At 73.9% G+C, this 52,552-nt stretch carries 41 protein-coding genes, 1 rRNA gene, 1 pseudogene and 1 riboswitch; of the genes and pseudogenes, 18 read left to right on the forward strand and 25 right to left on the reverse strand.

What is annotated here, in order from left to right:
* Positions 1–313 precede the first annotated feature (313 nt).
* From ligA to mnmA, 4 genes are all read right to left on the reverse strand, one after another.
* Positions 314–2,500, reverse strand: a complete 2,187-nt coding sequence (ligA, locus tag ACFO4E_RS13605; RefSeq protein ID WP_378574472.1) for an NAD-dependent DNA ligase LigA — start codon at positions 2,498–2,500, stop codon at positions 314–316.
* A gap of 22 nt (positions 2,501–2,522) precedes the next feature.
* Positions 2,523–3,551 carry a methionine synthase gene (locus tag ACFO4E_RS13610; RefSeq protein WP_378574474.1) on the reverse strand — a complete coding sequence of 343 codons (1,029 nt, stop codon included), beginning with the start codon at positions 3,549–3,551 and terminating at the stop codon, positions 2,523–2,525.
* Positions 3,552–3,643: 92 nt separating this feature from the next.
* Entirely contained in the window at positions 3,644–4,177 is a 534-nt protein-coding gene (locus ACFO4E_RS13615) for a DedA family protein (RefSeq protein ID WP_378574476.1), read from the reverse strand.
* A 140-nt stretch (positions 4,178–4,317) separates the two neighbouring features.
* Positions 4,318–5,403 carry a tRNA 2-thiouridine(34) synthase MnmA gene (mnmA, locus tag ACFO4E_RS13620; RefSeq protein WP_378574478.1) on the reverse strand — a complete coding sequence of 362 codons (1,086 nt, stop codon included), beginning with the start codon at positions 5,401–5,403 and terminating at the stop codon, positions 4,318–4,320.
* A 95-nt stretch (positions 5,404–5,498) separates the two neighbouring features.
* On the opposite strand from mnmA, the gene ACFO4E_RS13625 reads away from it, so the two are divergent.
* A complete protein-coding gene (locus ACFO4E_RS13625; RefSeq protein ID WP_378574480.1) occupies positions 5,499–6,674 on the forward strand; it encodes a DUF695 domain-containing protein in 1,176 nt (391 codons plus the stop codon).
* Between the two features lie 33 nt (positions 6,675–6,707).
* Here ACFO4E_RS13625 and ACFO4E_RS13630 read toward each other — a convergent pair whose 3' ends face one another.
* The 9 genes from ACFO4E_RS13630 to ACFO4E_RS13670 form a co-directional block, all read right to left on the reverse strand.
* Positions 6,708–7,877: a cysteine desulfurase family protein gene (locus ACFO4E_RS13630; RefSeq protein ID WP_378574482.1), complete on the reverse strand. Its 1,170-nt coding sequence runs from the start codon at positions 7,875–7,877 to the stop codon at positions 6,708–6,710.
* Between the two features lie 213 nt (positions 7,878–8,090).
* Positions 8,091–9,035 carry an electron transfer flavoprotein subunit alpha/FixB family protein gene (locus ACFO4E_RS13635; protein ID WP_378574484.1) on the reverse strand — a complete coding sequence of 315 codons (945 nt, stop codon included), beginning with the start codon at positions 9,033–9,035 and terminating at the stop codon, positions 8,091–8,093.
* Between the two features lie 37 nt (positions 9,036–9,072).
* On the reverse strand, positions 9,073–9,852 hold the full coding sequence (locus ACFO4E_RS13640; protein ID WP_378574486.1) for an electron transfer flavoprotein subunit beta/FixA family protein: 780 nt from the start codon (positions 9,850–9,852) through the stop codon (positions 9,073–9,075).
* Positions 9,853–10,081: 229 nt separating this feature from the next.
* Entirely contained in the window at positions 10,082–12,211 is a 2,130-nt protein-coding gene (locus ACFO4E_RS13645; RefSeq protein ID WP_378574488.1) for a serine/threonine-protein kinase, read from the reverse strand.
* A 461-nt stretch (positions 12,212–12,672) separates the two neighbouring features.
* Positions 12,673–13,218: a YbaK/EbsC family protein gene (locus ACFO4E_RS13650; protein WP_378574490.1), complete on the reverse strand. Its 546-nt coding sequence runs from the start codon at positions 13,216–13,218 to the stop codon at positions 12,673–12,675.
* A 93-nt stretch (positions 13,219–13,311) separates the two neighbouring features.
* Complete coding sequence (locus ACFO4E_RS13655) at positions 13,312–14,100, reverse strand: enoyl-CoA hydratase/isomerase family protein (RefSeq protein ID WP_378574492.1); 789 nt, start codon at positions 14,098–14,100, stop codon at positions 13,312–13,314.
* A 75-nt stretch (positions 14,101–14,175) separates the two neighbouring features.
* Complete coding sequence (locus tag ACFO4E_RS13660; protein ID WP_378574494.1) at positions 14,176–14,979, reverse strand: energy-coupling factor transporter transmembrane component T; 804 nt, start codon at positions 14,977–14,979, stop codon at positions 14,176–14,178.
* Positions 14,976–16,550, reverse strand: a complete 1,575-nt coding sequence (locus ACFO4E_RS13665) for an ABC transporter ATP-binding protein (protein WP_378574496.1) — start codon at positions 16,548–16,550, stop codon at positions 14,976–14,978. The genes ACFO4E_RS13660 and ACFO4E_RS13665 overlap by 4 nt, the downstream gene beginning before the upstream one ends.
* Positions 16,547–17,155 carry an ECF transporter S component gene (locus ACFO4E_RS13670; RefSeq protein WP_378574498.1) on the reverse strand — a complete coding sequence of 203 codons (609 nt, stop codon included), beginning with the start codon at positions 17,153–17,155 and terminating at the stop codon, positions 16,547–16,549. Before ACFO4E_RS13670 ends, ACFO4E_RS13665 begins: the two co-directional genes overlap by 4 nt.
* Before the next feature lie 89 nt (positions 17,156–17,244).
* Positions 17,245–17,352: riboswitch (TPP riboswitch) on the reverse strand.
* A gap of 216 nt (positions 17,353–17,568) precedes the next feature.
* On the opposite strand from ACFO4E_RS13670, the gene treS reads away from it, so the two are divergent.
* The 3 genes from treS (at position 17,569) to ACFO4E_RS13685 (ending at position 20,983) form a co-directional block, all read left to right on the forward strand.
* Positions 17,569–19,290, forward strand: coding sequence for a maltose alpha-D-glucosyltransferase (gene treS / locus ACFO4E_RS13675; RefSeq protein ID WP_378574500.1), 1,722 nt, complete (start codon positions 17,569–17,571; stop codon positions 19,288–19,290).
* A 176-nt stretch (positions 19,291–19,466) separates the two neighbouring features.
* Positions 19,467–20,570, forward strand: a complete 1,104-nt coding sequence (locus ACFO4E_RS13680; protein WP_378574502.1) for a DUF418 domain-containing protein — start codon at positions 19,467–19,469, stop codon at positions 20,568–20,570.
* A gap of 68 nt (positions 20,571–20,638) precedes the next feature.
* A complete protein-coding gene (locus ACFO4E_RS13685; protein ID WP_378574504.1) occupies positions 20,639–20,983 on the forward strand; it encodes a hypothetical protein in 345 nt (114 codons plus the stop codon).
* Positions 20,984–21,005: 22 nt separating this feature from the next.
* On the opposite strand, the gene ACFO4E_RS13690 is transcribed toward ACFO4E_RS13685, so the two are convergent.
* Entirely contained in the window at positions 21,006–21,692 is a 687-nt protein-coding gene (locus ACFO4E_RS13690; RefSeq protein ID WP_378574506.1) for a hypothetical protein, read from the reverse strand.
* A 102-nt stretch (positions 21,693–21,794) separates the two neighbouring features.
* On the opposite strand from ACFO4E_RS13690, the gene sppA reads away from it, so the two are divergent.
* Complete coding sequence (gene sppA, locus ACFO4E_RS13695) at positions 21,795–23,513, forward strand: signal peptide peptidase SppA (RefSeq protein WP_378574508.1); 1,719 nt, start codon at positions 21,795–21,797, stop codon at positions 23,511–23,513.
* Positions 23,510–24,004 carry a flavin reductase family protein gene (locus ACFO4E_RS13700; RefSeq protein WP_378574510.1) on the forward strand — a complete coding sequence of 165 codons (495 nt, stop codon included), beginning with the start codon at positions 23,510–23,512 and terminating at the stop codon, positions 24,002–24,004. Before sppA ends, ACFO4E_RS13700 begins: the two co-directional genes overlap by 4 nt.
* 326 nt (positions 24,005–24,330) lie before the next feature.
* Here ACFO4E_RS13700 and ACFO4E_RS13705 read toward each other — a convergent pair whose 3' ends face one another.
* The 6 genes from ACFO4E_RS13705 to ACFO4E_RS13730 all read right to left on the reverse strand — a co-directional run bounded on the left by ACFO4E_RS13705 (position 24,331) and on the right by ACFO4E_RS13730 (position 29,605).
* Positions 24,331–25,239, reverse strand: coding sequence for an ABC transporter substrate-binding protein (locus tag ACFO4E_RS13705; protein WP_378574512.1), 909 nt, complete (start codon positions 25,237–25,239; stop codon positions 24,331–24,333).
* Positions 25,240–25,309: 70 nt separating this feature from the next.
* Positions 25,310–25,984, reverse strand: a complete 675-nt coding sequence (locus ACFO4E_RS13710) for an ABC transporter permease (RefSeq protein ID WP_378574514.1) — start codon at positions 25,982–25,984, stop codon at positions 25,310–25,312.
* The gene (locus tag ACFO4E_RS13715) at positions 25,981–26,736 is read right to left on the reverse strand and encodes an ABC transporter permease (RefSeq protein ID WP_378574516.1); all 756 of its coding nucleotides are present in this window, start codon (positions 26,734–26,736) and stop codon (positions 25,981–25,983) included. The genes ACFO4E_RS13710 and ACFO4E_RS13715 overlap by 4 nt, the downstream gene beginning before the upstream one ends.
* The gene (locus ACFO4E_RS13720; RefSeq protein WP_378574518.1) at positions 26,729–27,880 is read right to left on the reverse strand and encodes an ABC transporter ATP-binding protein; all 1,152 of its coding nucleotides are present in this window, start codon (positions 27,878–27,880) and stop codon (positions 26,729–26,731) included. Before ACFO4E_RS13720 ends, ACFO4E_RS13715 begins: the two co-directional genes overlap by 8 nt.
* A gap of 282 nt (positions 27,881–28,162) precedes the next feature.
* Positions 28,163–28,813, reverse strand: coding sequence for an HAD family hydrolase (locus tag ACFO4E_RS13725; RefSeq protein ID WP_378574555.1), 651 nt, complete (start codon positions 28,811–28,813; stop codon positions 28,163–28,165).
* 75 nt (positions 28,814–28,888) lie between these two features.
* Entirely contained in the window at positions 28,889–29,605 is a 717-nt protein-coding gene (locus tag ACFO4E_RS13730; RefSeq protein ID WP_378574557.1) for an NUDIX hydrolase, read from the reverse strand.
* A 188-nt stretch (positions 29,606–29,793) separates the two neighbouring features.
* Between ACFO4E_RS13730 and nadA the strand changes: the two genes are divergently transcribed.
* Positions 29,794–30,792 (forward strand): quinolinate synthase NadA, encoded by a 999-nt coding sequence (gene nadA / locus ACFO4E_RS13735; RefSeq protein WP_378574520.1) that lies wholly within the window; start codon positions 29,794–29,796, stop codon positions 30,790–30,792.
* A 163-nt stretch (positions 30,793–30,955) separates the two neighbouring features.
* On the forward strand, positions 30,956–32,791 hold the full coding sequence (locus ACFO4E_RS13740) for a hypothetical protein (RefSeq protein WP_378574522.1): 1,836 nt from the start codon (positions 30,956–30,958) through the stop codon (positions 32,789–32,791).
* A gap of 745 nt (positions 32,792–33,536) precedes the next feature.
* On the opposite strand, the gene ACFO4E_RS13745 is transcribed toward ACFO4E_RS13740, so the two are convergent.
* Together ACFO4E_RS13745 and ACFO4E_RS13750 are read right to left on the reverse strand one after the other, a co-directional pair.
* The gene (locus ACFO4E_RS13745) at positions 33,537–34,178 is read right to left on the reverse strand and encodes a hypothetical protein (RefSeq protein WP_378574523.1); all 642 of its coding nucleotides are present in this window, start codon (positions 34,176–34,178) and stop codon (positions 33,537–33,539) included.
* Positions 34,179–34,450: 272 nt separating this feature from the next.
* Positions 34,451–35,608: a steroid 3-ketoacyl-CoA thiolase gene (locus ACFO4E_RS13750; protein WP_378574525.1), complete on the reverse strand. Its 1,158-nt coding sequence runs from the start codon at positions 35,606–35,608 to the stop codon at positions 34,451–34,453.
* A 192-nt stretch (positions 35,609–35,800) separates the two neighbouring features.
* On the opposite strand from ACFO4E_RS13750, the pseudogene ACFO4E_RS13755 reads away from it, so the two are divergent.
* A pseudogene (locus tag ACFO4E_RS13755) lies at positions 35,801–35,962 on the forward strand (DUF5959 family protein); the annotation flags it as partial.
* Between the two features lie 137 nt (positions 35,963–36,099).
* On the opposite strand, the gene ACFO4E_RS13760 reads toward ACFO4E_RS13755, so the two are convergent.
* Positions 36,100–36,741 carry a TetR family transcriptional regulator gene (locus ACFO4E_RS13760; RefSeq protein ID WP_378574527.1) on the reverse strand — a complete coding sequence of 214 codons (642 nt, stop codon included), beginning with the start codon at positions 36,739–36,741 and terminating at the stop codon, positions 36,100–36,102.
* A gap of 282 nt (positions 36,742–37,023) precedes the next feature.
* On the opposite strand from ACFO4E_RS13760, the gene ACFO4E_RS13765 reads away from it, so the two are divergent.
* From ACFO4E_RS13765 to ACFO4E_RS13805, 9 genes are all read left to right on the forward strand, one after another.
* Positions 37,024–38,187, forward strand: a complete 1,164-nt coding sequence (locus ACFO4E_RS13765; RefSeq protein ID WP_378574529.1) for an acyl-CoA dehydrogenase family protein — start codon at positions 37,024–37,026, stop codon at positions 38,185–38,187.
* Between the two features lie 13 nt (positions 38,188–38,200).
* Positions 38,201–39,367 carry an acyl-CoA dehydrogenase family protein gene (locus tag ACFO4E_RS13770; RefSeq protein ID WP_378574531.1) on the forward strand — a complete coding sequence of 389 codons (1,167 nt, stop codon included), beginning with the start codon at positions 38,201–38,203 and terminating at the stop codon, positions 39,365–39,367.
* Between the two features lie 9 nt (positions 39,368–39,376).
* A complete protein-coding gene (locus tag ACFO4E_RS13775; protein WP_378574533.1) occupies positions 39,377–40,804 on the forward strand; it encodes an OB-fold domain-containing protein in 1,428 nt (475 codons plus the stop codon).
* Positions 40,801–41,973: a lipid-transfer protein gene (locus ACFO4E_RS13780; RefSeq protein WP_378574535.1), complete on the forward strand. Its 1,173-nt coding sequence runs from the start codon at positions 40,801–40,803 to the stop codon at positions 41,971–41,973. Before ACFO4E_RS13775 ends, ACFO4E_RS13780 begins: the two co-directional genes overlap by 4 nt.
* 432 nt (positions 41,974–42,405) lie before the next feature.
* Complete coding sequence (locus ACFO4E_RS13785; RefSeq protein WP_378574537.1) at positions 42,406–43,419, forward strand: MBL fold metallo-hydrolase; 1,014 nt, start codon at positions 42,406–42,408, stop codon at positions 43,417–43,419.
* Positions 43,420–43,522: 103 nt separating this feature from the next.
* Positions 43,523–44,443 (forward strand): SDR family NAD(P)-dependent oxidoreductase, encoded by a 921-nt coding sequence (locus ACFO4E_RS13790; RefSeq protein WP_378574539.1) that lies wholly within the window; start codon positions 43,523–43,525, stop codon positions 44,441–44,443.
* A gap of 348 nt (positions 44,444–44,791) precedes the next feature.
* Positions 44,792–46,096 carry a glycosyltransferase family 4 protein gene (locus ACFO4E_RS13795; RefSeq protein ID WP_378574541.1) on the forward strand — a complete coding sequence of 435 codons (1,305 nt, stop codon included), beginning with the start codon at positions 44,792–44,794 and terminating at the stop codon, positions 46,094–46,096.
* The gene (locus tag ACFO4E_RS13800) at positions 46,093–46,839 is read left to right on the forward strand and encodes a class I SAM-dependent methyltransferase (protein WP_378574559.1); all 747 of its coding nucleotides are present in this window, start codon (positions 46,093–46,095) and stop codon (positions 46,837–46,839) included. The genes ACFO4E_RS13795 and ACFO4E_RS13800 overlap by 4 nt, the downstream gene beginning before the upstream one ends.
* Entirely contained in the window at positions 46,836–47,915 is a 1,080-nt protein-coding gene (locus ACFO4E_RS13805; protein ID WP_378574543.1) for a prenyltransferase/squalene oxidase repeat-containing protein, read from the forward strand. The genes ACFO4E_RS13800 and ACFO4E_RS13805 overlap by 4 nt, the downstream gene beginning before the upstream one ends.
* A 98-nt stretch (positions 47,916–48,013) precedes the next feature.
* Here the strand turns inward: ACFO4E_RS13805 and ACFO4E_RS13810 are convergent, their stop codons facing one another.
* A complete protein-coding gene (locus ACFO4E_RS13810) occupies positions 48,014–51,607 on the reverse strand; it encodes a transglycosylase domain-containing protein (protein WP_378574545.1) in 3,594 nt (1,197 codons plus the stop codon).
* Between the two features lie 825 nt (positions 51,608–52,432).
* Positions 52,433–52,548 (reverse strand): 5S ribosomal RNA (rrf, locus tag ACFO4E_RS13815).
* Positions 52,549–52,552 lie beyond the last annotated feature (4 nt).

A 52,552-nucleotide genomic window follows, 5' to 3' on the forward strand; every position in this document is an offset into this window, starting at 1 on the left:
TGTGCGCCACTCACGACGCCGGCGCTCCTACGAGATCTGTCTTCACGTTCACCGTTCCGGTCACCCCCATGACCGTTACAGCGCGTTTGCGAAATGCGGGTGCACCGGGTCGACCGCGGACTCAGCTTACGATGCTTCATCACCAGGTGTCGTCGATCGGGGACTTTAAGTAAGGCACCCTTCGCCTGGGAGAATCGCCCGATTCGATCCAGAATACTGCGACAGGTAGCCTAGTGATCGCGCATCGTAGAGACCAGTGGCCAGCGGCCCCGCGCGGTGCGGCCGGGCCGCGCGGGCCCGGCCGCACCGCTGGTCACGCCTCTTGTTCCGGCTGGAGCCGGAGTTCCATGGCCGCTTCCGGCCCCTTCTCCAGCAGCGCGGTGAACCCCTCCTCGTCGAGGATCGGCACGCCGAGCTGGACCGCCTTGTCGTACTTGGAGCCCGGGCTCTCCCCCACGACCACGAAGCCCGTCTTCTTCGAGACCGACCCGGTGACCCGCCCGCCCTGCACGGCGACCTCCGTGGTGGCGTCGTCGCGGCTGTAGCGGACCAGCGAGCCCGTGACCACGACCGTCACCCCCTCAAGGGGGCGCGGCCCGCCGGCGCCCGCCTCCTCCATGCGCACCCCGGCGGCCCGCCACTTGGCGACGATCTCGCGGTGCCAGTCGACCGCGAACCACTCCCGGATGGAGGCGGCGATCGTGGGGCCGACCCCCTCGACCGAGGCGAGCTCCTCCTCACTGGCCTGGGCGATGGCGTCGAGCGAGCGGAAGTGCCGGGCGAGGTCCTCGGCGGCGCGGGGTCCCACGTGCCGGATCGACAGCGCCACCAGCACCCGCCACAGGGGCTTCTGCTTGGCCTGTTCGAGCTGGTCGAAGAGTTTCTCGACGGTCTTCTTCGGCTCGCCCTTCTGGTTGGCGAAGAACGTGACGACCTTGGGCTCGCCCGTCTTGGGGTCGGGCCGCGGCTCGCTGGTGTCGGGGTCGAGGACCAGGGTCCGGATGGGCAGCAGCCGGTCGACGGTGAGGTCGAACAGGTCGCCTTCGTCGCGCAGCGGCGGGGTCTTGGGCTCCAGCGGCTGGGTGAGCGCGGTCGCCGCGACGTAGCCGAGGGCCTCGATGTCGAGCGCCTTGCGCCCGGCGATGTAGAAGAGCCGTTCGCGCAGCTGGCCCGGGCAGGATCTGCTGTTGGGGCAGCGCAGGTCGACGTCGCCCTCCTTCTGCGCGCCCAGGGGGGTGCCGCATTCGGGGCAGGTCTCGGGCATGGCGAACGCGCGCTCGGATCCGTCGCGGACCTCGCGCACCGGCCCGAGGATCTCGGGGATGACGTCGCCGGCCTTGCGCAGCACCACGGTGTCGCCGATGAGCACGCCCTTGCGCGCCACCTCTTGGGCGTTGTGCAGCGTGGCGAACTCGACCACGGACCCGGCCACGCGGACCGGCGCCATGACGCCGTAGGGGGTCACCCGGCCGGTGCGGCCGACGTTGACCCGGATGTCCAGCAGCTTGGTGGTGACCTCTTCGGGCGCGTACTTGTAGGCGATGGCCCAGCGCGGCGCCCGGCTGGTGGATCCCAGGCGGCGCTGCACCGAGATGTCGTTGACCTTGACGACGACGCCGTCGATCTCGTAGGCGGGCTCGTGGCGGTGCTCGGCGTAGTGGGAGATGTAGGCGCGGACGTCGTCCAGGGAGGCGACCACGCGGTAGCGGTCGCTGACCGGCAGCCCCCATTCGCGCAGCGCCTCGTAGGCCTGCGACTGGTGGGAGAACTCGACGTCCTCGTAGGCGCCGACCCCGTGGACGAGCATGCTCAGCGGCCGCGAGGCGGTGACGCGCGGGTCCTTCTGCCGCAGCGAGCCCGCCGCGCCGTTGCGGGGGTTGGCGAACTGCGCCTTGCCTTCGTCGGCCAGGCGGGCGTTGAGCGCCTGGAACGCCTCGCCGGGCAGGAAGACCTCGCCGCGGACCTCCAGCAGCGGGGGGACCGGGCGGACGGAGCCGTCGAGGCGCTCGGGGATGTCGGCGATGGTGCGGACGTTGTAGGTGATGTCCTCGCCCACGCGGCCGTCGCCGCGGGTGGCCGCCTGGTGCAGGCGGCCGTCGCGGTAGACGAGGTCGACGGCGAGGCCGTCGATCTTCAGCTCGCACAGGTAGGACTCGATCGCGATCTCGTTCTCGACCCGGTGCGCCCACGCCGCCAGCTCGTCGGCGTCGAAGGCGTTGTCGAGGCTCTGCATGCGCACCAGGTGCTCGACCGCCGCGAAGTCGACGCTGACGGGCGCGCCGACCTTCTGGGTGGGGGAGTCCTGCGTGACCAGCGAGGGGTGCCGGTCCTCGATGCCCCGCAGCTCCTGCATGAGGGCGTCGTACTCGGAATCGGAGATGATCGGGGTCTGCATGTAGTACCGGTAGCTGTGGTCGTCGATGACCTCGCACAGCTCGGAGTGGCGCTCGCGCACCTCGGCGGGTACCGGATCGACGGCGGTCGATTCTTCCGCGCTCACCCGTGTACGTCCTTTCGTCGTTCTAGCGCCGTGGTTCGTCGCGGAGGACCCGGGCCGCGGCCCGGCAGGACTCCAGCGCGGCGCGGGCGTGGTCCGGGGAGGCTCCGGCGAGCCCGCAGGTGGGCGTGGTGACCACCGCGCGGGCGGCCAGTTCAGGGGCCAGTCCGATACGATTCCACAGCTCACGTACGGGGTCGACGGTATCGGCCGGGTCGGACAGAACCGTGTCGACACCCGGGACGACGCCGGCGAGGAGACCGGCCCCGGCTTCGAGGGCGACCCCGAGCGGTTCGTCGGAGGCGCGGGTGAGCAGGGTGGCGTCGAGGCTCAGCGCCCGCGCGCCCGAACGGCGCAGCAGGTCGATCGGGACGGCGGACGCGCAGCAGTGCGCCACCGGGTACGCCCCGGCATCGCTGATGGCGCCGAAGACGGCGCGCAGCCGCTCCTCGGCCACGACCCGGTCGACCGCGCGCAGCCGCCCGTAGCCGCTGGCCGTGGGGATGTCGCCGAGCAGCACGGCGGGCAGGGCCGGCTCGTCGACCTGGACCAGCGGCTCGGCACCGGGCACCCGGGCCCGGACGTCGGCGATGTGCGCGCGCAGGCCCTCGATGAGCGACGCCCCGAGGTCGGCCGCCGCTCCCGGGTCGGCGAGCAGGCGCTCGCCCGAGCGCAGCTCGATCCCCGCGGCGAGCGTCCAGGGGCCGGCGACCTGGATCTTCAGCGGGCCGCGGTAACCGCCGGCGTGCCGTTCGAGCGCCTCCAGGTCGTAGGAGAGGAAGCTCGACGCCCGCGCGGCGTCGCGGCCCGGCCGCTGCACCACCCGCCAGCCCGAGGGCTGCACCTCGATGGGGAACTCGACGAGGAGGGCGCCGGAGCGCCCGATGATGTCGGCGCCGGCGCCCCGCCCGGGCAGTTCGGGCAGGTGCGGCAGGTCGGGGAGTTCGCCCAGGACGGTCCGCACGGCTTCGCCGGGGTCGTCGCCGGGGTAGGACCCGACTCCGGTGGAGGCGGCTTCGGGCCAGGGGTATGGCTGCTCGATCACGAGGCCCAAGATTAGAGCACCGGCGCGCGACCAGGGGCGCGGCGGTGCGCGGACCGGGACGCGGCGGGCTCCCGGTGCCCGGGGCGGACCGCCCCGGGCGCTCAGGCGGACGCGGCCGACGTCTCCGCGGCGGTGGAATCGTCGCCGGGGCCGTCGCCGCGGGCGGTGGCCGAGCGGCGCCTGCGGCGCACGGCCACGACCGCCGCGAGGGCGGCGACCGCCGCTGCGGCCGCCCCGGCCGCCAGCCACGGGGAGTGGAGGAACAGGTTCCACCACGCCGCGACCACGGCCAGGCCGCCGAGGCTGTAGATGGCCGCCCACAGCGCGCAGCCCGGGAGCATGGCGGCCAGGTAGCGCGGGAACGCCATGCGCATGGCGCCGGCCGCCAGCTGCACGGCGGTCTGGAAGCCGACGGTCACATAGGAGACCGTGACGACCGGGGGGCCGAACCGGTTGATCAGGTTCTGGGCACGGGCGAGCCGGTGGCCGGCGCGGGCGCCGAGGCGCGACCGGTGCAGGCCCGCTCCGACACCGCGGCCGATCCAGTAGGTGGCCTGGGTGCGCACGAAGACGATCGCGAACAAGGCGGCGTAGACGATCCAGAAGGGCTGTCCCCGCAGGAACTCGTACTCCATCGCGCCCTCCGTTCACCGACCGGCGACTATGATATGCCTAACCTAACTCGCCGCACAGCGGGGTACCGGGTGACGGGCGCCCCCAACGGGGACCGGCCGGGGGGCAGCGCGAACCGGGCGGCGCCCGCCCGCGCGACGGCTCAGCCCGCCGCCGCCTCCTGCGCGGTGCGCGAGGTCCGCGCGATGGTCGCCGACCCCAGCACGATGTCGCCGTCGTAGAGCACCGCCGCCTGGCCCGCGGCCACCCCGGCGGCCGGACGGTCGAGCCGGACCACCAGTTCGCCGTCGCGCTCCCAGGCCCGGCAGGGCAGGACCTCGCCGTGCGCGCGCAGCTGGACCGCGCACGCGGTGGGCTCGGTGAGCGGGGGGCACCCGCTCCACACCGGCCGCCCGCACACGATCTCGTCGACCTCCAGCGAGGCGCGCGGGCCGACCGTGACCGTGTTCTGCACCGGCTCGATCGAGAGGACGTAGCGGCGGTCGACGGAACCGCCCAGGTTCAGCCCCTTGCGCTGCCCGACGGTGAAGGCGTGCGCGCCGTTGTGCGTGCCCAGCACCTCACCGGACTCGTCCTTGATGGGACCGGGCTCGGCGCCCAGGCGTCCGTGGAGGAACCCCGCGGTGTCGCCGTCGGCGATGAAGCAGATGTCGTGGCTGTCGGGCTTGTCGGCGACCGCCAGCCCGCGGCGCTCGGCCTCGGCCCGGACCTCGTCCTTGGTGCAGTCGCCCAGCGGGAACATCGCGTGCGCGATCTGCTCGCGGGTGAGGACCGCCAGCACGTAGGACTGGTCCTTGGCGGAGTCGACGCTGCGCCGCAGGCGGCCGTCGAGCAGCCGCACGTGGTGGCCGGTGCACACCGCGTCGAAGCCCAGCGCCACCGCGCGGTCGAGCACCGCCGCGAACTTGATCTTCTCGTTGCACCGGAGGCACGGGTTGGGGGTGCGCCCGGCGGCGTATTCGGCCACGAAGTCCTGCACGACGTCGCGGTCGAACTCCTCGGCCATGTCCCACACGTAGAAGGGGATGCCGATCACATCGGCGGCGCGCCGGGCGTCGCGGGAGTCCTCGACCGTACAGCAGCCGCGCGCCCCCGTACGGTAGGACTGCGGGTTCTTGGACAGGGCCAGGTGGACCCCGGTCACGTCATGGCCGGCCTCGGCCGCACGGGCGGCGGCCACCGCGGAGTCGACGCCGCCCGACATGGCGGCCAGTACACGCAGAGTCATAGCCGCTCCAGCCTATGCGCTCGCCCGGCCTGCTCCCTACCGCACGTCCCCTCCTGGTGGCTCGGCCGCCCCCGCGCTCTGCGAAAATCGTCTTCATGGCTCTGTTCCGTCGCCGCCGATCCCCGCAGTCCGACTCCGCCGTCGCCGTGGACGAATTCTGGGCGCAATGGCCCGGGCTCCGCGCCGACCTGGCCGCGAGCGTCGACTCCGGCAAGCCGGTCACCGATGAGGCCGCCGATCGGCTCACCGAATGCGTCACCCGCATCCACCCCGCGCTGAAGTGGGAGGTGTCCGCGGCCCCGCGCGCAACGGGCGACCTGCTGGGCGACTTCGGGCTGAGCGCCGACGACGACCCCGACGCGCTCATGGCGCGTATGGCGGAGCTGGACGACCCCCTGGCCGCGCTCGGCGGCGGCGCGTCCTACGCGCTGACCCTCAGCGCCGGGCCCGACGACCAGGCGCGCATCCTGGCCGAGCGGTGGGCGCGCGCCGCCCCGGACGAGCCGGACTGGCGGTTCCTCCCGGCCTTCCCCGCCGACCACGACAAGCTCGGCAAGCCGCTGAGCTGGGACGGCCACGAACTCGACCTCGCGCACTGCACCGTGTCCCTGCGGGTCGACCACCAGCAGGGGCGTATCGAGGCCGGCGTCTACCACCCCGACTTCATGTTCGTGCCCGAGGAGACCCGCAACGGCGTCGCCGACCACGTGGTGATGCTGGCGCTGGGCGAGGACGACTACGTGCGCTGGATCGGCCGCGTGGAGGCACTGGCGGAGAAACCGCTCGACCCCCTGCCGCCCACCTCGATCCCCGCGGTCGTGCAGCAGCTGTCGGGCGCCCTGGGCAGCGGCGGCTGGGTCACCCTCCAGGGCCGGGTGCCGCTGCGCGGCCTCATCGAGATCGCCGTCCGCCAGCCGCTGCACCGGCGCGACTTCCCCGCGCTCACCCTGTATGTGCTGGCGGTCGTCCCCTACGCCGAGGCCAACGACGACAAGCTGCCGGCCGGCTCCTCGGCCAGTGCCCTGGACGCGCTCACCACCCGGCTGCGCGACCTGCTCGGCGACAACGGCGCGCTGCTCGCCCAGCAGACCGCCGCGGGCCAGCGCCAGCTGCACTTCTACCTCGACCCCGACTCCGGTGCGCTGCCCGAGCTGGAGCAGGCCGTGCGCACTTGGCCCGAGGGCCGCGCGGCGGTGCAGAGCCGCCTGGACCCGGAATGGGACGTGATCGACCAGCTCCTGCGGCCGATCAAGCGCCAACTGGGGCGGTGACCAGCGCGGCGCGCCCGCGCGCCGCGCACCGCGTCAGCGGCGCCTGCCCCGGGCCGCGCGGGCGCGCGCCACGGCCGGCGCGATCGCCTCGCCGAGCGCCTTGACGTCGTCGGCCGTGGAGCCGCGGCCCAGGGAGAACCGCAGTGAGCCGCGCGCGGTCTCGGGATCGGCGCCCATGGCGAGCAGCACGTGGCTGGCCCGCGCCACCCCCGCCGAGCACGCGGATCCGGTCGAGCACTCGATGCCCTTGGCGTCGAGCAGCATCAGCAGCGCGTCCCCCTCGCAGCCGGGGAAGGAGATGTGGGCGTTGCCCGGCAGGCGGTGCACGGGGTCGCCGTTGAGGGCGATATCGGGGACCGCGGCGCGCACCTCGGCCACGAGGTCGTCGCGCAGCGCCGCGAGGGCGGCCGAGTGGGCGGTGCGCTCCGCCACGGCCATCCGCACCGCGGTGGCGAACCCCCGCAGCAGCGGGGTCATCAGGGTGCCCGAGCGGACCTCGCGCTCCTGCCCGCCGCCGTGCAGTACCGGAACCGGGTCGACGCCGCGGGCCAGCAGCAGCGCGCCCGCGCCGACGGGCCCGCCGAGCTTGTGCCCGCTCACGGTGAGCGCCGACACCCCGCTCGCGGCGAAGTCCACCGGTTCGGCCCCGACCGCCTGGACGGCGTCGGTGTGGAAGGGGATGCCGTACTCCGCCGCGACCGCGGCGAGCTCGGCGACCGGCTGCACCGTGCCGACCTCGTTGTTGGCCCACATCACCGACACCACGGCCACGGAACCGGGGTCGCGCTCGATGGCGGCGCGCAGCGCCGCGGGCCGCACGCGGCCGAGGCGGTCGACCGGCAGCTCCTCGTACAGGGCGCCCTGGTGGTCGGCCATCCACCGGGCGGGGTCGAGCACCGCATGGTGCTCGACGGCGCCGACGAGCAGCCGCCGGCGTGCGGGATCGGCCCCGTTGCGCGCCCAGTAGAGGCCCTTCACAGCGAGGTTGTCGGCCTCGGTGCCACCGCTGGTGAACACCACCTCGTTGGGGGTGGCGCCGAGCGCGACGGCGACGGCCTCGCGCGCCTCCTCCACGGCCCGGCGGGCGCGGCGGCCCGCCCCGTGCAGCGACGATGCGTTACCGAGATGCCCGAACTCCTCGGTCATGTCCCGCACGACCTCGGGACGGACGGGGGTCGTGGCTGCGTGATCCAGATACACCATGGCCGTCCCAGGATACGGCGGCGAACCGGGGTGAAACGCCCCGCCCCAAGGCGGACATGTGCTCATCGGGACCCCGCGGCCCCGGATCTTCGGCGCGGCGCGCCGGGTGCCGGCCGACCGCCGGCGCGGGGACGGCGGCTTGGAGAACGGCCGCGGCCCCGGGCGCATGCCCGGGGCCGCGGCCGGCCGAAGGCCCCTCCGCGGGGCCGCCGGCTACTTCCGCTTGGTGATCTCCTCGGTGAGCTGCGGGGCGACCGTGTGCAGGTCGCCCACCACGCCGAAGTCGGCGAGCTCGAAGATCGGCGCCTCGGGGTCCTTGTTCACCGCGACGATGTTCTTCGAGGTCTGCATGCCGGCCCGGTGCTGGATCGCGCCGGAGATCCCCAGCGCCACGTACAGGTTGGGGCTGACCGTCTTGCCGGTCTGGCCCACCTGGAACTGGTTGGGGTACCAGCCGGAGTCGACCGCGGCGCGCGAGGCGCCCACGGCGGCACCGAGGGAGTCGGCGAGGGCTTCGACGACGGAGAAGTCGTCGGAGCCGACACCGCGGCCGCCCGAGACCACGATCGCGGCCTCGGTCAGCTCCGGGCGCGCGCCCTTCTCCTGGGCGACGCGCTCGACCACCTTGGCCGACTTCGCGGCGTCGGAGATCTCGACCGACACCTGCTCCAGGACCGCGGCGCCCTCGGCCGGCGCCGGCGGCACCGAGTTGGGGCGCACCGCGACGACCGGCACGCCGGAGCGCACCTTGGCGTGGGTGACGGTGGCGCCGCCGAAGACGCTGTGCTCGGCCAGCAGGCCGGCGTCGATGTCGACGACGTCGGTGAGGACGCCGGAGCCCAGCTTCACGGCGGTACGGCCGGCGATCTCCTTGTTCGCGGCGGTGGCCGAGACGAGGATCGCGGCGGCGGACGCCTCGCCGGCCAGCTTCGCCAGCAGCTCAGCGGTCGGCGCCACGACGTAGTCGTTCAGCTCGGCCGGCGCGACGTAGACCTTCTCGGCGCCGTACTCGGCGAGCCGGGCCCGCCCGGAGTCGGCGCCGTCGCCGACCCACACCGCGGCGGGCTCGCCGATGCGGCGGGCGGCGGTCAGCAGCTCGGTGGTGACCTTCTTGACCTCTCCGTCAACGTGGTCGACGAGGACGAGGACCTCAGCCATGTCTGTCAATCCCTACTTTCGTTCCCCGCTCGCGGACCTAGACGAACTTCTTCTCGGCGAGGAAGTCGGCGGCCTTGACGCCGCCGTCGCCCTCGTCCTTGACGATGGTCCCGGCGGCGCGCGGCGGGGCCGCCGCGGAGTCGACGGTCTCGGTCGTGGCGGCGGCCAGCCCGATCTTGGCGGGGTCGATGCCGGCATCGGCGGCGGCGAGCGTCTGCACCGGCTTCTTCTTGGCCGCCATGATGAGCTTGAACGACGGGTAGCGCGGCTCGTTGATCTTCTCGACCACCGAGACGACCGCCGGCAGCCGCGCCTCGACGACGTCGTAGCCGTAGTCGGTCTGGCGCTGGACGCGGATGTCGCCGCCCTCGATGTCGACCTTGCCGGCGAGTGTGAGCTGCGGCAGGCCGAGGTACTCCGCCAGGGCCGCCCCGACGACGCCGGTGCGGGCGTCGGTGGACTCCGAGCCCAGGACGACCAGGTCGAACTCCAGGGTGCCCAGTGCCTGGGAGAGCGCGTAGGCGGTCTGGAGGGCGTCGGAGCCGTGCAGGGCGTCGTCCACCAGGTGGACCGCCTTGTCGGCGCCCATCGACAGGGCCTTGCGGATGGAGTCCGTGGCCTGGCCGGGGCCCATGGTCAGGATGGTGACCTCGCCGCCGTGCTTCTCCTTGAGGAGCAGCGCCTCTTCGATGGCGTACTCGTCGAGCTCGTTGATGACCCCGTCGGACGCGGCGCGGTCGAGCGTGTGGTCGTCCGACGCGAGTTTCCGTTCGGTCGCCGTGTCCGGGACCTGCTTGACCAAAACGACGATATTCATGGCCGGTGGCCGACCTCCCTGCGCTCCCATGCGTCGCCCGCTCGGACGGCGCGGACGCCTCGCGCGTCCGTGTGTGACCCCTAAGGGTGTCAGTCGTACTGCTGCGATCGGGTGGCGGGGCGGCGTTCACGTCACGCCGTCCCACCTGTTCGTGGTGGCTTCTCCCCCTGATGTTACTGACTAGTAGCCCAGGGGCAACCGCCGACCCCCGTTCCGGGGATGAGACGTGTCACCTGGAGGATCCGCCGAAGAACCCGCCCGGCCCCTCCGAGAACGGTCCCGCCGGGGCCGCGGAGAAGCCGAAGGAGAGCACCAGCATCGCCAGCAGCACCACCGCGACCATCGATCCCCAGTAGACGTAGACGTTGCGGATGCCGATCTTGCCGACCAGCCCCAGCGCCTCGCGCCGCGCCCCCTTGGCGTTGGGCCCGAGGAAGCTCAGCAGCACCGTGACGCAGAAGGCGTAGGCCGAGATGTTGTTGGGGGTCCACTGGTCGGCGATGAGCGCGATCACCATGCCGACGAGGATGCCGACGAGCAGGTAGCCGAGCCCGTAGAGGAGGGTACGGCCCAGGGTGCGCAGCAGCGCCCACGGCAGGCTGAGCGCGATCACCATGTTGTCGGACTGGCGCGGGCCGCGGGTCTGCAGCCGCCGCGCGTGGTCGGTCTTGACGGTGTCGAGCGCGCCCAGGACGGCGGCGGCCAGCACCCCCACGACCAGGCCGAACAGCGGAACCGTCAGGCACAGCCCCGCGATCAGGCACAGCACGGGGATCAGGATGAGCGACGGCAGCCGGCGCGGCTCGTCCTCGTAGTAGTCGTCGTCTTCGTCGTCGGCGGAGACGTAGTCGCTGAGGCGGTCGCTCCCGGAGCGCCCGAAGCGGCCGAGGAATCCCCCGCGGCGATCGTCGCCCTCCTCGTCATCGTCGTCGCCGTCGGCGTAGGAGGCGACCTGGCGGCCGCGGCCGTCGTCGACCGGCGTGAGGATGTCGCGGAACTCCTCGGGGCGCAGCGTGGAGTTGAAGAACTGGGTCCGCGGCGCCATGGAGTCGTCGGCGCCGTAAGGAGCGGCCTGGTCGGGGTCGAGCCGGCCGGTGGCCTGGGGGTCGGCGGGCGCGACCGCCATGGTCCGGTCGGGGGAACCCGCGCTGTCGGGGTCGACCGCCATGGTCCGGTCGGGGAGGCCCGCGCTGTCGGCCCGGTCGGGGTCGACGGCCATCGTGCGGTCGGGCACCCCGCCCGCGCCGGCGGCCATGGTGCGGTCCGGGGAGCCGCTGCCGCCGGCCCCGCTGAAATCGTCCGCGGCCTGCGGGTCGACGGGGTTGGTGCGCAGGGGGTCCTGCGCACCCGCGCCCGCGCCGTGGCCCATGGCGGAGGCGGCGAGGCCGCCCGCGGCGGCACCGGCCGCGGCGCCCGCGGCCAGGGCCCCGAGCCCGCCGCCGTCGCCCTGGTCATCGGGGCGCGCGGCCTGCACGGTGTGGTGGCCGGTCAGCCCGCTGCCGGAATAGGCGGAGGCGTCCTCGGTCCAGGGCAGGTCGAGGTTGAGGCGCCCGGTCTCGGCGAGCAGCCCGCGCGCGGTGGGCCGTGCCGACATGTCGCGGGAGACGGCGGACAGCACCAGCGGCTTCAGCGCTTCGGGCATGCCGTCGAGGTTGATCTCGCCGTTGAGGATGCGGAAGAAGATGACCTCGAAGGAGCCCGCCCCATAGGGCGCGTGGCCCGTGGCGGCGAAGGCGACGGTCGCGCCCCAGGCGTGGATGTCGGTGGCCGAGCCGAGGTCGGTGCCCTCGATGACCTCGGGCGACAGGTAGCTGGGCGTGCCCACGAACGTGCCGGTCTGGGTCAGCTTCGCGCCGTCGACGGCGTGGGCGATGCCGAAGTCGATGACGATCGGCTCGCCGTTGGAGATGATGACGTTGCCGGGCTTGAGGTCGCGGTGGATGACGTCGGCCTCGTGGATGGCGCCGATCGCCCGCGCCAGCCCGGAGACGAACCGGGTCAGGGCCCGCCCGCGCAGGGGGCCGTGGTCGGTGACCGTGGAGTCGAGCGTGGGGCCCGGGATGTACTCGGTGACGACCCAGGGGAGCTCGGCGGAGATGTCGGCGTCGATGACCCCGGCGACGTTGCTGCTCTGCACGCGGCGCATGGTCTCGACCTCGCGGGCGAGCCGGGCACGCGCGATGTGGTCGCCGGCCACTTCGGAGCGCAACACCTTGATCGCGACCAGCCGGTCCTGCCGCGGGTCTACGGCTTGGTACACAACGCCCATTCCGCCCCGGCCGATTCTGCGGCGGATCATGTACGGGCCGATGCGCTCCGGCAGCCCCTCGTCCTCGGGGAAACCTGCCGTCATTGCCATAGCGAATTCATCCCCTCAAAACCCCGCACACCCACCGCAACAGCCTATCGGCCGGGGATGGCCGGGACCTCCGCCGGAGCCCGGCGCCCGGCCGGTTCCTTTGTGTCGTGATCTCCACAGCGACCTGTCGAGTGCCCGCCGCGGCGGTGTGAGACCACCGGGGCGCGCCCCTTGATGCAACGCTCATCGGACGCCCGCCCGCGCCTGAGCCGAAGCCCACCGGGCCGGTGTCCGTGATTGCCGTCCGGCACGTTCCGAGCGACCACATGAGTATGACGGAAAAAGCGGGGGCGCGGTTCCGCCGGATCCCCCGCGCGCCGCCCCCTGGGACCGGCGCGCGCCCACCGGCGCGGGCCGAAACCGCCTGCCGCCTGGCCGGGTGCGCGGGGCCGCGGCGCCCCGAACCGGGGCCGGAACCGGCCGCAGGACCCGGGAAGAACCCGGGTCCCACTGAGGAACCCTCAGGGCGCGGGCACCCCGAGGCCCTCGACGACCACCGCACCCGGCAGCTCGGCGAGCGCGGCGCCGGAGACCACGAGCTTGGACGCGCGCAGTCCGCTGCCGATCACCGCGTGGGGGGTCCGCGCCACCGCCCCGTCCACCAGGATCGGCCAGTCGGCCGGCAGCCCCACGGGGGTGATCCCGCCGTACTCCATGCCGGCCTGCGCGACCGCGTCCTCCTGCCGGGCGAACGACGCCTTGCGAGCCTCCAGGTGGCGCCGCGCGACCCCGTTGACGTCCGCACGGGTGCTCGCCAGGACCACGCAGGCCGCCATCCGCGCCGTCCCGCCCCGCTTGGCGGAGATCACCACGCAGTTCGCCGACGCGTCCAGCGGGATGCCGTAGGCGGCGCAGCAGTTCGCGGTGTCGGCGAGTCCGGGGTCGATCTCGGCGACCAGCGGGTCGGCGGCGGGCGCCGCCGTCTTCCACCGCTCCAGCGCCTCAGCGACGGGTGCGGCGAGCAGGTCGCGGCGTTCGGTGGCGGGGTGGGTGTCCAGTCCCCACATATCGGTGTCTCCTCGTGAATGTCGATGGGTGTGCCGGCGGGGCCGGGACGGGGACCGGCCGGCCCGTGCTCGCGCCCCGCTGCCCGGTCCCGGCTACCTGCCGGAGAAGCGGGCCTTGCCCGGCCCCTGCTCGGCGAAGCTGCGCATCCCCGTCTTCTGGTCCTCGGTGGCGAACAGGGCGGCGAAGTGCTGCCGCTCGATCTCCAGGCCCGTGGCCAGGTCGGTCTCCAGCCCGCTGTCGATGGCCTGCTTGGCCGCGCGCAGCGCGATCGCCGGCCCGCCGGCGTAGCGCGCCGCCGTCCGGACCGCCGCGGCGTAGACCTCGGCCGCCGGGACGACGGAGTCGACCAGGCCGATCGCCAGCGCCTCCTCGGCGCCCACGTGGCGGCCGGAGTAGATCAGGTCCTTGGCGCGGGCCGGCCCGATGAGGCGGGGCAGGCGCTGGGTGCCGCCGGCCCCGGGGATCACCCCCAGCAGGATCTCGGGCTGGCCCAGCTTGGCGTCATCGGCGGCCACCCGGAAATCGGCGCACAGGGCGAGTTCGCAGCCGCCGCCCAGGGCGTAGCCGGTGATGGCCGCCACCACCGGCTTGGGGATGCGCGCGACGGCGGTGAGGGCGTCCTGGAGCGCGCGGGAGTAGCCGGCCATGGCGGCGTAGTCCAGCTCCGCCATCTCCTTGACGTCGGCCCCGGCGGCGAACACCTTCTCCCCGCCGTAGAGCACGACCGCGCTCACCGAGTCGTCGGCGCCGACCTCAGCGGCCGCCGCGCCGATCTCGGCCTGCACCCGCGCGCTGATCGCGTTCATCTTCGGCCGGTCCAGGCGGATGACCGCGACGGCCGGTGTGTCCGGATCGGTCTCCACACGCACGAATCCACCCATGTCCCGCCGCCTTCCTCGATGGCCGTCGCCTCCCCCGCTGTTTACCACGCGCGGGACGCCGGCGGCCCGGCGGTGTCAGGAGAACAGCGGCGTCCACGTCCCCAGCGCCAGGGACAGGCCGTGGGCCGCGCACAGGACGGCGGCGGTGCCGGCCAGCAGGCCCGTGTCGGCCGCCCGCCACCGGCTCACCCGGGCATGGGTGCGCCGGCCGCCCCCGAAGGAGCGCGCGTCCATCGCCGTCGCGAGCTGGGTTCCCGTGCGGATCGACCGCACCAGGAGGGCGAACACCTTGCCGGCGAAGACGGTCAGGGCGGTGGCGGGGTTGCGTCCGGCCTCCAGCCCGCGGGCCCGGCGCGCCAGGCCGAGGATCCGCCACTGCGCCGCGAGCAGCGGCACCAGCCGCACCGCCGCGAGCACGCCCAGGGCGGGGCGTTCCGGGACCTTGAGCCTCTGCACCAGGGCGTCGGCCAGCTCGGTGGGGTCGCTGGTCAGCCCGACGAGCATGCCCGGCAGGGCGATCGCCAGGAGCCGCACGGCCGTTCCGAGCGCGGCGGCGGGGCCGCCGTCGCCGAACAGCAGGGTCACCACCCCGATCGACGCGCCCATGAGCAGCAGGGGCAGGCCCAAGGGGAGCAGCAGGCCCCGCTGCAGCCCGGCGAACGGGAGCACCAGCACCGCGGCCGCCAGGACGGCGCCGCTGGTGACGGGGTCGACGACCGGGACCAGGCCCGCGACCACCGCCAGCGCGGCGACCACCTTGGCCGCGGGGTTGGCCCGGACCAGCCAGGCCCGCGCATCGGGCTCCTCGGGGGGCGCGGCGCCGCCGGGATCCCGGGCGGGCGGCCGCCGCGGCACCTCTTCGCCCGCTGAGCGGATCACGCCTCTCCCCCTTCCGCGCCTTCGGTGACGGGCGCGGCGGGGGCCGCCACACGGCCGCCGTCGACGCGCAGCTCGGTATCGGCGAGGGCGCGCAGCAGCGGTTCGTCGTGAGTGCACATGACCACCGCCCGGCCCTGCGCGCGCAGGCCGGCCAGCAGCTCGACCAGCTCGGTCCAGGCCCGCGTGTCCTGGCCGAACGTCGGCTCGTCGAGCAGCAGCACATCGGGGGCGTGGGCGGACCCGGAGCTCAGGGCCGTGGCGACCGACAGCCGCCGCTTCTCCCCGCCGGAGAGCGTGAACGGGTGCACGTCGGCCAGCGCGCCCAGGCGCAGGCGCTCCAGCAGCTCCTCGACCCATGCCGCGGTCGCCCGCTCCCCCACGCCGGCGCGCAAAGGGGCGAAGCGCAGCTCGTCGCGGACCGTCCCGGTGACGAACTGGTCCTCCGCGTGCTGGAAGACCGTCCCCACGTGCCGGGACAGGGTCCGCGCGGGCCAGCGGGCGAGCGGGCGGCGGTCCCCCTCGGCGAGGCGGCCGCGCGGCAGCACCGCTCCCGCGGCGGGCCGGGCCAGCCCCGCCAGCAGCATCAGCAGCGTCGACTTGCCCGCACCGTTGGGCCCGGTCAGAGCGGTGGCGGTCCCGGCGCGGACCTCGGCGTCGGCGGCGTGCAGCAGGGTACGCCGCTCCGATCCGCGCCCGGACCCGACGCCGATTCCCGCGGGGGCGCGCACCGTGCACCCGGACGCCTCGATGAGGGCTCCGCCGCCGGGCGCGGGGGCCACCCGGGGCGCCGGCTCGTGCCCGGGGATCCACACCCCCCGCCGGGCCAGGCGCTCGCCGTGTTCGGCGAAGACCGCGCACGGGGCGCCGTCGGCGATCACCCCGCCGCCCTGTTCCACCACGACGACCCGGTCCACCAGGGCGGTCGCCGCCGAGGCGCCGCCCACGACGTCGGCGACCCGGTGCTCGACCAGGACCATGGTGGCCTCGGTCGTGGCGGCCAGGTCCGCGAGCAGCGCGCGGACCAGCGCCGCGCCCTCGGGGTCGAGGTTGGCGGTGGGTTCGTCCAGCAGCAGCAGGCGGGGGCGCATGGCGAGGGCCCCGGCCACCACCAGGCGCTGCTTCTCCCCGCCCGAAAGGGCCGCGGTGGGGCGGCCGACGCCGTAGGGGAAGCCGACCCCGGAGAGGGCGGTGTGCACGCGCGGCCAGATGTCCTCGCGTGCCACGCCGAGGTTCTCCAGGCCGAAGGCGACGTCGTCACCCGCGCGCGCCATGACGAGCTGGGTCTCGGGGTCCTGCCCGACGAGCCCGATCCCGCCGCGCCCGCCGCCGGGCGGCGCCCCGTCGACGAGCAGGCTCCCCTCGGTGTCGCCGGTGATGGCGCCGCTCTCGCCGGTGAGCCCGGCCATGGCGTGCAGCAGCGTGCTCTTGCCCGCGCCGGACGCGCCCAGCAGCAGGACCCGTTCGCCGGGTTCGATGGTGAGGTCGACGCCGCGCAGCGCCCATCCGCCGCGGCCCGCGTGCCGCCACCCCCAGTCCGACAGATCGACGCGCGCGCCTTCGGGGGACGTCACCCCTGGGCCGACGGGAAGGGGGTCAGCGCGCCGGCCTTGGCCAGCGCCGTGGTCAGCAGCCGCCCGCCGACGCCGGCGACGAGCGCGGCGCTGAGGACGACGATGACCCCGTAGGGCACCTGGAAGGACAGCGGCAGCTCGGGGTAGTAGCGGATGTTGTCCCAGATGGCCGGGGAGATCCCGGCCGCGGCGCCGGCGAGGACCGCCGTGACCATGCCCCAGCGGCGGTAGCGGCCGGCGGCGAAGACGAGTTCGGGCAGCAGCCCCTGGGTGAAGCCGGCGAGGACGACCGCGACGCCCCACTGGGTGCCCAGCAGCATCGAGACGACGGCGGCGGCGGTCGAGGTGAGCACGGCCGCCCCGGGCCGGCGGATGATCAGCCCGCCCAGCACGCCCGGAAGCAGCCACACCCCGTAGAGGACGGCCTGTGCGGGCGGGAAGAACAGGAAGAGGGGTTCGGTGGCGGCCCAGAGCATGCCCCAGAACCAGAAGATCACGCCGCAGGCGACGCCCAGGACCGCGGCGACGACGATGTCCACCGTGCGGTAGCGCGGCCGGTCCGGTGCGGGGGTCCCGGTGCCGGGGCCGGATGCGGTGTCACTCAATGGGTGTCCCTTCGCGTCGCGAAACGGAGGGCCCAGGCCAAGAGCGCCGGCCGGTGTCCGGCGGCGTGCGTGCACGCCGGGGACGGTCCGGTGGCGGGTCCACGACTTCCTTCGCTGGCATGACCCAGATCAGGTGTGTGAGGGTCTGCGGTCGGCGACCGCACTCTCAGCGCCGTAGCGCTCCCCTGTCGGTTTCACCCATTATGACCGTTGCGCCGGGCGCCGGGTCAAGCGCACCCCCGCTCCCGGCCGCCCGCCGGCCGTTCACGTGACGATGATCACACCGATCGCCGGCGCCGACACCGCCGGCGCACGGCACATCCGCCAGGAGCGTGGGTAGCGAACGTGTCGTATCCGTCCAGCCCGCGCGGACACCCGTGGTCGGGCGCGGCACCGAGAGGCGGGGATGCCCCGTGGCCACACACGAGCCGGTACGGGCCGCCGGCCGCGCGGACCCGGCGGCCGTGCCCGACACCTTCACCTCGGCCGCCCCGCGCGACCCCCACTGGTACAAGAGCGCGGTCTTCTACGAGGTGCTCACCCGCGGGTTCCACGACTCCAACGGCGACGGCACCGGCGATCTGCGCGGGCTGATCGACAAGCTCGACTACCTCGAATGGCTCGGGATCGACTGCGTCTGGCTGCTGCCGCTGTACGAATCCCCCCTGCGCGACGGCGGCTACGACATCGCCGACTACCTGAGCATCCTCCCGGAGTTCGGGCACATCGCCGACTTCGTCGACCTCGTCGAGCAGGCCCACCGGCGCGGGATCCGGGTCATCACCGACCTGGTCATGAACCACACCAGCGACCGGCACCCGTGGTTCGCGGCGTCACGGGAGGACCCCTCCGGCCCCTACGGCGACTTCTACGTGTGGTCGGACTCCGCCGACCGCTACAACGACGCCCGCGTCATCTTCGTCGACACCGAGCCCTCCAACTGGACCTACGACGAGCGCCGCGGCCAGTACTACTGGCACCGGTTCTTCGCCCACCAGCCCGACCTGAACTTCGAGAACCCCGACGTGCAGGACGCCATCCTGGAGGTGCTGCGCTTCTGGCTGGACCTCGGCATCGACGGATTCCGCCTCGACGCGGTGCCCTACCTCTTCGAACGCGAGGGCACCAACTGCGAGAACCTCCGGGAGACGCACGACTTCCTCAAGCGCGTGCGCGCCGAGGTCGACCGCCTCTACCCCGACCGGGTGCTGCTGAGCGAGGCCAACCAGTGGCCGGCCGACGTCGTCGACTACTTCGGGGACTTCGCGTCCGGCGGCGACGAATGCCATATGAACTTCCACTTCCCGCTCATGCCCCGGATGTTCATGGCCGTCAGCCGCGAGCAGCGGCGCCCCATCTCCGAGATCCTGGAGCAGACCCCCGAGATCCCGCGGGGCTGCCAGTGGGCCATCTTCCTGCGCAACCACGACGAGCTGACCCTGGAGATGGTCACGGACGACGAGCGCGACTACATGTACGCCGAGTACGCGAAGGACCCGCGCATGCGCGCCAACGTGGGCATCCGCCGCCGGCTCGCGCCCCTGCTCGACAACAACAGGAACCAGATCGAGCTGTTCACCGCGCTGCTGCTGTCGCTGCCGGGCTCCCCCGTCCTCTACTACGGCGACGAGATCGGCATGGGCGACAACATCTGGCTGGGCGACCGCGACTCCGTACGAACGCCGATGCAGTGGACCGCCGGCCGCAACGCCGGCTTCTCCCACGGCGACCCCGCCCGGCTGTACCTGCCGCTGATCATGGACCCGATCCACGGCTACCAGGCGCTCAACGTCGAGGCCCAGCGCGACCACCCCGGATCGCTGCTGAACTGGACCCGCGACATGATCCGGATCCGCAAGCGGCACCCGGTGTTCGGGACCGGCGCGTTCAGCGAACTCGACACCGGCAACCCCGGCGTGTTCGCGTTCCTGCGCGAGCACGGCGACGACCGCATGCTGTGCGTCAACAACCTCTCGCGGTTCCCCCAGCCGGCGGCGCTGGACCTGGGCCGGTTCGACGGCGTCGCCCCCGTCGAGTGCATGGGCGGGGTGCGCTTCCCCGCCATCGGCACGCCGCCCTACCGGATGACGCTGCCCGGCCACGGCTTCTACTGGTTCCGGCTGCCTGCCGGCTGAGGGCCGGTACGGCCGCACCACCGGCGCGCCCGATTCGACGTTGGTATCACCGCCCCCGACGAACGTCGGAGAAAACGGCCGGCCGGATTCCGCCGAGCGGACGATCCCCGACCCCGCCCCGCCCCGGTAGCGTCGCGCTGCACATCAGTCGCCCCCGACGACGTACGGAGCCCCCCGTGAAGCACATCTGGAAACGGCCGCCCGCGTGGACGGCCTCGCCCTCGGATCCCGAGGCGGGCCGGTCGCCGCGGCCGGGTGGCGGCGGGTCCCGCATCGACGTGCTCGACGTGGTCCGCGGGTTCGCGCTGTGCGGGATCCTGCTGGCCAATTTCGGGCCGGTCACCCACATGGGCTACAACGTGCCGTTCGATCCGGACCGGGAGCGCCATCTCGCCGAGACGGCGCTGCTCCTGCTGGTGAACGAGCGGTTCTTCCCGATCTTCGCGTTCCTGTTCGGTATCGGGTTCGCCCTGCTCCTGGGCTCCGCCGCGGCCCGCGGCGCCCGGCCCCGGCTGGTGCTGGCGCGCCGGCTCGCGGCGCTGCTCCTGCTGGGCGTCGTGCACGCCACCCTGCACCCGGGCGAGGCGCTGGCGCCCTACGGCGTGCTGGGACTGCTGGTCCTGCTGCCCGCCAGCTACCTGCCGCGGCCGCTGATCCTGGCCGGCGCCGGCGCGGCGACCGTGCTGGGGGTCACGGTGTTCACCGGCGGGTTGGCGCTCATCCCCGGCATGCTGCTGCTGGGCCTGGCCGCCGTCCGCTACCGCGTCCCGCAGGCCCTCGCCGACCGCACCGGGCAGGTGGCGATCGTGTTCGGGGTCCTGGCGGTGGGGGCCGCGGCGGCCCTCGGCTGGCAGAGCACCGACCTCATGAGCAGCGGGTTCTCCCACGCGAGCGCGATCGCCGGGCTGCTGCTGGCGGGCGTCTACACGACCGGCCTGTGCCTGCTCATGCGGACACCGCTGCGCACCGGGCTGGAGGCGGTCTTCGCGCCGCTGGGCCGCATGGCGCTGACCAACTACCTCACGGCCACGCTGCTGCTCCTGGCCGCGGGGTGGGCGTTCGGCTTCGCCGACCGCTACCAGTGGGGCGCCCTGTTCGCGATATCCGCCGCCATCCTCGCCTCCCAGTGGCTGGCGAGCACGCTCTGGCTGCGCCGCTTCCGGCACGGACCGGTGGAGTGGATGCTGCGCTGCGTCACCTGGTGGGCCGTCGTCCCGACGGCGGTCGCGGCCGCGCCGGAGCCGGAGACCGGCCGGGAGGGCGCCGCGGCCCGGCCGTAACCCGCATTCCGGGTGCCTTGGGGAAAGCCTCGTACGCCGTGACCTGCACGCCTCTACGCTCGGTCACCATGAACAACGTAGAGCGAGGCAGGTTCATGTACGGGGTGCGTGTGGCCGTGCCCGCCGGGAGCGACGGCCACGCGCTGCTGTGGTTCGCGTTCTGCCCCGAATGCCAGGTGACGGTCAACGCCGACCGGAACTTCCTGGAGGACTGCTGGAGCTGCGGCGCACCGCTGCCGCGGCGCTTCAACTCCCGGTTCGAGGCCAGGGTCGACTGGGTGCTGCTCGACGACGTACTGCTGGGCCGGCGCCGCACCGACAGCTGGTACTGCGGCTGCTGCGGCACCGAGAACCCCATCCCGGACACGTCCTGTCCGACGTGCCGCAGAACGCGGCACTCCACCGGAGCCTGACACCGGCCCCGGGCCCCGCCCGCTACTTCTTGTAGTCGGAGATGTCCATGGAGGCGGCGACCTCGTCGTAGACCGCCGCGTACCGGGAGTCGACCGACCACACATAGACGGCGACGTCACTGTCGGGCAGGAACCACAGCCGCACCTCGAAGGTGTCGTCGTTCTCGCACGTGACCTCCCACACCCGGTGGTGGGACTTGAGGCCGTCGGCGTGCTCGGTGAGGTCGTTGGGCGGCGACACGATCTCGGCGCCGGTGACCGGCGTCCCGCCCTCGGCCGTGGCCGCGCTGCGGCACTCGCCGGGCGCCGAGGCCCAGCCGGCTTCGGCGTCGTTGAAGGCGTCGCCGCGCTTGGGCCACTTGTTCTCGTCGTTCTTCGCCACGTGCGGCAGCACCTGAACGGACCCGTACCCGCAGCTGTCCTGCTCCGGCGGGCGCATGCACAGCCGGCCGCCGGTGCTGTCGATGTTCCAGTCCTCGGGTGCGTTGATCTTCACGCCCTCGACCTCGGCCGGGGAGAACCCGTCGGGAGCGGGCGGCTGCGCCGCGGGCACGACCTCGCTGTAGCGCGCGTCGAGGGCGGGGGCGTCGCCGCCCCCGGAGTCCGCGGAGCCGCACCCGGCCGCGAGCAGCGCGACCGCTGCGGCCGCCGCCGTTGCGGGGCCGGACCGGCCCCGGTTGAACCGCACTCGACCGGACGTCCCGGGCATCAGATTCCCTTCTGAGTCCTGCGTGACCTCACCGACGATAGCGGGCGAATGCGCCTGCGCGCGCCACGCCCCCGTTGCGCGCCAGCCATTAGCCTGAAGGGCATGGTGGATGTCGCGAAGCTGCTCGATCCCGTGTCCAAGGCCCGCCGACGGCGCAGCGCGCCGCTGGTCCTCGAAATCGACCTCACCGAAGGGCTCTCGGACGAGGCGCCGGCCGACCCCCTCGGCCAGCTCCTGGCCCGCCGCCACCAGCGGCTGTCGGACCTCATCGAGGGCATCCGGCGCGGCGCGCACGACCCGCGCGTGGTGGCGCTGGCGGCGCGGATCGACGGCAGGCCGCTGGGGTTCGCCCGCGTGCAGGAGCTGCGCGCGGCGGTGGTGGCGTTCCGCGCCGCCGGGAAGCCGACCGTGGCCTGGAGCGAGTCGTTCGGCGACTTCGGTCCCGGGACGGTCCCCTACTACCTCGCGACCGCCTTCGAGGAGATCGCGCTGCTGCCCACCGGGCTGGTGGGGCTGACCGGGCTGGGCATGCACACCACGTTCTTCCGCTCGGCCATCGACAAGCTCGGGGTGGAGTACCAGGCGGGCGCCCGCCACGAGTACAAGAACGCGGTCAACGTGTTCACCGAGACCGGCTACACCGACGCCCACCGCGAGGCGGCCGGGCGCATCGTGGAGTCGCTGGGCGAGCAGGTGGTCGAGGGGATCGCCGAGGGCCGCGGGCTGACCCCCGAGCGCGTGCGCGAACTGACCGACCGCGGCCCGCTGCTGGCCGGCGAGGCGCTCGAAACGGGATTGGTGGACCGGCTCGCCTACCGCGACGAGGTCTACGCCGACCTGCTCGGCAGGTTCGGCGACGGCGCGCGCCCCGGCGCGTCGGCGCGCCTGCAGTACGTCACCCGCTACCACCACCGCCACGCGGTGGCCTCCCGGGTCTCCACCGCGCGCAGCCGCGACCACATCGGCCTCATCTCGGGGATCGGCGTCATCGCCACCGGCCGCAGCCGGCGCTCACCGCTGGGCGGCGGCGCCACCATGGGGTCCGACACCGTGACGGCGGCCTTCCGCGCCGCCCGCGAGGACGACACCGTCAAGGCCGTGGTGTTCCGCGTCGACAGCCGCGGCGGCTCCGCGGTGGCCTCCGACATCATCCGCCGCGAGGTCGCCCTGACCCGCGACGCCGGGACCCCCGTGATCGTGTCCATGGGCGACTTCGCGGGGTCCGGCGGCTACTACATCGCCCTCGGCGGCGACCTCATCGTGGCCCAGCCCGGCACCCTCACCGGCTCCATCGGCGTCTACACCGCCAAACCCGTGCTGACCGGGCTCATGGACCGGCTGGGGGTCGCCACCGACTCCATCGACGGCGCCGCCCACGCCGGGATGTTCGGCACCGACCGGGGCTTCTCCGACTCCGAGTGGGAGCGGATCAACGCGATGCTCGACAGCATCTACCGCGACTTCACCGGCAAGGTCGCCGAGGCGCGCGGCATGACCCCCGAGCAGGTCCACGAGGTCGCCCGCGGCCGGGTGTGGACGGGGCGCGACGCCCGCGACCGCGGGCTCGTCGACGAACTGGGCGGGCTGGAGACCGCGGTGCGCCTGGCCCGGGAGAAGGCCGGGATGCCCGGCGCCGCGCTGCGCCCCTACCCGAGCGCGGGCCCGCTGGAGCGGCTGATCCCCGCGGAGTCCAGCGAGGACCGGGCGGCGGCGCCGCAGGGGCGGCTGGACGCGTGGGGGTCGCTGGCCGAGATCTCCGCGCGCCTGGGGCTGCCGGCGGCGGGGCCGCTCGCCATGCCCGGGAGCTGGGAGATCGGATGAACCCCGGGGAGTTCACCGAGACCATGTCCCGGTTCGCCACCGGCGTGACCGTGGTGACGGTGCGCGAGGGCCGCGATGACATCGGGAGCACGGCGACCGCCTTCACCTCGGTGTCGGCCGATCCGCCCATGGTGATGCTCGGCGTGCTGTCCACGAGCTACCTGGCCGAGGCGATCGAGCTGGCGGGGCGGTTCGCGGTGAACGTCCTGGGATCGGGCCACCGCGCGCTGGCCGGGCGGTTCGCGGCCGAGGGCCGCCCCAGCGCGCGGCTGCTGCTGGCCGGGGAGGCACACCATCGGGGGGAGCACACGGGCGCCCTGGTCCTGGACACCGCGCTCGCCGCCCTGGAATGCCGGGTGACGGCCCGCGTGGAGGGCGGCGACCACGTGGTCTACCTGGCATCGGTGGAGTCGCTGCCCCAGGTCGCCGGACCGGAGGCCGACCCGTCGCCCCTGATCAGGTACGGGGGAAGATACCGCTCCCTCGCATGAGGCAAAAGCTATAGAGAAGTAAGTCCTACCGGTCCGGTGGTGAGCCCAACCTTGACCTTGGGGCTAGTGCCGCCGCGGGGCCGGGAGGCAGTCCAATAGGACCCATGGACGGCTTCTATACGGTGCTCGGGATCCTGGCGGTCGGACTCGTTCTGGCCCTGATCCTGTGACGGCTCACTGAGGGCCCTCGCGCCCCATCTCCCGACGGCTTTCAGGCCCCATCGATAGGGAACCGTTTAGCGTCCCCACCGGGTACCCCACGGCCCGGGTCGTGCAGGGGCGGACCCCACTTGCTCCGGGGTCCGCCCCTGCACGCCGGCTCCTGCTCAGGCCAGCCCGGCCTGGCTCAACCAGTCGGCGGCCACGTCGTCGGCCTCTTCGTGGTCCACCTCCACCCGCTGGTCCAGCTCGGTCAGCTGCTCGGTGGTGAGTTCCGCCGAGACCGCGTTGAGCGCGGCCCGCGCGGTCTCGTCGACCGATCCGCCGTGGATCAGCGGCGTCACGTTCTGCGAGCCGAACACGTTCTCCGGGTCCTCCAGCGCGACGTAGTCGCCGGAGGTGAAGGCGGCGTTCGTGGTGAACAGGTTGGCGGCCTGCACGTCGCCGTCGGCGAGCGCCTGGACGAGCAGGTTGCCCTCCAGGGGCGTGAACTCGCCGAACTCCACCCCGTAGGTCTCGGCCAGCCCGGGAACGCCCTGGGCGCGGGTCTCGAACTCGGCGGGGGCGCCCAGTGCCATCTCCGGGGCGGCCTCGGCCAGGTCGGCGATGGTCTCCAGACCTTCCGCCTCGGCGGTCTCGCGGGTGACCGTCACCGAGTCCTTGCTCTCGGCCGCGGCGGAGTCGAGGATCTCCAGCCCTTCGGGCAGGGCCTCCTCGATCGCGGCGTTGGTGGCCTCGGTGTCGCCGGAGACGGCGTCGGGGTCGAGGTAGAACAGGATGCCGCCGTTGTACTCGGGGAACACCGACAGGTTGCCCGACTCGATCTGGTCGTAGTAGACCTCGCGGCTGCCGATGTCGAGCTGCTTCTCCACGGTCACGCCCTCGGCCTCCAGGGCCTGGGCGTAGATCTCGGCCAGCAGGATGCTCTCGGGGAAGTTGGCGGAGCCGACGACGACCGCGCCGTCGGTGCCGCCGCCCCCGCCGCCCCCGGCGTAGGGGTCGTCTCCCCCGGCGCAGGCGGTGGCCGCCAGCATCAGGGGGACTCCGGCGACCGCCAACCGCGTCGCTATGCGCATGACGTACCTTCTTCTGTTTCCATCGTGGGGTTTCGGCGGACGTCCGCGGACCGGCCGCGGCGTCCCGGGATCAGGGGGTGGCGGCGGGCCGGACGCGCAGGCCCTTCGCCACGGCGACGCGGCGCAGCAGCGCGAACAGGCCGGTGACGATGAGCGCCAGCGCCACCACGAGCAGGGATCCGCCCAAGATCATCTCGATCTCCCTGCGTGACTGGCCGTCGACGATGTAGCGGCCCAGGCCGCCGATGCCGACATAGGCGGCGATCGTGGCGGTGGCGACCACCTGGATGGCGGCGGTGCGCAGGCCCACCAGGATCAGGGGCAGGGCGATGGGCAGCTCCAGCCGGAACAGGACCTCGGGGCCGCGCATTCCCATGCCCTGCGCCGCGTCGCGCAGCTGGGGGTCGACACCGCGCACGCCTTCGTAGGTGTTGACGAGGATCGGCGGGACGGCCAGCGCCACCAGGGCCACCAGTACCGGGGTGAGCCCCAGGCCCATGCCGAGCACCACCAGGGTGAGCACCCCGATCGTGGGCAGCGCCCGGGCGAAGTTGGCGAGGGTGATGGCCGCGAACCCGCCCCGCCCGGTGTGGCCCGTGAGGAGCCCGACGGGGATCGCGATGAGCGCGGACAGGACCAGGCCGAGGGCGGAGTACAGCACGTGCTCGCCGAACCTCGCGGGGATCCCGGCGGAGCCGGTCCACTGCTCGGGCCGGGTGAACCACTCGACGACGTCGAGGATCATGCGGCCTCCCCCTTCTTCGCGCGCGCCGCGGAGCCGGTCCGCGCCGCCGCGGTCGCCGCTCCCCCGCGCCCGCGGGTCCAGGGCGTGAGCCATCTCTGTACCAGGACGAGCAGGGCGTCGGCGACGAAGGCGAGCACGACCGAGAGCACCACGCCGACGATCACCGGGGCCGCGAAGTTGCGGCGGAAGCCGTCGGTCAGGATGATCTGGCCCAAGCCGCCCAGGCCCACCAGCGAGGCCACGCTGACCATGCTGATGGTCGCGACGGTCGCCACCCGCAGGCCGGCGATGATGACCGGTACGGCCACCGGCAGCTCCACCGCCACCAGCCGGCGCAGGGGGCTGAAGCCCATGGCCACGGCCGCCTGCCGCACGTGGTCGGGCACCTGGCGCAGCCCGTCGACGACGTTGGGCACCAGGATCGCCAGCGTGTAGAGCGCGAGGGGGATGATCGCGGTCCACGGGCTGAACCCGGTGTAGGGCAGCAGCAGGAAGAACAGCGCGAGCGAGGGCACCGCGTAGAGGACGTTGACGCCGGTCAGCAGGGACGGGTAGACGCGGGGCCAGCGCGCGGCGGCGACGCCCAGCGGCAGCGCGAGGGCGAGTCCCAGCAGGACGGGCACGACCGACAGCTGCAGGTGTTCGAGCAGGCGGGGGGCGATGGGGTCGTCGAGGTTGGACACCGTCCAGTCCCACACCTCGACCGCTCCGCCCGCGAACAGGGGCGTGTGGGCGGCGCCGGGGTCAGTCATCGTCGCCCTCAGCCGCGGCGTGGCCGTCGGCCTCGCCCACCGACCAGATGGCCGTGCCGAGGTCGGTCTGGGAGACGACGCCGATGACCGTGCCGTCGGCCCCGACCCCGACCGCGCGCCCGGCGGGCGAGAGGACGGCGGCGTCCAGCGCGGCGCGCAGCGAGTCGGTGGGGACGGTGAAGGTGTGGCCGTACCCGATGAGGTCGACGCCGGACAGGACGCTCCCGGGGTCCAGTCCCGCCAGGCGGTCGGCGCCGATCCAGCCCAGCGGGCGCCGGCCGGCGTCGGTGACCAGGAGCCAGGGCTCGCCGGTGGCGGCCGCCACCTGCCCCGCATCGGCGGCGGTCGCGGTGTCGGCGACGATGATGTCGCTGCGCGGGGAGAGGTCGCGGGCGGGGAAGAAGGACAGCCGCCGTACCCCGCGGTCGTAGCCGATGAAGTCCTCGACGAAGGCGTCGGCGGGTTCGGCGAGCAGCTTCTCGGGCGGCGCGAGCTGGGCGAGCCGGCCGCCGGAGCGGAACACCGCGATGGCGTCGCCGAGCTTGACGGCCTCGTCGATGTCGTGGGTGACGAAGACGATCGTCTTGTGCAGCTCCTGCTGGAGCCGGAGCAGTTCGTCCTGGAGGCTCGCGCGCACCAGGGGGTCGACCGCGCTGAAGGGCTCGTCCATGAGCAGGATGGGCGGGTCGGCGGCCAGCGCCCGGGCGACCCCCACGCGCTGTTGCTGCCCGCCGGAGAGCTGATGGGGGTAGCGCTTCTCCTGGGCGGGCTCCAGCCCGACCAGCTCCATCAGCTCGCGGGCGCGGCCGCGTGCCTCGGCCTTGGGGGTGCCCAGCAGCAGCGGGACCGTCGCGATGTTGTCGACGATGGTGCGGTGCGGGAAGAGGCCGGCCTGCTGGATGACGTAGCCGATGGATCGGCGCAGTGTGGCGGGGTCCTTGCCGCGGATGTCCTCGCCGTCGATGGCCAGGACGCCGCTGGTGGGTTCCACCATGCGGTTGATCATCCGCAGGGCGGTGGTCTTCCCACTGCCCGAGGAGCCGACCAGGACCGTGGTGCGCCCGGTGGGGATCTCCAGGTCAAGGCGGTCGACGGCGACGGTGCCGTCGGGGTAGTGCTTGCTGACACCCTCGAAGGTGATCATGTGGCTGGTCGTGTCCTTCTTTCGGGCACGCCGCTGAGGTCGCGGTGGCTGCGGTCTGCCGACGGGGTCCTGGCGGCCCGGGCACTCCGAAGGGTGTGGTCGCCCGAGGTGGTGCGGTGCGCTGGGTCGATCCGGCGGTCGGTCATGGGGTCGCTTTTTCCCTTGTTTTCAGATTGGCAAACCAGGAATTTACCCGACATGGCCCCATAGACCGCCGGACGGACCCCGGCACCGCGGTCGCGCCCCCATGGGGCACGGCCGCCCGCCCGGCCGGCGCGCGGCTCAGGCGCGCGCGGCGACCCAGCCGGCCAGCGGTGAGAGTCCATCGAGCACCACATCGGCGCGCTTGGCGTCGGGCCGCCCGCTGTGCAGGTAGCCGAGCATGCCCCGGCGCACGAGCGCGGCGGCCATCCCCGCCTGCTTGGCGGGCAGGACGTCGTTGTCGAGGCGGTCGCCGACGTAGAGGATCTCGGCGGGCGCGCGCCCGGTGGCCTCCAGCACCCGGTCGAAGAACGCGGGGTCGGGCTTTGCGACCCCCCAGTCGTCGGAGACGTGGATCTGGTCGGCGGGCAGGTCCATGGCGAGCAGCGCCGGACCGGCGGACGCGGGCTGGTTGCCGGCGATGACGACGTCCAGCCCCATGGCCCGCAGCTCGCCCAGGGTGGTGCGGACGTCGGGGTAGAGGTCGCCGGAGTCGAAGCCCTCCCGCAGCGACTCCGGTTCGGCGGCCAGCCAGGCCGCGGTCTCGACGTCGAGGCGGAAGTCCGGCTTGACGAGGCGGAAGGCGTCGATGAGCGGGCGGTCCTCGGCCAGCACGGCGCCCAGCAGGCCGAAGAAGGCCAGCCGCGGCACACCGAGCCGGTCGGCCCAGCGCCCGAAGATGCGCGTCTCGTCGATCAGGGTCTCGCCGACGTCGAACACCACACTGCGAATCGTCACGAAAGGGACGCTAACACGGCCGGGCCGCCATGATCGGCGCGGCTCGCCACCCCTTTCGCGCCCGGCGGGTCAGCCCTCGGGCGGAGGGCGCAGTACCGCGAAGGCGTCGGTGATCTCCAGCCGGCGGGTGCGGAACCGGAAGAGCGCGGCGGGGCGGCCGCCGGAACGCCCCGAAGGGACGGATTCGCCGGTCTCCTCGATCTGGCCGCGGCGCAGGAGCACCCGGCGCAGGTTGGTCGCCGCGACGTCGTGGCCGAGCGCGGCACGGTAATAGCGCGACAGCTGCGACATGGTGAACTCCGGCGGCGCCAGAGCGAAGCCGACGTTGGTGTAGGACAGCTTGGCGCGCAGCCGGCGACGCCCGGAATGCACCATGGCGGCGTGGTCGAAGCCCATGGGCGGCAGGTCCGACGCGGGGTGCCAGTGCGTATCGCACGGGATGACGGGGTCGATGTCGGCGGGGACCAGCCCGAGGTAGGCGGTGGCCAGCATGCGCCCGTAGGGGTGGCGGTCGGGCTCACCTCGGGTCTCCAGCTGCTCCAGGTGGGTGAGATCACGCACATCGACCTTCTGCGCGAGCTGGCGCCGCACGGATTCGCCGAGCCCTTCGCGGTCGCCCAGCCGGCCGCCGGGCAGCACCCAGCGGTCCTCGAAGGGCGGCCGGGCCCGGCGCCAGAGCAGCACGCTCAGCCGGTCGTCGCGGATCTGGAGGACGACGGCCAGCACCTCGTGCCCGGCCATGGCGGCGGGCCGCTCCGCCGCCGCGGCACCGATCGCGGGGTTCATGCGCGTTTCGCGGGTGCCACCGCCGCCGTTGACGCCGTCGATGCCCGCCCCTGTCCCTCCCATGGGACACATGTTAGGCTGCGTGGAGTTTTTGCCTGAAAGGCATTAACTGGCTGTGGGCAATCCCCCACAGCCAGGAGGCCGCCGCCCGGCTCCACCGGGCGGCGCCACGGCCGAAGGAACACCACATGGCAACGGTCACCGCCGCGGCGGACACCATGACCAGACACGAGTGGGCCGCCGAGGTCCGCCGCCTGGCCCGGGAGCGCGACGCCGTCATCCTCGCGCACAACTACCAGCGGCCCGAGATCCAGGACGTCGCCGACCACACCGGAGACTCCCTGGCGCTGTCGCGGCTGGCGGCGACCGTGGAGGCGAGCACCATCGTCTTCTGCGGCGTGCACTTCATGGCCGAGACCGCCAAGATCCTCTCCCCCGAGAAGACGGTCCTGCTCCCCGAGCCGGAGGCGGGCTGTTCCCTCGCCGACACCATCACCGCCGACGACGTGCGGGCCTGGCGGGCCGAGCACCCGGACGCGGTCGTCGTCGCCTACGTCAACACGACCGCGGCGGTGAAGGCCGAGACCGACATCTGCTGCACCTCCTCCAACGCCGCCGATGTCATCCGCTCCATCCCCGAGGACCGCGAGATCCTGTTCCTGCCCGACCAGTTCCTGGGCGCGCACGTCAAGCGGGTGACCGGGCGCGACAACATCCACGTGTGGATGGGGGAATGCCACGTGCACGCCGGCATCGACGGCGCCACGCTGCGCGAGCGGGTCGCCGCCGAACCCGACGCCGAGCTGTACGTCCATCCCGAGTGCGGCTGCGCCACCTCGGCCCTGTACCTGGTGGGTTCGGGCGCCGTGCCCCAGGAGCGCGTCAAGGTCCTCTCCACGGGCGGAATGCTCTCGGCGGCCGAGAGCACAACGGCCGGAAAGGTCCTCATCGCGACCGAAACGGGCATGCTGCACCAGCTGCGCGCGGCCAATTCCACAACGGTCTTCGAGCCGGTCAATCCGCGGGCCGAATGCCATTACATGAAGATGATCACGGCGGACAAGCTGCTCAGCGCCCTGCGCGCGGGCACCACCGAGATCACGGTCGACGAGGCCACGGCCGCGAAAGCGCGCCGTTCCGTGGAACGAATGGTGGAAATCGGCTCGCCATCGCGCGGAGGCGAATGACCAGGTCCTCGGGAGGTGACATAATTCTTACCTTCCGGCCACAGCTCAACCGCATTCCGGGCGTCGACCCCTGGAAATCGCTAGCGTGATCCGGACAACTCCGGCTTATCACCACGCTTGCGGTGCCCGCCGGAGTACGCGTGTCGCGCTTTTGGGAGGGAACGTGACAACGCACGCCGATATCGGGCGTCACCATGCCGACACCGGGGCGGAGGTCTTGGCGCTCTTGCGCGCCGGCGGCGGCCATCGCCGCTGCTACGACGCCTTCGCCCCGGAGCTGTACCGCTATTGCTGGACTCTACTGGGCCCCGATCAGGGAGAGGAACCCGACCGCGCGGGCGCCGCCGTGCGCCACGCGCTGCTCGCGGCCGCGTACTTCGCGCCCGACATGGGCGACAGACCGGCCGAACTGCGGCCGTGGCTGTTCGCGCTGGCCCGCGCCGCGGCTCGGCTGCGCGGGTTCAGCCCGCGTTCCCCGTACGCCGGCCTGGCCACGGCCGACAGCGAGAAACCCGCTGTCGAACTGGCGCTGCGGCTGCCGCCCAGCCACCGCGAACTCCTGGAACTCCGCCTGCGCCACGGGCTCGCGCCCGAGCACATCGCCCGTCTCCTCGGCCTGGCCGAGGAGACGGCACACGAACTCTGCGCCTCGGCGGTCGCGCGTGCGGCGGAGACCCTTTCCGCGCTGCCCGCCCCGGCCCCCGGGCCGGACGGGACGCCCGATCCGGCGACCGGGGAGGACGGGACGCCCGGGCCGGCCGCCGGGCAGAGCGGGGCACCCGACCCGGCGACGGGTACGGGCACGCACACGGGCGCCGCGCCGTCGGGGAACACCGCGCACGCCGGGGCCGCCGGAGAGCAGGCACGCCAGGAGACGACCGGCGGGTACACCGACGCGGAACGCGCCGTACGCGCGTACCTCGCCGAACTCGACCCGCCCGGCCCGCCCGCCACGCTGCGCTCGCTCGTCCTCCGGGAGTGCGCGAGCCCGCTCGGCGGGCCCGAGCGCCGCGCGGCGGCGACCGCCCTGGCCCCCCTCGACGCCGACGGCTACCCGCTCCACCGCGACCGGCCGGCGCCGGCGACCGGAAGGCTTCCGATCGGCGGGGTCCCGCCCGCGCCGGTGGCCGCCGACGGCGGCGCCGGGGCGACCGGAACGACGGGAGCCGGGGACGCGCCCCGGGTCCGCGTCGGCAGAGTGTCCAGAACCGCGACCGGAACCGCTGCGAGCGGCGGAACCGGACACGGGGACCACACTCGGAGCGACGACGACACCGACGAGGACATGACCGCACTGGACAGCGGCGCCCGGGAACGGACCGGCCGCGGAACCGATTCCACGACCCCGCCCGGATCCGCGGACGGCGGGCCCGGATCCGCGCCTGCCGAGAGCACGCGGGCGCTGCCCGCCGACCGCATCACAACGCGCGACGTCGCATCGGGGCCGCCCGAGCAGATCGCCGAACTCGGCTTGCCCGGCGCGGGGGCCGACGACGACCTCCGGCACCGCCGGCTAGGGCCGGCGAGCGCCGGGCTGATCGGCGCGGCCATCCTGGCCGCGACATGGGGCGCCATGGCGCTGCTGGGCCAAGGGGGCGGGGACACGGTCGATTCCGGCCTGCCCGGCAGCGTCCTGCCCTTCCCGATCGCGGGCGACGACGCCGACGCCGCGATCTCCGACCCCGCCCACGCACCCCACCCCTCACCGGATCCCGCCGGACCACGCGTCCTGGGTGAGGCCGCCGCCGAGGCCGAGACGGTGCCCCCGGTCGAGGACGGCGAAGAGCCCGGGCCCGAGGCCCCCCAGGAGGACACGGACCCGGCCGACCCCGCCCCCGAACCCACGGCCGCACCCGCCCCCGTCCCCGAGCCCCCGTCCGAGCCTTCACCCCCGGACGAGGCCCCGCCGGACGAGGACGAAGAACCGGAGGAGAAACCCCGCGGCCCCGTCGGCCGCTTCTTCGACGACCTCACGGGCCTCTTCACACCGAGGGGGTGACGGCGGGGGCACCATCGGCCGCCCGCCGCGACCCGGCCCAGGACCCGAGCCCGGCCGACACGAACGGCACGGTCCCCACGTGCGCGCCGGCCGCGGCGGACAGTGACGAGGGCGGACCCGCCCGGCCGCTCCGGCCGAGGGGGTCCGCCGCCACCACCGGTCTCCGGTGTGCGCCGCCGGCACGGGAGGAACCCCGTGCATCGACGCCCCCGGAGCCGACCGCGGCGACGCGCCTGCGGGCGGGCTTCACGAGTCGCGTCACCCGCCGCGACCGCCGACCGCGCCGTCTCCAAGACGATCGTGGCCGGGGCTGAACGCACCGGGTGCGGCCCGTCCCACGAAGAACCCAAGGGCGGCCGCGACCGGGTACGGCTCCGCGAACCCCAACGGGTCCCCCTCCCTCCTGGGCCTTCGCCCGGCTCGGAGGCTTCATCGCCTGCACGGCCGAGCGGGCCGGGGTGCCCTGGTCTTCGCCGATCCCGCGTACACGTCGCAGACGCGCGCCGAGTGCGGCCGTGTCGAGCGACCGTGTCGGCCAGGGGCCGTTCATCTGCCGGGGGTGCGGGATCGTCGCCCATGCCGGCCGGGATGCCTCCCGCGGCAGCTCCGCCCGCGGCGGGTTCGTGTGGAAGGCGGGGCGTGCGTCACGCGTCCCTGCCGCCCCATAACGGGGGTGTCCGGACGGCGGGGTCCATCCCGGCGACCGGTCGGGCACCACCTCCGGGCCCGGCCCTTCGGCACCGGGTCACGTCGACGGGTGGACCTGGGGTTCTCGGCCCGGTGCGGGGGACTCGGTCTCGGCGTCGCCGATGTGTCCGCCGAAGCGGCGGGTGCGGCGCGAGGGTGGGACCGCCCCTCTGTGTGGGACCGCCGCTCTGTAATCGAGGGCTTCCCGTGCCGTCGGTCCCCCCGGAAACCCGAGCGCCCCCGGTGCCTCTGACGGCTCAACGAATCCCATGGAGCCCACCGGCTCCGTTGGCCCCACAGAGCCCATGCGTCCCGCCGATCCCGCCGGCCCCAGTGCGTCGATGTCGTCGATCTCGACGAGACCGCTGGATGTGAGCGCCCAATAGGCGTGGGTGGCCTCGCCGAACCACACCACGATGCCGGGCAGGCGCCGCTCCAGCTCCGACGCCTTGCCGTGCTCGGGCGCGAACTCCACGCGGTGGCCGTTGATCCGCGGCTGCCGCGCGGCGCGCCGGTCCCGGCAGATCCGGTGCATGCACCGCTCGCAGGGTGCGGGAGGAGCCGGCCGCCCGGCCGCCAAGGCGCGGAAGTCGGCGAACGTCGGCGCCGCGGGGGACGAGGAGGAGGGGGGTGCTGCGGAGGCGTGGGATGCGGCGTTCTCGGATGCGGCGCCACCTGGGAAGCGGCTGGCGTTGGACACCGGTTCCTCCTCTGCGTGCAGACGAGCCTGGGATCGCGGGCCAGGGCGATGGATCGGGCACCATCCCGGCCATTCTGTTACCGGCCTCCGCCCCCTCGGATTCGCGACATTCGGGTGTGTTCTCTCGGTCTGCGACAAACCGCCAGACCAGAGCCGCGCATGGTGCTTTCGGGCAGGCCGCCGCCCGGGGCGAACCGGACGCCGCGGCACGCGTCGCGGCCGTTGACACCCCACGAAGCCGCAACGGCGCTCATCCGTCCCAACCACCGCCGTCACACCCGTTCCAGAACCGCGGCCGTGGCCAGTGCTCCCCCCGCGCACATGGTGACCAGGGCGGTCGAGGCGTCCCTGCGTTCGAGTTCGTGCAGCGCCGTGGTGACCAGCCGCGCACCCGTGGCGCCCACGGGATGGCCCAGCGCGATGGCGCCGCCGTTCACGTTGACCCGGTCGAGGTCGGGCCGGTGGACGCGCGCCCAGGACAGCACCACCGACGCGAACGCCTCGTTGACCTCCATCAGGTCGATACCGCCCAGCGCCATTCCGGCCGACGCCAGCACGCGTTCGGTGGCGCGGACCGGTCCGTCCAGGTGGAAGTGCGGCTCCGCCCCCACCAGCGCCTGGGCGCGCAGCCGGGCCCGGGGGCGCAGCCCCTGCTCCCGGGCCCGCTCCCGGCTCATCAGCAGCACCGCGGCCGCGCCGTCGGAGATCTGCGAGGACGTCCCGGCGGTGTGCAGCGCCCCCTCGGCCACCGGGCGCAGTGCGGCCAGGCCCTCGGCGGTCGTCGGGCGCGGGCCCTCGTCCCGGGTGACCGGCGCGGTCGCCCCCGTCTCCGCGCCGTCACCGTCGAGGGCCGGGGCCTCGACGGCCACCGTCTCGCGGTCGAAGCGGCCCTCCGCCCAGGCCGTCGCGGCCAGGGCCTGCGAGCGTACCCCCCAGGCGTCCAGGTCGGGCCGGGTCAGCCCGCGCCGCGCGGCGATGCGCTCGGCGGCGGTGAACTGGTCGGGCAGATCCACCGTCCAGTCTCCGGGCCGCGGGTCGTCGGGCGCCACCGCTCGCCCCAGGGGCACCCGGCTCATGCTCTCCACCCCGCAGGCCACGGCCGTATCGATCACGCCGGCCCGGATCATCGCGGCGGCGATGTGCACGGCCTGCTGGGACGATCCGCATTGGGCGTCGAGGGTGGTGACCCCGGTCCGCCAGGGCAGCCCGGCGTAGAGCCAGGCGTGCCGCCCGACGTGGTTGCCCTGCTCGCCGCCTTGGGTGACGCACCCGGCGAAGACCTGGCCGACCTCGCCGGGGTCGATCCCGGCCCGCTCGACCACCGCCCGCTGGACGCGGGCGAGCAGCGCGACGGGCTTGACCGCCGACAGCGCCCCGCGCCTGCGGCCGATGGGGGTGCGGACCGCCTCGACGATGACCGGATGTCCCATGGCCGCCTCCCGGGGGTCGGTGACGGCCTAACTATAACGCGTTCTATTTTCGCGACGGGGAGCGGAGCGGCGCCGACGTGGGGTCGGCCACTCTCCACCGGACCGCGACCGCCGACCGTGCGGCGTGGTCCGCCGTTGCCTGTGCCGACCTCGATCGGCCTCACAGCGGCAGATGACGGCTAAGGAGTGATCGTGGCGGACACCATCGATCCGATCCGCCTCGCCGACCGCGAGCGCAGCGTCGTCGTGCGCGCCCGGGGCCGCTCGCGGCCCGGCCTCCCGGCCTTGGGCCGGCACGACATGCTCGCCGAGATCGTGGTCGGCACCGGCTCCGTCAGCGGACGCCTATGGACGCGCATCACCCCGGGGGCCTCGACGCATGGGAGCGGTCCCGCGATGTCCGCCGGAGATGGCCCGTCGAACTCGTCGAGACCGCATCCCTGGTCCACGAATGGCGGGGCGGGGCCGACCCGCGGGTCGCGCGCGCCGTCTCACCCGGCGGCGGGGGCGTCCTCGAAGCCGGAGAGGAGAGGGACGGCCGCGATCTCCAGGCGGGCGCGCACCTGGTCGAGGTCGCGGTGGCCCTTGAGGATCTCCAGCAGCTCGAAGATCCAGATGCTGGCCAGCGAGCCCACCAGTACGTAGCCCGGCGCGTCGCGGTCGGGCTCCCCTGCCGCCCCGGCGCCGTCCTCCGGCGCCGCCCCCGGGACGCGTCCGGCCACGCGCCAGAGGAGGTCGGTGATGCGCGCGCCCAGCTCGGTCTTGACCTCGGCGAGGATCAGCGACCGCACCAGCGCGTCGGCGAGCTCGGGCTCGCGCATCAGGCCGCGCGTCGCCCGCATCAGCACGTCCACCGCCCGCCCCGCGGCGGTGGGGTCGCCGGGCGGCCGGCGGCTGATGCTGTTCTCCAGGAGGTCGAGCTCCTCGGTGACCACCGCGACGACGAGGTCCATCTTGGACGGGAAGTACCGGTAGAGCGTGCCCAGCGCGACACCGGCGCGCTCGGCCACCGCCCGCATCTGCATGGCCTCGACGCCGCCGCGCAGCGCCAGGGCCGCCGCCGTCTGCACGATCCGCTTCCGGCGCTGGTTCTGACTTCGCGACCGCACTCCGACCGGTGCCTGAACCCCCACGGCACGTCTCCCCTCGTCGTCATCCGCGGGCATGTCGGCCCCCGTCTCCCCATCACGGCGCAGCGCCGCACCGCATCGGACGCGTCCCGCCCCGCGCGCGTTCCCGGCCGGCTCATAAGAACACGTTATCCAAGGATCCCCTACGCGATCCGGATTCGACAACAGCGGACACGTCCCCGTTACGCGATGTTGAAGCACCGCACCGGGCCGCAGGCGCACCCCCTTCCCCCGAGGCGCGACGCAGAATAGAATCCGTTCTACTTTGCCGAACGGGAGGCCGCGATGGACTTCGCCCTTGACGGACCGCAGGAGGAGCTGCGCCGGCTCGCCACCGACGTCTTCGACGGCGAGACCACCCCCGAACGGCTCCGCCCCTACGGGCCCGGGGCCCGCGCCGAGACCCCCGCCGGCTACGACCGCGACATCTGGGCGGCGGCCGCCCGCGCCGGGCTGATCGGCGCCGCACTCGGCGAGGACGCCGGAGGCACCGGCGGCGGTGCGGTCGAGGCCGCCATCGTGCTGCGCGAGGCCGCGGCGCGCGGCGCCCCCGTTCCCGCGCTGGCGGTCCTGGCGCTGGGGGCGCTGCCCGTCTCGCTGTGCGGCACCGCCGAGCAGCGCGCCGCGCTCGCCCCGGCGGCCGACGGGCACCGCATCCTCACCGCCGGGGTGGCCGAGCCCGGCCGCCACGATCCCGCCGACCCCGCGACCACCGCCGTCCCCGACGGCGGCGACCTCGTCGTCACCGGCGCCAAGGTCTCCGTCCCCCACGCCGCGGCGGCCGACACGATCCTCGTCCCCGTGCGGCTGGACGGCGGCGGCACCGGGGTCCTGCTCGTCCCCCGCGACACCGCGGGCGTCACCCTCACCCCCGAGCCCACCGGGGCCGCCATCACCGCCGCGCGCGTCGGCCTCGACGGCGTCCGCGTCCCCGCCGCGACGCTGCTGGGCGGCGACACCACCGGCGCCGCCGCACGGACCCTGCGCCGCTGCGCCCTGGCGGGCCTGGCCGCCACCGTCTCCGGCGCGCTGGCCGCCGCCCTGGCCCTCACCACCGAACACGTGCGCACCCGCCGCCAGTTCGGCCGCTCCCTCGCCGAGCTCCAGGCCGTCACCATGAAGGTCGGCGACATCTACGTCGCCGCCCGCGCCCTGGACGCGGCGATGTGGGCGGGCGCCTGGCGCATCGACGCCCTGCCCGACTCCGGCGCGCGCGACACCGACGCCGTCCTCGCCGCCGCGGCGCTGCTCATCACCGACCAGGCGCACGACGCGTTCTACACCGCCCAGCACCTCCACGGCGGCCTGGGCGTCGACGCCTCCTACCCCCTGCACCGCCACTTCTCCACCGCCGCGTGGGCCGCCCGCCTCCTCGGCGGGACCGAGGCCCGCCTCGACGCGCTCGGCGACATCGCGGTGCGCGACACCCCCGTCCACGCCCACGCCTAGCCAGGGGGCCGGCATGTTCATCGACCTCACCGACGAGCAGCGCAAACTCCGCGACGAACTGCGCGAGTACTTCTCCACGGCCATGACCCCGCAGGAGCGCGCCGCCCCGACCGACCCCGACGTCTACAAGCGGGTCATCCGCCGGATGGGCCGCGACGGCATGCTCGGACTGGGCTGGCCCACCGAATACGGGGGGCGCGGCCTGGGTGCGCTGGAGCAGCAGATCTTCGTCAACGAGGTGACGCGCGCCGAGGTGCCCTATCCCCTGGTCACCCTCCAGACGGTCGGGCCCACCCTCCAGCGCTACGGCACGCCGGAGCAGAAGGAGGCGTTCCTGCCGGGCATCCTCGCCGGGGAGGTCCACTTCGCCATCGGCTACACCGAGCCCGAGGCGGGGACCGACCTGGCGTCGCTGCGCACCACCGCCGTCCGCGGCGACGACGGCGGCTTCACCGTCAACGGGCAGAAGATCTACACCTCCGGCGCGCACTACAGCGACCACATCTGGCTCGCCGCGCGCACCGACCCCGACGCCCCGCGCCACAAGGGCATCTCGATCCTGATCGCCGACACCGCCGACCCCGGCTTCTCCTGGACCCCGATCGTCACCGCCGACGGCCACCACCACACCAACACCACCTACTACTCCGACGTCCACGTGCCCGCCGGCCGTGTCGTGGGCACGGTGGACCAGGGGTGGCGGCTCATCACCGAACAGCTCAACCACGAGCGGCTCACCCTCGGCCCCTCCGGGAACCTCGCGCACCTCTACGACCGGTTCCTGCACTGGGCCGCGGCCGCCCCCGGGAACGGCGGTGGCCCCCCGGCCGAGGAGCCCGCCGTGCGCCGGGCACTCGGGCGGGTACACGCCTACCTGCGCGTGAACGAACTCCTGAACTGGCAGGTGGCCGCCTCCATCGACACCGGCTGGCTGGGCGCCCCGGACGCCTCGGCGAACAAGGTCTACGGATCCGAGCGGCTCCAAGAGGTGCCCCGCCTGATCGCCGACACCGTGGCCCGCTTCGGCGACACCGCCGATGCCCGCACCCGCGACCTGCTCGCCCGCCTGGACACCGGGGCCAAGGGCTCGCTGGTCATGACCTTCGGCGGCGGCGTCAACGAAGTGCAGCGGGAGCTGATCGCCACGCTCGGCCTCGGCCTGCCCCGCGCACCCCGTTAGGAGGGGCCCGTGACCGCAGAGACCACCGGCCCCGCCGCCGCGCCGGACGAGCGACTGGCCGCGCTCACCGCCGCGGCCGGCGACCGCGGCGAGGTCGACGGCGGGCCGGCACCCGACCCGGTCAACACCCCCATGATCCGCCACTGGGTCCAGGCCATGGGCGACACCTGCCCGGTCTACCTCGACGCCGACGCCGCACAGCGGGCGGGCCACACGGGGACCGTCGCCCCGCCGGCGATGCTCCAGGCGTGGACCATGCGCGGCTACGGCGCCCCAGAGGCCCCCGCGGGAAGCGCCGTCGACGACCTGCTCGCCCACTTCGACGCCACCGGGTACCGCGGCGTCGTCGCCACCGACTGCGAGCAGACCTACGACCGCTACCTGCACCCCGGCGAGCACCTGCGGACGGCCACCCGGTTCGGCGGCCTCACCGGCCCCAAGCGCACCGCCATGGGCACCGGGTACTTCCTGACCTGGTACACCACCTGGTACAGCGACAGCGGCGGCCGGGAGGAACGGGTCGGCGAGATGCTGTTCCGGATCCTGAAGTTCCGGCCCGCCAGGGACGGGGCGCCCGGCCGGCAGCCGCCCGCGGCCCCCTCCCCCGGCGCCGGCGACCACCCGCTGCGCCCCGCCCGGAGCCCCGACACCGACTTCTTCTGGGCGGGCACCGAAGCCGGCGAGCTGCGCATCCAGCGCTGCGCCCGCTGCGGCGCCCTGCGCCACCCGCCCGGCCCGATGTGCCCCCGCTGCCACTCCACCGACCGCGACTTCGTGGCGGCCTCGGGCGAGGGGACGGTCTACAGCCACGTCGTACACCACCACCCCCCGATCCCCGGCCGCACGGCGCCGTTCGCCGTGGCCGTGGTGGCGCTGCCCGAGGGGGTGCGCATGGTGGGCAACGTGGTGGGGGTGCCCCCCGGCCGCGTCCACTCGGGGATGCCGGTCCGCGTCGACTTCGAGCGCGTGGCCGCCGACCTCGTCCTGCCGCAGTGGCGGCCCGCCGCACCCGCCGACGGCGGCCCCGGCACCCCGCTGCCGGAACTGCGGCTGCCGCTGTCGCGCACCGCGGTCGTCGCCATGGCGCTGGCCACACGCGACTTCCAGGACGTCCACCACGACCCCGACCTCGCACGCGCCCAGGGCTCCCCCGACGTGTTCGTGAACATCCTCACCACCCAGGGGCTCGTGCAGCGCTTCGTGACCGACTGGGCCGGGCCGGCCGCCCGCGTCCGCGCGTCGGCGATCCGGCTCGGCTCCCCCGCCTACGCGGGCGACACCCTGGTCCTGCGCGGCGAGGTCACCGGACGCTCCGGCACGGGCGACGGCGAGCGCACCACCGTCGCGGTGCGCGGCACCACATCGGCCGGCCCCCACGTCACGGGCACGGTCACCATCGGCCCCGGCCCGTCCGGGCCGCGAGGGGAGGACACGTGACCGGGCTGAGCGGCGCGGCCGCGATCGCGGGCATCGGCGCCACCGAGTTCTCCAAGGAGTCCGGCCGCAGCGAGCTGCGGCTGGCCGCCGAGGCCGTCGTGGCCGCCCTGCGCGATGCGGGGCTGACCGCCGGCGACGTCGACGGCATGGTGACCTTCACCCAGGACACCAGCCAGGAGATCGCGGTGGCCCGGGAGATCGGCGCCGGGCCGCTGCGGTTCTTCAGCCGGGTGGAGTACGGCGGCGGCGCGGCCTGCGCGACCGTCGCCCAGGCCGCCATGGCCATCGCCACCGGGCAGGCCGACGTGGTGGTGGCCTATCGGGCGTTCAACGAGCGCAGCGGCCACCGTTTCGGCCGGGCCGCACCCGGTACCCACGGCGCGCCCACCTCCCAGGGGCTGGAGATGAGCTGGCACGTGCCGTTCGGGCTGGCCACCCCGGCCGGATGGGTCGCCATGTGCGCCCGCCGCTACATGGACGCCTACGGGGCCACGAGCGAGGACTTCGGCCGGGTCGCGGTGGCCGCGCGCCGGCACGCGGCCACCAACCCGGCCGCGTGGTTCCACGGCCGCCCCATCACCCTGGAGGAGCACCAGGCGTCGCGCTGGGTGGTGGAGCCCCTGCACCTGCTGGACTGCTGCCAGGAGAGCGACGGCGGGGTGGCCCTGGTGGTCACCTCCACCGAGCGGGCGCGCGACCTGCGCCACCCCCCGGCGGTCGTCACGGCAGCCGCGCAGGGGTCGGCGCCGGGCCAGATGATGATGGCGTCGTTCTACACCGACGACATGGCGGGCCTGCCCGCGATGGGCGTCGTGGGCGCGGACCTGTGGCGCCGGTCGGGGCTGGGCCCGGACGACATCGCCACCGCCGTGCTCTACGACCACTTCACCCCATTCGTGCTGGCCCAGCTGGAGGAGCTGGGGTTCTGCGAGCGGGGCGAGGCGCGGCACTTCGCCGCCGACGGCGGCCTGGAGATCGGCGGCCGGCTGCCGGTGAACACCCACGGCGGCCAGCTCGGCGAGGCCTACATCCACGGGATGAACGGGATCGCCGAGGCCGTGCGGCAGGTGCGGGGGGCGGCGGTCAACCAGGTGGCGGACGTCCACCACACCCTGGTCACGGCCGGCACGGGCGTCCCCACCAGCGGCCTGATCCTGAGCCGCGACTGACCGGTGGCCGGACGGGGCCGCGGCGGATGCGGCGGCTTCCGGCGCCCGCCGGCGGCGCCCCGGCCCCGGCGGCCTGCGCCGCGCGCCGTCGGCGGGCACCGGGTGGCACACCGGCGGCACCCGGCTCCGCACGGTGCGGGCACCTCGCACGTCCCCCGTGAGCACCCGCGCACCCCGAAGCGGCGGGGTCGCCCCCGGTGGAGCACCACGGCCCGCGTCGGGCGAAGGCCGCGCGGCGCCCCGGAGCGGGGGCGCCGACGGACGCCCGTGCCTTGAGCCGGCGGCGCCCGTGCTCGCGGGTGCGAGTCGGGCGGCGGGACCCCCGGCCTGCGGGGGCCGTCCCCGGCGTTCCGCCGCCGTCCCGCCGTCCCGCGCCCGGAAGTGGAACGTATTCTAGAACGGAATTCGGTTCCGGCTGAGGGGTGCGGGCACATGCGCGAAATGCCACCGGTGGAGGATCTGGGCAACGGCATGTGGAGCGTGCCCGTGCCGATCCCCGGCAACCCGCTCGGCTACACCCTCGTCTACGTCCTGGCGAGCGAGCAAGGCCCGGTGCTCGTGGACGCCGGATGGGAGCACGAGGACTCCTGGCGCGCCCTCGCCGACGGCCTGTCGGCCATCGGGACCGGCGTCTCCGAGGTGCGCGGGGTGGTGGTCACGCACTTCCACCCCGACCACTCCGGGCTCGCCGGACGGGTACGCGAGGCGTCCGGGGCCTGGATCGCCATGCACCGCGCCGACATCGAGATGGTCCGCCGCATCGGCTCCCTCGACTCCGCGGCGCAGGACGAACTGGAGGCCGGCCAACTGCGCGCCGCCGGGGCCTCGGCCGAGGAGATCGCGTCCTACTCGGCGCTGCGCCCCCGACTGGACCCGCCCGCCCTGCCCGACCGCCCCCTGGCCCACGGGGACCTGGTGGACCTGCCCGGCCGCAAGCTGCGGGTGGTGTGGACCCCGGGGCACTCCCCCGGCCACATCTGCCTCCACCTGGAGGACGGCGACCACCTGTTCACCGGCGACCACGTCCTGCCGCGCATCACCCCGCACATCGGCCTCTACCCCTTCGACGACGCCGGCGGCGACCCCCTGGGCACCTTCCTCGACTCCCTGGCGCAGCTCCACGACGTCCGCGCCGCCGAGGCGCTGCCCGCGCACGAGCACCGGTTCACCGGCGTCGCCGAGCGCACCGCCGAGATCATCGACCACCACGAGGGCAAGCTCGACCTCCTGGGCGGGCTGCTGGGCGCCCGCCCGGCGACCCTGTGGGAGCTGGCGGCCGCACTGCCCTGGCAGCGGGGCTGGGCCGCCCTGCCCGTGCCCGCCCGCCGCATGGCGGCCTCGGAGACGGCGGCCCACCTGCGCGCCCTGGAGCGCCGCGGCCGGGCGGTCCGCCGCGCCGCCCCCGGCGGCGTCCTGGAGTGGACCGCGCCGGCCGCCCGGAGCTGAGCGCCACCGGCCTCCCGGGAACCGGTCACACCTTTGCGAACACGCCCGGAACGCTCATACTAGAACGCGTTCTAAATTGTTCGTCGTTCGCACGGGAGCGCCCATGAGCACGACCGGACCGGCCCCGACCGCATCCACCGCCCCCACCACCCGGCTCGACGGGAAGGTGGCCGTCATCACCGGCGCCGGCCAAGGGCTGGGCCGCGCCCACGCCCTCGCCCTCGCGGGACTGGGGGCCGCCCTCGTCCTCAACGACCTCGGCGACACCGTCCACGGCGTCGCCGACGAGATCACGGCCGACGGCGGCCGGGCGACCGCCCTGACCGGCGACGTCGCCGACACCGGCCACGGAGACGCGCTCGTGGCCGCCGCACTCGCGACCCACGGCCGGCTCGACGTCCTGGTCAACAACGCGGGCTTCACCCGCGACCGGATGCTGTTCAACATGAGCGAGGACGACTGGGACAGTGTCGTCCGGGTGCACCTCAAAGGCCACTTCAGCACCTCGCGCGCCGCCGCCCGCCACTGGCGCGGCACCGCCAAGCGCACCGGCCGCCCGGCCTACGGCCGCATCGTCAACACCGCGTCCGAGGCGTTCCTGCTCGGCTCCCCCGGGCAGGCCAACTACGCCGCCGCGAAGGCCGGCATCGCCGCGCTGACCACCACCTGCGCCCACGCCCTGGGCCGCTACGGGGTCACCGCCAACGCCATCTGCCCGCGGGCCCGCACCGCCATGACCGGCGAGGTCTTCGGCCCGGCACCGGCAGGGGGCCCCGACCCCCTCGGCGCCGAGCGCGTCGCCCCGCTGGTGGGCTACCTCGCCTCCCCCGCCGCCGGCCACGTCACCGGCCAGGTGTTCGTCGTGCACGGCGGGGTCATCGGCGTCATGGCCCCGCCCACCGTCGCCACCGCCGTCCGCGCCGAGGGCGGCTGGACCGGCGCCGACCAGGTGGCCGCCGCGCTCGCCCACGCCGACCTGCCGGAAAACGGCTTCGTCTCGACCGACGTCGAGGAACTGGCGTGACCGGGCGCCGACGCAGAGCGACGACACGACCCCCCGGGAGCCCGCATCCGGCATAGGATCCGGGTAGGCGACAATTCGGGCACAGGGACCACATATTAAACTGATGGGTAACTTTCGGGGCACGCGCGACCCGCGGTGGCCGCCACCGCGAGCGACGAACGAGGTGACGAGTGACCCTGTCGGCCGGAGCAGCACCACCCCCCGCCGCGCCCGCCGGCCCGCCCGGACCCCGCCGTCCGACAGCGGCGCCCCCGCACCGGCAGTGGGCTCACCGGCGCGCCCCTGCCGCTCCGCCCGCGGCCACCGCCGCACCCCTCACCCGCCACATCCCGCCGATGGGTCAACCACATGCCGAACACCGACCGCTCCCTGCGCGTCGCCCTCCTCTCCTACCGCAGCAAACCGCACTGCGGCGGACAGGGCGTCTACATCCGCCACCTCTCACGCGAACTGGCGGCGCTCGGCCACCGGGTCAGCGTCTTCTCCGGCCAGCCCTACCCCGACCTCGATGAGGGCGTGATCCTGGAGAAGGTCCCCAGCCTCGACCTCTACAACGACGCCGACCCCTTCGTCGCACCGCCCATGCGCGAATGGCGCGACTGGATCGACGCCCTGGAAGTCGGCACCATGTGGACCGCCGGGTTCCCCGAACCCCTCACGTTCTCCCTGCGCGCCCTGCGCGAACTCCGCCGCCGCGGAGCGGAGTTCGACGTCCTCCACGACAACCAGACCCTCGGCTACGGCCAGCTCGGCCTACAGGCCGCCGGGTTCCCGATGGTCACCACCATCCACCACCCCATCACCGTCGACCGCCGCATCGAACTGGAGGAGGCCACCGGCTGGCAGCGGCTGTCCAAGCGCCGGTGGTACGGCTTCGTCGGCATGCAGGGGCGCGTCGCCCGCCGGCTGCGCCCCATCCTCGTCCCCTCCCGGTCCTCCGCCGACGACATCGTCCGCGAGTTCGGCGTACGGCCCTCCGCCATCGACGTCGTCCCCCTCGGCGTCGACACCCGCACCTTCCACCCCCGGCCCGACGTCGACCGCGTCCCCGGCCGGCTGGTCTGCGTGGCCAGCGCCGACAGCCCGCTCAAGGGCGTCGCCACCCTCCTGCACGCCACCGCCAAGCTCGCCACCGAACGCGACGTGTCCCTGACCGTGGTCAGCCGCCCCCGGCCGGGAGGACCCACCGACCGGCTCGTGGACGAGCTGAGCCTGCGCGACCGCGTCACCTTCGTCAGCGGCATCGGCGACGACGACCTCGCCCGCCTCCTCGCCTCCGCCGAGGTCGCGGTCGTCCCCTCCTTCTACGAGGGGTTCTCCCTGCCCGCCGTCGAGGCGATGGCGTGCGCCACCCCGCTGGTCGCCAGCCGCGCCGGGGCCATCCCCGAAGTGGTCGGCACCGGGGGCGACACCGGGCGGCTCATCACCCCAGGTGACCCCGAGGAGCTCGCCGCCGCCGTCGGCGCCCTCCTCGACGACCCCGCCGAACGGGCCCGGATGGGCGCCGCGGCCTGGGAACGCGTCCAGGACCGGTTCACCTGGCGGGCGGTCGCCGAGGCCACCGCACACCGGTACGCCGAGTCCATCGCCGCCGCCCCACGACGGCCGCGCCCGGCAGCCGTGCCCCACACGACCCGAAGGAGCCAGCACTGATCACCGTCGACTTCACCCTGTTTCCCGTCGGCCCGGGAGACCGCGTCCTCGACCTCGGCTGCGGCGGCGGCCGGCACGCGTTCGAGATCTACCGCCGCGGCGCGGACGTCGTGGCCTTCGACCAGAACGAGAACGACCTCGCCGACGTCGCCGCCATGTTCGCCGCCATGCGCGCCGAAGGCGAGGCCCCCGCCGCAGCCGAGGCCGACACCGTCAAGGGCGACGCGCTCGACATGCCGTTCGACGACGCCTCCTTCGACCGCGTCGTCGCCGCCGAGATCTTCGAGCACCTCCCCCACGACACCGCGGCGATGGCGGAGCTGTACCGCGTCCTCAGACCCGGCGGGATCGCCGCGGTCACGGTCCCCAGCTGGCTCCCCGAGCGCGTGTGCTGGGCGCTGTCGGAGGAGTACCACACCGTCGAGGGCGGCCACATCCGCATCTACACCCGCGCCGAACTGGAGGCGAAGCTCAAAGCCGCCGGCTTCCGGATCGGCCCCCACCACCACGCCCACGCCCTGCACGCCCCCTACTGGTGGATCAAGTGCGCCGTGGGCACCGACAACGACACCCACCCGCTCGTCGCCGCCTACCACCGCATGCTGGTGTGGGACATCCTCAAGGCCCCCCGGCTCACCCGCGTCACCGAACGGGTGCTCAACCCGGTGATCGGCAAGAGCGTCGTCGTCTACCTGCGCAAACCGCTCGGCGGCCCGGCGGCCGGCGCAGGGGACGGCGTATGAGCTCACCCGACCTCCCCGAACTCCCCGGAGTCCTCAGCGCGGACGACATCGCCCAGTCGGCGCGCTACCTGCTGCACTCCCAGACCCCCGACGGCGCCATCCCGTGGTTCCCCGGCGGCCACCTCGACCCCTGGGACCACGTCGAATGCGCCATGGCGCTGAGCGCCACCGGGCACACCGCCGCCGCCCGCGACGCCTACCGCTGGCTGGCGGACCGCCAGAGCGCCGACGGCTCCTGGCCCGCCAAGATCCGCCAGAACCGGGTGGCCGAACCCGTCCGGGAGGCCAACCACGCCGCCTACCCGGCCGTTGGCGTGTGGCACCACCTGCTCGTCACCGGCGACGAGGACTTCGCCCTGCGCATGTGGCCGATGGTGCGCCGCGGCATCGACTTCGCCCTGGGCCTGCGGACCGACCGCGGCGAGGTCCAATGGGCGCGCGACCCCGGCGGCGCCCCCGGCGACCACGCGCTGCTCACCGCCTGCGCCAGCATCCACCACGCCCTTCGGTGCGCGAGCGCCCTCGGCGACCGGCTCGGCCGGCCGCAGCCCGACTGGGAGCTGGCGGCGGCGCAGCTCGGCCACCTGGTCGCCGAGCACGAATCCCTCTTCGCCGACCGCTCCCGCTACTCCATGGACTGGTACTACCCCATCCTCGGCGGCGCCGTGCGCGGCACCGCCGCCAAGGAGCGCATCGACACCCGCTGGGACGCGTTCGTCGTCCCCGGGCTGGGCATCCGGTGCGTCGGCGACCAGCCGTGGGTCACGGGGGCCGAGACCTCCGAACTCGTCCTCGCGCTGGCCGCCATGGGCGAGACCGACCTGGGGACCCGCCTGCTCGCCGACATCCAGCACCTGCGCGACCCCGACGACGGCGCCTACTGGACCGGCTACCAGTTCAAGGAGGACGTGCTGTGGCCGGTGGAGCGGAGCACGTGGACGGCGGCGGCGGTCATCCTCGCCGCCGACGCCCTCTGCGGCGCGACGCCCGGGGCCGGGGTGTTCGCCGACGCCCCGGAGGCGGCGACGGCGCCCCCGTACCCCGACACGTGCGGCTGCGCGGCGCTCGTGCGCTGACACGGGGCGGACGCGAAACGGCGGTGGCCGCGCCCCAGAGGGGCACGGCCACCGCCGTTCTCACGCCATGACGGGCCCGTGCGGGCCGTGCCCGCGGATCACTCGCCGGGTGGCGGATCCTCCGGATTCTCCGGTCCCGGGAACTCGGGCCACTCGCCCGGCGGCGGTTCCTCCCCCGGCGGCGGAACATCGGGTTCGCTGGGCACCTCCGGGACCTCCGGGGTCTCCGGCGGCGGAACCTCGGAGGGCGGGTCCTCGACCGGCGGCTCGACCGGCTCCTCGGGCACCTCAGGCGACGGCGGCAGCTCGGGGGCGAGGTTCTGCACGTCGCCGCCGCTGGTCCGGCCGGGGAACTGCTCGACCTCGCGGCCTTCCATCGCCTGCGACATGAACGCACGCCAGATCGACGCCGAGAGCGTACCGCCCGACAGCGATCCCCAGCCGGGGACGCTGAACGGCTGGTTGTTGCCGTTGTACACGCCCACCGCCGTGGACAGCTGCGGCGCGTAGCCCACGAACCAGGTCGCGACGCTGCTGTCGGTGGTACCGGTCTTGCCCGCCACGGGCCGGCCGTCGGGCAGCGCCGCGGAGCTGCCGGTACCGCCCTGCACGACCTGCTGGAGCGCGTAGGAGACGTTGGCCGCGGTGTCGGCGCTCACGGCCTGGTTGCGGTTGGCCGGCTCGCGCTCGTCCTCGCCGTCCCTGTTCACGATCTCGCGGACGACGTGCGCCTGGATGTGCTCCCCGCCGTTGGCGAAGGTCGCGTACCCGCTGGCCTGGTCGACCGGGCTCACGTCCGATACGCCCAGCGCCAGGGTCGGCACCACCTGGTCGTCGGTGATCATGTTCTCCGGGATGCCGGCCGCGTAGGCCGTCTCCCGGACGTTCTCGACGCCGACCTCCTGCGCCAGTTGCACATACCCGGTGTTGATCGAGCGCTGCGTGGCCTGGACGAGGTTCAGCGGGCCGTAGTTCGCGCCGCCGGCGTTCTGGATCTGGCTGCCGTTGACCGTGATCGGCGAACTGCCGTTCACGACGCTGTCGAGGCTGTAGCCCTGTTCCAGCGCGGTGGCGAGCACGTAGGGCTTGAACGCGGAACCGGACTGCGCCGAACCGTTGAACGCGCTGTCGTACTGGTTGGCGTTATAGTCCGTGCCCCCGTAGAACGCCACGACCTCGCCGGTGGCCGGGTCGATGGCGGTCAGTCCGGCCTGCACGCCTTCCGGGAGCGAGTCGACGTCGACCGTGCTCTCCACGGCGTCGCGCGCCATGTCCATCAGGTCCTGATCGAAGGTCGTGATGACCTTGTACCCGCCCCGGTTGACCTGGTCCTCGGTGTAGCCGAGCGACCCCAGCTCCGCCATGGCCTGCTGGAGCATGTAGCCGGTGTAGCCGCCGAGGTCGTCGGTGATCCGCTCCGGCTCGGGGTGGGGGAACTCCATCGCGGCGGCTTCCTGTTCGGTGATCGCCTCGCCCACCATGCCGTTGACGACGTAGCGCCACCGCTCCTCCATCTCCGGAGTGGTGTTGCTGTCGGCCTCACCGAACGGGGTCGGCTGCTGGATGGCCGCGGCGAGGAACGCCGACTCCTCCGCCGTGAGCTCGCTGACGTCCTTGTGGTAGTACGCCCCGGCCGCCGCCTGGATGCCGTAGGCGTTGCGCCCGAAGTAGATGGTGTTCAGGTACTGCTCCATCACCCACTCTTTGTCCATGTCCGGAGACTGGTCCACCTTGAGGGCGATGATGATCTCCTGGAGCTTGCGGGCGACCGTCTGGTCCCTGCTCACCCCCTCGAAGTAGTTGCGCACGAGCTGCTGGGTGATGGTCGAGCCGCCCTGCACCTGCTGGCCCGTGAACGTGGACCACGCGCCGCGGATCGTACCGGTGAGGGACACCCCGGGCTCGGTCCAGAAGCCGCGGTCCTCCGCGGAGATGACCGCCTCCTGGACCCCGTCGGGGATCTCGTCGAGGTCCACGATTTCACGGTCGATGCCGCGTTCGGCGAACTTGGTCTCGCCGTCGGAGAAGTAGAACTCCGTGGCCTGGTCCGCGACGCCCTCCTGGGTGCTGTCGGGCACGGGGATGGTCGCGTAGGCGATGCCGAACCCGCCGATGCCGAGCAGCGCGAAGGCGCCGACGGTGATCAGCCCGCCGCGGGTGATCCGCCACCACAGCGGCTTCTTGGGCTTCTTCGGCTTCTTGCCCCCGGGACCGGTCGGGCCGTCGGGCCCCTTCGGGCCGGACGCGCTGGCAGCGGCGGCGGCCTTCGCCCTGCCCCTCCTGATCGTGCGGCCGATCCTGCTCTTGCCCGCGGCAGCGGCGGAACGCGCTTCGTCCCCGCCATCGCCATCGCCGCCGTCGCCGTCACCCGGGCCGCCGGTGCCCGTGCCGCCGGGACCCGCCGGGCCTCCAGGGCTTCCCGGGCTTCCCGGGCCTCCAGGCGTACCGGGGCCGGCGGGGGGTGCGCCCGAGCCGCCGGCGGACGCGGCCGCACCGGCCGCGGCGCCCGCTCCGGCGCCGAAGGCCACCATTCCGGGGCCGCGATAGGGGTTCGCGGGCCGCGGGGAGGCCGGTGGGGAATCCTCTTCCCCCGCGGTGCTCCCGGGGCGGGACGCACCGTCACCGAGTCCCCCGGAGGCCGCCGCGGAATCGACATCCCGGTCCGGGCCCGGGGCGGTGTCCGGAGCCGCAGGAGCGTCCTTGCCCAGGGCGGGACCGAACGCGGAGAGAACAGACGTGGGACCGGGAGACGAGCCGGCGGCGGGTCTGCCCTGGCCGCGCGCGGCCGAGTGGTCGCCCTCGTCATCATCGTCGTCGTCGAAGACAGGGGTGAACGCCGCGGTGCCCTCGGGGTCCCACGCCGAGTGCCCGGCGCTACCCTGCTCGACCGGAGAGGGGGATGCCGGAGAGGACGGGGAGTCGTCGGCGCTCGCGGGGCTGGGCAGCTCCGCGGGCAGCGTGGTGTCGGATTCCCCGTGGGTGGAGGACACGGGGGCGTCCCGGACCGCGGACGGCAGTGTTTCGTCGGCGTCGAAGGCCGTGGTGGCGGGCTCCGGCACTGAGAGGGCTTCGCGGTCGGACCCATCGTCGGACCCACGGCCGGCCCCATCACCGGCGTCGGCAGAGGCGGTGGCGGGGGCCGAGGCGTCCGCATTGGGCGAGCCATAGGAGGACGACGTCACCGAGGGGGCAGAGGAGGACGCGGAAGCGTCGTCGCCGGAAGCGGACGCGCCGTCGCCACCGGAACCGGAGTCGTCGCGATCGCCCGCCGCGGCACGGCCCGCGGACTCCGCGGAGTCGCCGCGGTCTCCCCAGGTGCCGTCCTCACGGAAGTCGAAGCCCTGCTCGGCGAGCGTGCGGGCGACCCGCTCACGGAAGAAGGTCCCGCTGTCCTTGAACGCGCTCGCCGCTGCCGGACCGGTCGCCTCGGCGGCGGGCTCGGGAGCGGCGGCAGGGGAGGTGTCCTCGACATCGTCGTCGACATCGGCAGCGGTTCCGCCGACCACGCTGAACGCGGCGGTGACGGCGGTGCGATCGATGTCATCGTCCGCCGCGGACTCCGACGCGCCTCCGGTGTCGGACTCCGTGTCGTCCCCCTGCGCCGCGTCGTCACGGCTCCCGGACACGGTCGCACCGGGCTCACCGACGGCATCGGTTCGCCCCTGGGTCGACTCATCGTCGGTTTCGGGCACGGGCTCCGCCTCACGACCCGACGGGGAACCGGACTCAGAGCCGGCGGCGCTCTGAGCGCCATCGTCGGTCACGGGCGCGGCTTCGGTCCCGCTGGTACGGTCTTCGGCGTCCTCCGGACGGCCACCGGAGTCACTCCGGGCTTCCACGGCATCCCCTGTAGCACTACCATCGGTTACGGGTGGATCGGGTTCGCGGCGCGGTTCGGTTCCACCGGCGCCGTAGGTCCTGTCATTCAGTTGATGGCCCCCTGGAACTCTCGATTCCCCACTGCGGTCATGCTGTGTGACGCAAGCGTGGGCCGAATCGGTTCAGCAAAATCTCACTCGGGTCGGCGCTGCGGGGGAATCGCCGGAACCCCTGCCCAATACGATACCTGCCCACTCCTCCCCCGAACGCCGGTGTCAGAGCCGACGGAGGGACAGGCGGAGCCACTGTTCACCCAGCGTGCGGGCACGCGATGCGCACCACAGTGTCATGAACCGGTGACATTACTCGTACCCCCTGAGTCTGTCCACGCGAAAATCCTCCAAACGGGTGCGAAACCACACACTCTTCGCAACGAAGTGCGAGGATCGCCCGCCCGGGCTCGCGTCAGCCGCGTCCGGCGACACCCGGGCGACAGAAGAGGCAGACCGCGCCGGCCGGAGGCCGGGCCCCCGAGATCACCTTCCGCGATCGCGAAAGCATCGATCTTGAGACCTCACACAGGGTCGTACATCGTGACCCATCGCATATGGCCGCCATGCGCACTTCACAAGTTCACAATCCACGGCAACAAAAAAGGTGGGGGCAGGAACCAAAGCTCCCACCCCCACCAAAAAAATGTCCGGCGGCCACCTACTCTCCCACCCCACCACAGGGCAGTACCATCGGCGCAAAGAGGCTTAACGACCGGGTTCGGAATGAGACCGGGTGTTTCCCTCCCGCCATAACCGCCGTAACCC

The organism is Nocardiopsis mangrovi (assembly GCF_042653925.1).
GTDB lineage: Bacteria > Actinomycetota > Actinomycetes > Streptosporangiales > Streptosporangiaceae > Nocardiopsis_B > Nocardiopsis_B mangrovi.

What these genes read in the sequence shown, in the direction of transcription:
- ACFO4E_RS13690 (WP_378574506.1), bottom strand. Translation starts at nt 21,692, where the DNA reads ATGCCCGGGACGTCCGGTCGAGTGCGGTTCAACCGGGGCCGGTCCGGC.
- ACFO4E_RS13625 (WP_378574480.1), top strand. Translation starts at nt 5,499, where the DNA reads ATGGCTCTGTTCCGTCGCCGCCGATCCCCGCAGTCCGACTCCGCCGTC.
- ACFO4E_RS13710 (WP_378574514.1), bottom strand. Translation starts at nt 25,984, where the DNA reads ATGATCCTCGACGTCGTCGAGTGGTTCACCCGGCCCGAGCAGTGGACC.
- ACFO4E_RS13705 (WP_378574512.1), bottom strand. Translation starts at nt 25,239, where the DNA reads ATGCGCATAGCGACGCGGTTGGCGGTCGCCGGAGTCCCCCTGATGCTG.
- ACFO4E_RS13770 (WP_378574531.1), top strand. Translation starts at nt 38,201, where the DNA reads ATGTTCATCGACCTCACCGACGAGCAGCGCAAACTCCGCGACGAACTG.
- ACFO4E_RS13785 (WP_378574537.1), top strand. Translation starts at nt 42,406, where the DNA reads ATGCGCGAAATGCCACCGGTGGAGGATCTGGGCAACGGCATGTGGAGC.
- ACFO4E_RS13750 (WP_378574525.1), bottom strand. Translation starts at nt 35,608, where the DNA reads ATGGGACATCCGGTCATCGTCGAGGCGGTCCGCACCCCCATCGGCCGC.
- ACFO4E_RS13615 (WP_378574476.1), bottom strand. Translation starts at nt 4,177, where the DNA reads ATGGAGTACGAGTTCCTGCGGGGACAGCCCTTCTGGATCGTCTACGCC.
- ACFO4E_RS13720 (WP_378574518.1), bottom strand. Translation starts at nt 27,880, where the DNA reads ATGATCACCTTCGAGGGTGTCAGCAAGCACTACCCCGACGGCACCGTC.
- ACFO4E_RS13715 (WP_378574516.1), bottom strand. Translation starts at nt 26,736, where the DNA reads ATGACTGACCCCGGCGCCGCCCACACGCCCCTGTTCGCGGGCGGAGCG.
- ACFO4E_RS13635 (WP_378574484.1), bottom strand. Translation starts at nt 9,035, where the DNA reads ATGGCTGAGGTCCTCGTCCTCGTCGACCACGTTGACGGAGAGGTCAAG.
- sppA (WP_378574508.1), top strand. Translation starts at nt 21,795, where the DNA reads ATGGTGGATGTCGCGAAGCTGCTCGATCCCGTGTCCAAGGCCCGCCGA.
- ACFO4E_RS13685 (WP_378574504.1), top strand. Translation starts at nt 20,639, where the DNA reads ATGAACAACGTAGAGCGAGGCAGGTTCATGTACGGGGTGCGTGTGGCC.
- ACFO4E_RS13640 (WP_378574486.1), bottom strand. Translation starts at nt 9,852, where the DNA reads ATGAATATCGTCGTTTTGGTCAAGCAGGTCCCGGACACGGCGACCGAA.
- ACFO4E_RS13630 (WP_378574482.1), bottom strand. Translation starts at nt 7,877, where the DNA reads ATGGTGTATCTGGATCACGCAGCCACGACCCCCGTCCGTCCCGAGGTC.
- ACFO4E_RS13805 (WP_378574543.1), top strand. Translation starts at nt 46,836, where the DNA reads ATGAGCTCACCCGACCTCCCCGAACTCCCCGGAGTCCTCAGCGCGGAC.
- ACFO4E_RS13650 (WP_378574490.1), bottom strand. Translation starts at nt 13,218, where the DNA reads ATGTGGGGACTGGACACCCACCCCGCCACCGAACGCCGCGACCTGCTC.
- nadA (WP_378574520.1), top strand. Translation starts at nt 29,794, where the DNA reads ATGGCAACGGTCACCGCCGCGGCGGACACCATGACCAGACACGAGTGG.
- ACFO4E_RS13790 (WP_378574539.1), top strand. Translation starts at nt 43,523, where the DNA reads ATGAGCACGACCGGACCGGCCCCGACCGCATCCACCGCCCCCACCACC.
- ACFO4E_RS13795 (WP_378574541.1), top strand. Translation starts at nt 44,792, where the DNA reads ATGCCGAACACCGACCGCTCCCTGCGCGTCGCCCTCCTCTCCTACCGC.
- ACFO4E_RS13655 (WP_378574492.1), bottom strand. Translation starts at nt 14,100, where the DNA reads ATGGGTGGATTCGTGCGTGTGGAGACCGATCCGGACACACCGGCCGTC.
- ACFO4E_RS13765 (WP_378574529.1), top strand. Translation starts at nt 37,024, where the DNA reads ATGGACTTCGCCCTTGACGGACCGCAGGAGGAGCTGCGCCGGCTCGCC.
- ACFO4E_RS13730 (WP_378574557.1), bottom strand. Translation starts at nt 29,605, where the DNA reads ATGAACCCCGCGATCGGTGCCGCGGCGGCGGAGCGGCCCGCCGCCATG.
- mnmA (WP_378574478.1), bottom strand. Translation starts at nt 5,403, where the DNA reads ATGACTCTGCGTGTACTGGCCGCCATGTCGGGCGGCGTCGACTCCGCG.
- ACFO4E_RS13645 (WP_378574488.1), bottom strand. Translation starts at nt 12,211, where the DNA reads ATGGCAATGACGGCAGGTTTCCCCGAGGACGAGGGGCTGCCGGAGCGC.
- ACFO4E_RS13700 (WP_378574510.1), top strand. Translation starts at nt 23,510, where the DNA reads ATGAACCCCGGGGAGTTCACCGAGACCATGTCCCGGTTCGCCACCGGC.